This window comes from Streptomyces sp. NPDC007917, from assembly GCF_042959105.1.
Classification (GTDB): domain Bacteria; phylum Actinomycetota; class Actinomycetes; order Streptomycetales; family Streptomycetaceae; genus Streptomyces.
Window position 1 is genome coordinate 230,687 of record NZ_JBIBKK010000012.1, and the last position, 57,671, is coordinate 288,357.

The following is a 57,671-nucleotide window of genomic DNA, read 5'->3' on the forward strand; positions in this document are numbered from 1 at the left end:
GTGCACGATGCGGCGCGCCAGCACGCCGGTGGTACGGATCGCCGTCTGGTCCTCGCCCCGGCCATGCCCCGGGGCGCCCGACAGCAGGGCCGCCAGCCGGGGCGCGGTCCGCTCGTCGGGGTCGGCGGGCAGGTCCACGAGGCCGCCCCACCGGTCGGGGTGTTCCAGCGCGGCCACGAGGCCGAAGGCCCAGGTCTGCGCCTGGAGCGGATGCGTCAGCGGGTCGTCGTGGCCGGTGGACACCGCGCCCTGGGTCAGGCACCACAGCGGCGCGGTGATCTTCGCGTCGCCGAGTGCCTGGACGGCGGCGACGGTGGCGGCGAGCCCGGCCGGCAGGGCCGGATGTGCGGGGTGCGGGCGCTCGTCGAGGGCGAGCAGGCTGAGCACCCCGGCGAGGGGGGTGTCGGGGCCTTGGGCGGCCAGCCGTTCGGCGAGCGCGTGGCGGCCGGCCGCCACGGGGTCGAGGGGCCATGCCGTGGCGTCGGCGCCGTGCTCGGCCAGGGCCCGGGTCGCGGTCCGCACCGCCGGGTGGTCCTCGTGGCCGGCGGGGACGAGTACCAGCCAGGTGCCGCTCAGCGCGGGCGGCTCGGGCTCGGACAGCGGTGTCCACCGGACCCGGTGGCGCCAGGAGGCCAGCGTGACGCGTTCGCGGTGGCGGCGGCGCCAGGCGGACAGCACGGGCAGGGCGGGCCGCAGCGCCTCGATGTCCCCGGGGGCGGTGGCGTCGCCGTCCGGCTCCAGCACCCGGCCCAGCGCCTCCATGTCGCGGTCCTCGATGGCGTCCCAGAGTTCGGCCTCGACCGGGTCCCGGGTGTCGTCGCCCAGGGCCGCACGGGCCGGGGGCAGCCAGTACCGCTCGCGGTCGAACGCATAGGTGGGCAGGGACACCGTCGCGGGTGCGGACGGGCCGGCGAACCAGGGCCGCCAGTCGACGGGCGCCCCGGCGGTGAACGCCTGCGCCAGCGCGGTGGCCAGCTGCGCCGGGCCGCCCTCCTGGCGGCGCAGCGTGCCCAGCGCCACCGCGTCGACGGGCGATCCGGCAGTTGCTGACTCGAAGCACTGCTGGAGCGCGGGGACGACCACGGGGTGCGTGCTGACCTCGATGAACAGCCGGTGTCCCGCGGCGAGCAGGGTGTCGACCGCCTCGGTGAGGCGGACGGGCTGCCGCAGGTTGGTCAGCCAGTAGTCCGCGTCCAGGGCGGTGGTGTCCATCAGGCCGCCGGTCACGGTCGAGCAGAACGCGACGTCCGTGGCCGCGCCGCCGACCCCGGCGAGGCGGGCCGTCACCTCGTCGGCGATCTCGTCCACCTGGGGGCCGTGGGAGGCGTAGTCCACGTCGATGGCGCGGGCCCGGGCGCCGGTGGCCTCGCAGGCGGCGACGACGGCGGCCACCGCGTCGGGCGGGCCGGAGACCACGGTGGAGGACGGGCTGTTGAGCGCCGCCACGCCCACGCCCGAGGCTGCCTCGCCGAGGTCGGAGACGATGCGCTCGGCCGCCTCGGGGGCCACGCCGAGGGAGGCCATCGCGCCCCGGCCGGCCAGCGCCCGCAGCGCCCGCGAGCGCAGCGCCACCACCCGGGCGCCCTCCTGGAGGGTGAGCGCGCCCGCGACGCACGCGGCGGCGATCTCGCCCTGGGAGTGTCCGACGACGGCCGCGGGCCGCACGCCGTGGTGGGACCACAGGGCGGCCAGGGAGACCATCAGGGCCCACAGCACCGGCTGGACCACATCGACGCGGCCGAGGTCGGCCGCGCCGTCGGCCCCGCGCAGCACATCCGTCAGGGACCAGTCCACGTACGGGGCGAGCGCCGCCTCGCACTCGGCGATCCGGGCGGCGAACACCGGTGAGGCGCCGAGCAGTTCCGCGCCCATCCCGGGCCACTGGGAGCCCTGCCCGGGGAACACCAGGACCGCTCCCGCGCCCGCCTGGCCCGGTGCTCCGGTCACCACTCCGGGCGCCGGCTCGTCCGCCGCCAGCGCGCCGAGCCGCGCCCGCAGTGTCTCGGTGTCCGGGCCGGTGACGACCGCTCGGTGCTCGAACACCGAGCGCGTGGTCACCAGCGACCAGCCGACGGCCCGCGGATCGGCGTCGAGCGTCGCGTCGAGCAGCCGCCGGGCCTGTGCGCGCAGCGCGGACGCGCTGCGCGCCGACAGCACCCAGGGGGTGACGGGCGCGGGCTCGGACGCGGACGGCGCGGGCTCGGACGCGGACGGCGCGGGCTCGGGTGCCGGAGGCCCGGGCTCGGGGGCCTCTTCCAGGATCAGGTGCGCGTTGGTCCCCGAGAAGCCGAAGGCGGACACCCCCGCCCGCCGGGGCCGCGCGGCGCGCGGCCACTCGACGGCCTCGTCCAGCAGCGCCACCGCGCCGGAGTCCCACGCCACATGCGGGCTCGGCTCCGCGATGTGCAAAGAGCGCGGCAGCGTCTCGTGGCGCAGCGCCATGACCATCTTGATCACACCCGCGGCGCCGGCGGTGATCTGTGTGTGCCCGATGTTGGACTTGATCGACCCCAGCCACAGCGGCCGGCCCTCCGGCCGGTCCTGGCCGTAGGTGGCCAGCAGCGCCTGGGCCTCGATGGGATCGCCGAGGCTGGTGCCGGTCCCGTGGGCCTCCACCGCGTCCACGTCGGCCGCGGAGAGCCGGGCGTTGGCCAGCGCCTGCTGGATGACGCGCTGCTGCGCCGGGCCGTTGGGCGCCGTCAGCCCGTTGCTCGCCCCGTCCTCGTTGACGGCGGAGCCGCGGATGACCGCCAGGACCCGGTGCCCGTTGCGGCGGGCGTCCGACAGCCGCTCCAGCAGGACGATCCCCGCCCCCTCGGCGAGGTTCATGCCGTCGGCGTCCGCCGAGAAGGGCTTGGCGCGTCCGTCGGGGGCCAGGGCGCGCAGTTCGCTGAACCCGACCAGCGGCGCGGGCGAGGACATGATGTAGACGCCGCCGGCCAGCGCCAGCGTCACCTCCCCCTCCCGCAGCGCCTGGCAGGCCAGGTGCATCGACACCAGCGCCGAGGAGCAGGCGGTGTCCAGGGTGACCGCGGCGCCCTCCAGGCCGAGGGCGTACGCGACGCGCCCGGCGACCACGCTCGGGGAGTTGCCGGTGGTCAGATAGCCGGCCGCGTTCTCCGGTACGTGGTAGGAGTTGAGGAAGTAGTCGAGGCCGTCGCAGCCGAGGTAGGTGCCGGTGGCGCTGGAGCGCAGGGTGTGCGGGTCGATGCGGGCGTGTTCGATGGCCTCCCAGGCCACCTCGAGCGCCAGCCGCTGCTGCGGGGCCATGGTGACGGCCTCGTTGGGGCTGATCCCGAAGAACGCGGCGTCGAAGCGGTCGGCGTCGTGGACGAAGCCGCCTTGGCGCACATAGCTGGTGCCCGGATGCCCGGGGTCGGGGTCGTAGAGCCCGTCGAGGTCCCAGCCGCGGCCGGTGGGCAGGCCGCCGGTGCCCTCGCGGCCGGCGGCGACCAGGTCCCACAGGTCCTGGGGGGAGTTCACGTCACCGGGGAACCGACAGCCGATGCCGATGATCGCGACGGGCTCGTGGTGGGCGTACTCGACGTCCTTGAGCCGGCGCTGCGCCTCGCGCAGATCGGCCGTCACGCGCTTGAGGTAGTCGAGGAGCTTCCTGTCGTCGTCTGCCATGTCAGGACCGCTCCAGGGCCGACCGGTCCGCGTTGCGGGCCAGTTCGAGCAGGTCGGCGGCCACCCGCTCGGGCTGGTCCGCGTGGAGGTTGTGGTCGGCGCCGACGTACCAGCGGGAGTCCACGTGTGCGATGGCCGACTCGGCCTCGGTCACCCACTTGCGCACCCAGTCCCCGAGCGCGGAGGCGTACGAGGGCAGGGCTATGAGCATGAGGACGGGCACCGCGATGCCGGGGTACCAGCGGGCGGGCGAGTCGTTCCACATGCTGTTGAGGATCGACAGGCGGTGTTTCAGCGGCAGCCGCTGCACGAGCAGCCCGTCCGGCCCTTCCACCGTGTCGGCGAGCATCGCCTCGACGGCGTCCTTCGACCAGTGCGGGTGGAGCGTTCGTATGCGCTCCCGCGCGGTGTGAACGGTGACTCCCGTGGTGCCGGGGACCCCGTTCGCGATCTTCTCCACGTCCTTCTGCCAGGTGGGGATCCGCAGCGGGGTGTCGGTGTGGTTGATCCACCCTCCGTCCACCAGCGCGAGGCCGGCGGCCAGGTCGGGGTGGACGGAGGCGAACCGCACGGCGACCATCCCGCCCCAGGAGTGGCCGGCGAGCAGTGCGCCCGTCAGCCGCAGCTCGCGGCAGACGGCCGCCAGATCCGCCACGGCGGCCTCGTTGTCGTACCCCTGCTCCGGTACGTCGGAGTCGCCGTGTCCGCGCGTGTCGATCGCGTAGACGGGGTGGCCGGCGTCCGCGAGCCGGCGGGCCACGTCGTCCCACATCCTGGCGTTGGACGCCAGCCCGTGGAGCAGCAGGAACGGCCGGCCGCCGCGCCCCGGCCGGTGCCGCACGTTCAACGTCACTTCGTGGTCAACCGGAACGGACAGCCTCATGACGGGGTTCCCCTGGCTCCTGGGAGTTGGGACGAGATGGTGATCGGCCGGGCGGGTCGCGGCGCCGGCGCCTAGGCGGCGTCGGCCGCGTAGGCCTCGGCGAGGTACTTGCCGAGCAGGGTGGAGGTGGGGTGTTCGACGATGGACACGAGGGGGACCTCGATCCCGGTGTCGTCCATCAGGAACTTCGAGAGCTTCACGGCGGTGAGCGAGCTCAGGCCGTTCTCCAGGAAGTTGCTCTCCTCGTCGAGCGACGGTACGTCGAGGATCTCGGCGGCCCGGCGGAGCACCAGCTCGCACAGCAGCTGCTGGCGTTCCTCCGGCGCCGCCGACGCGAGCCGATCGGCCAGCTGACCGTCGTCGGGGGATCCGTTGGTGGGTTCCATGGGTGCACCCTTCTCGGTGTGGTGTCGGGCTGACGGGTGTGTGCGGTGGGCTAGACGGTGGGCCGGCCGAGTACGCCTCTTGGGGCCGTGCCGGACGGCTTGAGCCCGACCATCTCCAGCTCCTCGGGCCGGAACGGCGGTTCCACGAGCTCCGGGTAGCTGGTGTCGGACTGCAGCAGCGACAGGAAGCGGGCGTCGCCCAGGGCCTTCTGCGGCGCGTTCAGGCTCAGCACGCCGGTGGCGACCTCGCAGACCTTCGGCGACCTGATCGACTTGCTGGAGATGTAGTCGGAGAACCTCAGCCGCTCCGCGGTGTCCGGGCCGGTCAGCCGCGGGTCGCGGGACAGGTTGCGGCAGTTGACGAACTGGATGTCGTTCAGCCCCGCCATGATCCACGGGTCGTCGACCACCTCGCTCAGGGCCCGCTGGATCTGCCGGCCGCGGTTCTCGCCGAACCCCTCGCGCGCCAGTTCCCGGTCCAGGGCCTCGGCGGCGCGGGCGGCCGAGCTCATGCCGTGTCCGTAGACCGGGTTGAACGCCGCCAGGGAGTCGCCGAGGATCAGCAGGCCCTCCGGCCACTGCGCCATGCGCTCGGGGTACAGCCGGCGGTTGGCCCCCGAGTGCGACTGGAAGATCTGGCTGATGGGTTCGGCGACGCCGATGAGGTCGCTGACGATCGGGTGCCGCAGCTCCTTGGCGTAGGCCGCGAACTCGTCCTCGCCGCCGGGCAGCGGAGCGCCGCGCGTGCTGGTCAGGGTGACCAGCCAGCGTCCGCCCTCCTGGGGGTAGACCACGCCGAAGCGGCCGGGCTGCCGGGTGAGCGGGTCGGCGGCGACCTGGATCGCGGGGAAGGCGCTGCCCGCGCCCTCGGGCGCCTTGAACATCCGGGTCGCGTACCCGATGCCGGCGTCGACCACGTCCTGCTCGACGGTCGGCAGGCCGAGGGCGGCCAGCCAGCGGCCCAGGCGCGAGGCCCGCCCGGTGGCGTCCACCACCAGGTCCGCCTCGATCAGCCTGGGTTCGCCACCGTCCGCGTCGCGCACCCGCACCCCGGTGACCCGGGAGCGGTCGCCGGCCAGGTCGACGGCCTCGGTGCCCTGCTCCACCCGGACCCGGCCGTCGGCGAGGATCGCCTCGCGCACCGTCCAGTCGAGCAGCGGGCGGGTGCACATCATCGCGTACGCGGTGGCCGGGAAGCGGTACTGCCAGCCCGCCGAGGTCAGGGTCACCAGGTCGCTGTGGAAGCCGATCCGGCGCGCACCGGCGGCCAGCAGCCGGTCGGTGGTGCCCGGCAGCAGGTTCTCGACGATGCCCGCGCCGCTGGACCACAGCACGTGGACATGGCGGGCCTGTGGCTGTCCCTTACGGTGGTGCGGCCCGTCGGGCAGGATGTCACGCTCCACCACGGTCACGGTTGCCAGGTGACGGGACAGCACATGGGCGGCCAGCATGCCGGCCCATCCGCCGCCCAGCACAACGGCGCGTGTCGGTGTGGTCATGGAATCAAGTCCCTTCGCAACGGGCTCGTCCGCGCGGGTGTCTCTCTGCGGCCTGCCAGGCCCATCACGAGGGTGTCCTGAACAGCTTAAGCGGGCCTTTCGGCTCCGGCGGGTCCGTGGCGCGGGGCGCGGGGCCGGCGCCCGTCCCGGGCTCGGAGTGCCCCAACGTGGTGTCCGTGAGGCCCCAGAACCCGCGGATGTGAACGCCCAGGCCGTCCTCGTCCAGTTCGCAGATGGTGATCATGCGCATGCGTATCTCGGCCGGTACAAACACCCGCGCGTCTCCGCGGATCACCACGAACCGTCCGTCCATCGACGACACGGGCCGCCCCAGCACCTCGTGCACCTTGCCCTCCGAGCCCCGGAACACGTGCTCGCGCAGGGCGTCCTTGCCGCGCAGCAGCAGGCCGCCCACCGGGTCCTCGAAGACGATGTCCTCCGCGAACATGGCGACGGTGCCTTCGATGTCCCCCTTCGCCAGCAGTCCGAGGTAGGTGCTCGGCAACCGCCTGAGGGCCGCCTCCTTCGGCGCGATGACGTCGGGGCCGCGGAACGTCCCGGGCGCGCCCGCCGCCGAGACCTCGAGGTCGGGCCGGCCCCAGTACGCCCGCATGTCCTCGATGAGTCCGGACTCGCCGACGCGGAGCAGCAGCGCGTAGTGGCAGCGCAGGCCGGCCGGTTCCGCGCCCTGGGGCGGGGGCAACCAGCCGCGGTCCGCGTACACCGGGCCGCGGGGCCGGTAGTCCATGTCGGCGGTGATCCTGGACAGGACGTGTGTGCCGTCCTGACCGACGACCGTGTCCTCCACGGTCTCCCGTACGTTTCCGGCGACGGCGCTTCGGAAGTGTGCGCGCAGCGCCTCGTGTCCCCTCAGGCCACCGGTCCCGACGGGGTCCTCGAACGTGGCGTCCGGCGCGTACAGGCCGATCAGCGCGTCGATGTCGCCGGCGCCGAGGAGCCGGCTGTGTTCGAGTGCGATCTTCTTGCGGGTGCGCTCGTTGAGCACCGTGTCCTCCCTGGCCTTAAGGACCTCGGCCAGTCACCCTTGCCGAACGGCCTTAAGCAGCCCTTTCCGCCGGTGCGCGGGCGGGCGGGGCCCGCCCGGGCGACAGGCCTGCTTTAGGCGGATCGGCGATCCTCCGCTGAGACCGGTGCGGATGGCCGACGACGGAAGGCCCGAAGATGACACCAACGAAGACCGAGCAGGTCATCATCGACAACGGCGGCAACTCGGTGGTGAACGGGTTCCGGTCCGCCGCGCGCTTCGTGCAGTGGATGACCGCCTCCCCCACCTCCCGCGTCAGCGCGCTGTACGAGCTCAACAGCCGCAGGCTCACCGGACGCAGCGCCTACCGCGGCTTCCTGAATGTGACGCGCAGCCAGGTCGAGATCGGGCGGCGGCGCGCCGCGGAGAAGAACCTGAGCGGCCGGGTGGACCTGCGCCTGGGCTCGGCGACGGACGTCCCCTTCGAGGCAGGTTCCTTCGACCGGGTGGTCGCCCTGGAGTCCGCGTGTCATTTCGACACCCGTCAGAAGTTCTTCGAGGAGGCGTTCCGGGTGCTGCGGCCCGGCGGTGTGCTCGCCACGGCCGACCTGGTGCCGCGCCCCGCGCCCCGCAGGAAGACCCTGGCGGCCCGCTTGGAGCGGTTCGGGTATGAAGGCCTACATCAAAACGATCACCGGGCAGGCGGTACGCCTGGAGCACATCATCGCGGCGGCGCGGAAGCCCGGTGAGGCGTGATGCCCACAGGCGAGACGCCGAAGACGCCGGTGCGGTGCCCGGTCTCGGTCAACGACCCGGAGCTGACCGCCGACCCCTACCGCGGCTTCAGCCGCATCCGGGAGGAGGCGCCGGTCACCCTGGGCACCCTGGCCGACGGCCGGAACATCTGGGTCGTCACCCGCTACGACGACGTCACGGGCGTGCTGACCGACAGCCGCTTCGTCAGCAACTCCCGGTCGGTGCCCGGCTCCACCACGGACCGCCACGCCGCGTCGCTGACCTGGCTCGGCCTGCCCGAGGAGCTGATTCCCTATCTCTCCCGCGCCATCACACAGCTCGACCCGCCCGACCACACCCGGCTGCGCAAGCTCGTCACCCGGGTGTTCTCGGCGCACCGGGTCGCCGCTCTGCGGCCGCGGATCCGGACGCTGACGCGGGAGCTCGTGGACGCGCTGCCGGGACACGCGGTGGACGGCACGGTCGACCTGGTCGAACACTTCGCCCAGCCCCTGCCCGTCACGATCATCTGTGAGCTGATCGGCGTGCCGGCCTGTGACCGGGCGATGTGGCTGCGGTGGAGCCACGACTACAGCGACGCCCTGCGGCTGAAGAACACGCTCATCCAGGCCACGGCCTATCTGCGGGAGCTGGTCGCCAAGCGCCGGGTAGAACCGGCGGACGACCTGCTCACGGCGCTCATCCAGGCCCGTGGCGAGGACGGCGAGGGCCTTTCGGAGACCGAGGTGGTCACGATGGCCTTCCACCTCGTGGTCTCCGGCCACGGAACCACCTCCGGCGTCATCGGCAACAGCGTCCTCGCCCTGCTGACCCACCCCGATCAGCTCGCCCTCCTCCGGAGCGATCCGGAGCTGATCCCGGGAGCCGTCCAGGAGCTGCTGCGCTGGCGCAGCTCGGTCGTCTTCGGCAAGGCGCGGTACGCCACGGAGGACGTCCGGGTCGCGGACACGCTGATCAGCCGGGGCGATGTCGTCCTGCCGGTGCAGGGCGCCGCCAACCACGATCCGCGGCACTTCCCCGACCCTGAGCGGCTGGACATCACCCGCCGCCCCGACGGCACGGGGGTGCAGCACGTCGCCTACTCGCGCGGGCCGCACTACTGCCTCGGCGCCATGCTCGCCAACCAGGAGGTGGAGCTGGCGCTGGAGACGCTCTTCGGCCGCTTCCCCGGGCTGGCGCTCGCCGTGCCCGAGAAGGAGCTGACGTGGCGCCCCGTCCCCGGGACCCGGCAGCTCGACCGGCTCCCCGCGGTGTTGGGCGCCGGCGCCTCCGAGGCCGCCTCTCGGTGACCCGGTATCCCGGGGCGCACACCGAGGCGACGCCACGAGGGGCCTCGCCCGTACGGGCGCGGCCCCTCGTGGCACCGCCTCGGTTCAGCGCCGGCCGGGCAGCTCCTCGGGGTGCCGGCTCCGCAGCGTGTCGAACGCCGCGCTCCAGTACCGGGCGCGCTGGAAGGCGTACGTGGGCAGCTCGACGCGCCGGGCGTCGGTCCCGGCGAACACCGCGTCCCAGTCCACCGCGGTGCCCTGCGCGTACACCCGGGCGAGGGCGGTGGCCACCGCGGTCGTCTCGGCCACGCCGGGCCGCAGCGCGGCCACCGCGTGCTGCCCCGCGCCGTCGAGGAGTTCGGCCACCTCGTGGCCGCCCAGTTCGAGGTGGACCGTTCCGTCCTTGGCGACGGCGCGGGCCTGGTCGGCGATGTCCCTCGGCGTCTGCCCCGGGTCGTGCGGTCCGGTCAGCGCCGCGCAGGCGTCGGGCAGTGCCAGCCGTCCGCCGATATGTTCCTCGGTGATGTGGCCGATGCCGTGGCCGTGTACGGCGCCGGGCCGCACGCCCCACGACTCGGCCAGGCGGAACAGCGCCACCTGGACCGCGAAGGCCCTGGCCGCTTCGAGGCCCGCGGCCGGGGCGGGGGCCGCGCCGGTGAGCATCGCGTCACGGGCGGGGAACCCCAGGTGGGCGTCGAGCGCCGCGCAGACCGTGTCGAACGCGCCGGCGAAAGCCGGGAAGGCGTCGTAGAGCTGCTTGCCGGTGCCGGGGGCGAGGGCGTGGCCGGTGAGCAGGACGACGAGCCGGTGGCGGCGGCCGGGCACCCCGTGGACCACGTGGGGCGCGGGTGTCGCGTCGGCCAGCGCCCGCAGGCCGTCCAGCAGGTCCTGGCGGCTCTCGCCGACCACCACGCCACGGTGTCCGAGCGCGGCCCGGGACGTCGCCAGCGACAGGCCGACGTCCGCCGGCCGGAGACCGGGCCGCCGCTCGACATGGGCGAGCAGCCGGGCCGCCTGCGCGCGCAGCGCGTCCGGGTCGCAGCCGGAGACCGGCCAGAGCACCACGCCGCCGCCCGCCGCCTCGGGGGCCGGGGGCGGGGGTTCGTCGTCGGGGGCCTGCTCCAGGATCACATGGGCGTCCGTACCGCCGAAGCCGAACGCGGACACCCCGGCCCGCCGTGGCCGGTCCGTCCCGGGCCACGGTGTGGCGTCGGTGACCAGCCGTATCCGGCCCTCGTCCCAGGGGATGTGCGGGGACGGCGCCTCGGTGTGCAGGGTGCGCGGCACGATGCCGTGGCGCATGGCCTGCACCATCTTGAGCACTCCGGCGATACCGCTGGCCCCCTGCGTATGGCCGAGGTTGGACTTCACCGCGCCCAGCAGCAGCGGCCGGTCGGCGGGGCGACCCTCGCCGTAGACGGCTGCCAGGGCCTGCGCCTCGACCGCGTCGCTGAGCAGTCCGCCGGTGCCCTGGCCCTCGACCGCGTCGACCTCGTGCGGCGCCAGCCCGGAGGCGTCCAGCGCCCTTCTGATCAGCCGCCGTTGGGCGGAACCGTTCGACGCGCTCGCGCCGTTGGTGGCGCCTTCCTGGCCGATCGCGCTGCCGCGGACGACGGCGAACACGGGGTGTCCGTGGGCGCGGGCGGCGGACAGGCGCTCCAGGAGCAGCACCCCGGCCCCCTCGGCGAAGCCGATCCCGTCGGCCCCGTCGGCGAACGAGCGGCAGCGGGCGGCGACAGGCAGCCCTATCCCCCGGGCCGACCCGATGAACGTGTCCGGGCCGCACATCACGGTGACACCGCCGGCCAGCGCCATGGAACACTCGCCGCCGCGCAGCGACTGGCAGGCCAGGTGGAGCGCCACCAGGGAGCCGGAACACGCGGTGTCGAGGGTGGCCGTGGGCCCTTCGAGGCCAAAAGTCAGGGCGATACGGCCGGAGAGCACGGCGCTGGAGCCGCCGGAGGCGACGTGGCCGAGCAGTTCCTCGGGGACGTTCCTCAGGTGCGGGGTGTAGTCCTGGCCGGTGGTGCCCATGAACACGCCGTAGCGCCGGCCGGCGACCGACCGCGGGTCGATCCCGGCCCGTTCGAACGCCTCCCACGAGGTCTCCAGCAGCAGCCGCTGCTGGGGATCCATCACCGACGCCTCGCCCGGGGAGATCCCGAAGGGCGCGGGGTCGAACGCGGCGGCGCCGCCGAGGAATCCGCCCTCGGACACCGCGCTGCGCGCCTGCGGGTGGGCGTCGGGCCCGCACATGCCGTCCAGGTCCCAGCCGCGGTCCCGGGGGAAGGGGCAGATGGCGTCGCGCTCCTCGGCCAGCAGGGTCCACAGGTCGTCCGGGGATTCGACACCGCCGGGGTAGCGGCAGGCCATGCCGACGATCGCGATCGGCTCCCGGGGGGCCGCGCGCAGCCGCTGGTTCTCCTTGCGCAGCCGCTCGGCCTCCTGCAGCGAGGCGCGCAGGGCTTCGACGATCTTGTCGTCGGCCACGGTCATGACATTCCTCCGACGGGACGGCACAGGGGGCGGCGGACAGGACGGCACACGTCAGGACTCGCCGTTGCGCAGGGCCATGTCCACCAGTTCGTCGAGGTCCATGGAGGCGATGTCGGCGGTGTCGGCGTCGCTTTCGTACGGGGCCGGGGCCGGCTCGGACACGGTGGCGTCCGCCTCCGCGTCCGTCTCCGTGTCCCCGCCCTCGCCCAGCCGCAGCAGCGCCTCCAGCAGTCCCGACTGCTCAAGACGCCGCAGCGGGATGGCGGCCAGCACCTGGCGGACCCGGCTCTCGAAGGGGTCGGTGGGCGGGGCGATCTGCTCGCGCAGGTGCTGGGCGAGCGCCAGCGGGTTGGCGAAGTCGAAGACGAGCGTGGCGGGCAGCCGCAGGCCGGTCGCGGCCGAGAGCCGGTTGCGCAGTTCGACGGCGGTGAGCGAGTCGAAGCCCAGCTCCTTGAACGTACGGTCGTGGGCGATCTCGTCGGCCGAGCCGTGGCCGAGTACGGCCGCCATGTGCACGCACACCGCCTCCAGTACACAGCCCTCGCGGTCCGCCTCCGGCAGCGCGGCGAGCCGTTCGGCCAGCGACGGGCCCGAGGTGTTCGCGGTGCCGCTGTCCGCCACCCGCCGCGCCCTGCTACGGCCGGCGGCCGCACCGCCGGCGGGGCCCTGCGCGGACTGCCGGATCGGGACCAGCAGCGCGTCGCCCGCCGCCTGTGAGCGGTCGAACAGCGCGAGGGCCCGCTCGGTGGGCAGCGGCTCCATACCGGCCTGCCGTATCCGCTGCAGGGCGCCGTCGCCCAGCTCACCGGTGAGGGTGCTGGTCTCCTCCCACATGCCCCAGGCCAGGGACTGGGCGGGCAGCCCGGCTGCCTGGCGGTGCTGGGCCAGAGCGTCCAGGAAGGTGCTGGCGGCCGCGTAGTTGGCCTGCGAGGGGTTGCCGTACACCCCGACGACGGAGGAGAAGAGGACGAACATCGCCAGGTCGGCGTCCTTGGTGAGCTCGTGCAGATGCAGTGCGGCATCCGCCTTCGGCCGCAGGACCCGGGCCAGTTGCCCGGGGGTCAGGGCGTCGACCATGCCGTCGTCGAGGACGCCGGCGCAGTGCACCACCCCGGTCAGGGGGTGTGCGTCGGGGATGCCGGCCAGTGCCTCGGCGAGCTGCGCGCGGTCGCCGACGTCGCAGGCCTCGACGGTCACGGTGGCGCCCAGCTCGGCGAGTTCGTCGCACAGGTCGGTGGCGCCGGGGGCCTGCGGGCCGCGGCGGCTGGTCAGCAGCAGCCGCCGTACGCCGTGGCGGGTGACCAGGTGGCGGGCGACCAGGCCGCCCAGGGTGCCGGTGCCGCCGGTGACCAGGACCGTGCCGTCCGGGTCGAGGGTCCGCGGCAGGGTCAGTACGACCTTCCCGACGTGGGCGGCGCGGCTGATGAGGCGGAAGGCGTCGCGCGCCCGCCGGATGTCATAGGCGCGCACCGGTGGATGGGCCAGCTCGTCGCGTTCGAACTGGCCGAGGATGTCGCTCAGCATGCGGCCGATGCCGTCCTCCCCCGGTTGCCCCAGGTCGAGGACGCGGTAGTGGACACCGGGGTGGACCGCGGCGAGCTGCCCGGGGTCGCGGACGTCGGTCAGGCCCAGCTCCACGAACCGGCCGTCCTTGGCCAGCAGGCGCAGCGAGGCGTCGGTGGCGGCGCCGGTGAGGCTGTTGAGGACCACGTCGACGCCGCGGCCGCCGGTGGCGGCGCGGAAGGCTTCCTCGAAGTCGAGGTCGCGGGAGGAGGCGCGGTGGGCCTCGTCGATGCCCATGGCCTCCAGTACGGCGTGTTTGCCGGGGCTGGCCGTGGCGTACACCTCGGCGCCCAGGTGGCGGGCGATCTGCACGGCGGCCATGCCCACCCCGCCGGCCGCCGCGTGGATGAGCACCGACTCGCCCGCCGTGAGGCCCGCGAGGTCCACCAGCCCGTACCAGGCGGTGACGAACGCGATGGGCACGGCCGCCGCCTGCTCGTCGGTCCAGCCCGGCGGGATCGGCACGACGGAGCGGGCGTCGGCCACGGCGGTCGCCCCGAAAGCGCCCTGGAACATGCCCATCACGCGGTCACCGACGGACACCGACGTCACGTCGTCGGCCACCTCGACCACCACGCCCGCGCCCTCGCTGCCCCGGAGGCCCGCCTCGCCCGGGTACATGCCGAGTGCGATCAGTACGTCCCGGAAGTTGACGCCCGCGGCACGGACCTGGACGCGGAGGTGGCCGGGGGCGAGCGGTTGGGGTTCGTCCGCCGCCACCAGGTCCAGGTTGTCCAGGGTGGCGGGGCCGGTGATGTCGAGCCGCCAGTGGGGGGTTTCCGGGAGGGTCAGGGCGCCGCCGGACGCGGCGGGGACCAGGCGGGACACCCGGACCGTCCCGTCCCGGACGACGATCTGCTTCTCCCCCGCGGCCACCGCGGCGGCGACGGCCTCCGGCAGCTCGTGTCCGGCCCCGTCCGCATCCACGTCCAGCAGGACCAGCCGGTCGGGGTGTTCGGACTGCGCGGAGCGGATCAGGCCCCACACCGGGGCGTGCACGAGGTCGGTGACGTCCTCGCCGTCGGTGGCGGCGACCGCGCCACGGGTGACCACTGCCAGCCGCACCCCGGCGAACCGCTCGTCGGCCAGCCACCGCTGCACGGTGTGCAGCACCTCGCCCAGCCGGCGCCGCACGGCCTCGGCCAGGTCCGGGTCGTGCGGCGCCGGATCGCAGGGCAGCACGATCACCGGCGGGAGGGGCAGACCGCCGTCCACCGCGGTGGCGAGCGCGTCGAAGTCGCCGTGGCGGCGCGCCCCGTAGCGGCTGTGCGAGGTGCCGGCGGCGACCGCGGCCCAGTCGTCGGTGGAGACGCGCGGGTCGGGCCCGGCGTCGGTCACAGGGACGTAGGCCACGCGGAAGAGTGCGTCGCGGGTGTCCTCCGCGGCGCCGCTGGGGAGTTGCCCGGCCGTGAACGGCCGGGTGACCAGGGACTCGATCGAGATCACCGGATGTCCCAAGGCGTCGGTGGCGTGGACGGACATGCCGTCGTCGCCGACCGGTGCGAGCCTCACGCGCAGCAACTCGGCGCCGGAGGCGGCCAGCGACACGCCGTTCCAGGCGAACGGCAGCGCCATCCGGCCCGCGGTGTCGCCGCGCACCGCGGTCAGCCCGCTGGCGTGCAGCGCGGCGTCCAGAAGAGCGGGGTGGATGCCGAACGCGGCGGCCTGCCCGCGCTGGTCCTCCGCCAGGACCACCTCGGCGAAGACCTCGCTCTCGCGCCGGTAGACGGCGCGCAGGCCGCGGAAGGCGGGCCCGTAGCGGTAGCCGCCCTCGGCGAGCTGGTCGTAGCAGCCGTCCACGGACACGGGCTCGGCGCCCTCCGGCGGCCACTGGGCGAGGTCGAACGGCTCGGCGGCCCCGCCGGTCGCCAGCGTGCCGCTGACGTGGCGCACCCACGGCTGGTCGGTCCCGGCCGGGCGGGCGTACGCGCTCAAGGGACGGCGGCCGTTCTCGTCGGCCCCGCCCACCACGAGCTGGAGGTCGGTGCCGCCCTCGTCGGCGAGCACCAGTGGGCTGGCCAGCACCATTTCCTCGACACGGTCGCAGCCCACCTCGTCGCCGGCCCGCACGGCCAGCTCCACGAACACGGCTCCGGGCACCAGCACCGCGCCGGCCACCGCGTGGTCGGCCAGCCACGGATGGGTGTCCAGGCCGAGCCGGCCGGTCAGCACCACCTCGTCGCCCTCGGCGAGGACGGTGACGGCGCCCAGCAGCGGATGGTCGGCGGGGGCGAGACCGAGGCGGGTGGGGTCGCCGGTCCCGGTGCCGCCGGCGTCCAGCCAGTAACGCCGGCGCTGGAACGCGTACGTGGGCAGGTCGAGGGGGATGGTCGGGTCCGGGAACACCCGGCTCCAGTCCACCGCGACACCGTGGACATGGGCCTGGGCCAGCGCGAGGAGGAAGCGGTCCCAGCCGCCCTCGTCGCGGCGCAGGGTGCCGAGCGCCGTGGCGGCCACACCTGCTTCGTCGATGGTCTCCTGGGTGCCGATGGCCAGGACCGGGTGCGGGCTGCACTCGATGAACGCACTGTGCCCGTCCTCGAGCAGCGCCTCGGTGGCCTGCTGAAACCGCACCTGCTGACGGAGGTTGGTGAACCAGTACGCGGCGTCCATGGCGGTGCCGTCGATGCGCCGCCCGGTGACGGTCGAGTACAGCGGGACGGAGCCCGCCTTCGGCTCGATGTCCGCGATGGCCTCGGCCAGCCGGTCGCGCAGCGCGTCGACGTGGGCGCAGTGCGAGGCATAGTCCACCGGGACGCGGCGGGCGCGCACCCCGTCGGCCTCGTAGCCCTCCAGGAGTTCGGTCAGGGCGTCGGCGTCGCCGGAGACCACGGTCGAGGAGGGGCCGTTGACGGCGGCCACGCTCAGCCGGCCGTCCCAGCGCTCCAGGTGTTTCCCGACCTGCTGGACGGGCTGGGGCACGGAGGCCATGCCGCCACGGCCGGACAGCTCGGGCAGCGCCTGGGAGCGCAGCACCACGACGCGGGCCGCGTCCTCCACCGACAGCACGCCCGCCACGCAGGCCGCCGCGATCTCGCCCTGGGAGTGGCCGACCACGGCTGCGGGCTCCACACCGTACGAACGCCACAGCTCGGCCAGGGCCACCATGACCACCCACAGCACGGGCTGGACCACGTCGACCCGCTCCAGGGAGGGGGCGTCCGGCTCGCCCCGCAGCACCGACTCCACGGTGTAGTCGGTGTGCCGCTCCACCGCGGCCGCGCAGCGGCGGAAGTGTTCGGCGAACACCGGGGAGGCGTCGGCCAGGGCGAGGGCCATGCCGAGCCACTGCGAGCCCTGGCCGGGGAAGACGAACACCGTCGCGCCGGGGCTCGGCACACCGGTGACCACCTGGCCGGAGGGGGTGCCCTCGGCGAGCGAGGCCAGCCCGGCCAGGAGGGCGTCGCGGTCGGTGGCGACCACGGCGGCGCGGTGCGACTGGGCGGCGCGCGCATGGGCGAGGGTGAAACCGACACGGGTCGGGGTCGCCTCCGGCCGCTCGGCGAGGAAGTCCCGCAGCCGGGCGGCCTGGGCGCGCAGCGCCGCCTCGCCACGCCCGGACACCAGCCAGGGGACGACCGGCAACTCTGCGGCTGGGGCGGGCTCATCGGCGGGCGGGGCCTGTTCGAGGATGACGTGCGTGTTGGTGCCGCTCATGCCGAACGACGACACACCGGCGCGGCGCGGGGCGCCGGTCTCGGGCCACGGCCGCGCCTCGGTCAGCACCTTCACGGTGCCCTCGGACCAGTCCACCTGGGTGGTGGGCTCGTCCACGTGCAGGGTGCGCGGCAGCAGGCCGTGGCGCAGGGCGTACACCATCTTGATCACCCCGGCCATGCCGGCGGCGGCCTGGGTGTGCCCGATGTTGGACTTGACCGAGCCCAGCCACAGCGGGCTGCCCTCGGCGCGCCTCCTGCCGTAGGCGGCGATCAGCGCCTGCGCCTCGATGGGGTCGCCCAGCGAGGTGCCGGTGCCGTGCCCCTCCACCACGTCGATGTCCCGGGCGGACAGCTGGGCGTCGGCCAGCGCGGCGCGGATGACGCGCTCCTGGGCGGGGCCGTGGGGCGCGGTCAGGCCGTTGGAGGCGCCGTCCTGGTTGATCGCGGAGCCGCGGATCACGGCCAGCACCGGATGGCCGAGTCGTTCGGCGTCCGCCAGCCGCTCCACCAGCAGCACACCCACGCCCTCGGCGGGCCCGAAGCCGTCGGCCGCCGCCGAGTACGCCTTGCACCGGCCGTCGCCTGCGAGCCCCTTCAACTTGCTGAACTCCAGGAACGTGCCGGGCGTGGCCATCACGCACACCCCGCCGGCCAGCGCCAGGGAGGACTCGCCCTTGCGCAGCGACTGCACCGCCAGGTGCAGCGCCACCCCGGACGAGGAGCAGGCGGTGTCCACCGTGAAGGAGGGGCCCTCCAGGCCGAGGGTGTACGAGATACGGCCCGACATCGAGCTCGCGGCCAGCCCGGTGGCCATGTACCCGGCGACGTCCTGCGGCGCGTCGGCGCCGCTGCCGGCGTAGTAGATGGTGCTGCCGCCGACGAAGACACCGGTCTTGCTGCCGCGCAGGGAGGTCGCGTCGATACGGGCGCGCTCGATGGCCTCCCAGGCGGTCTCCAGCAGCAGCCGCTGCTGCGGGTCCATCGCCAGGGCCTCGCGCGGCGAGATGTCGAAGAAGTCGGCGTCGAAGTCGGCGATGTCCCGGACGAATCCGCCCTCGCGCACATAGCTGGTGCCCGTCTCGCCCGAGTCGTTGAACAGGCCGGGGTCCCAGCCCCGGTCGTCCGGCATGGACGAGATCACATCGCGCCCGGTGGACACCAGCTCCCACAGGGCCTCCGGGGTGTCCGTCCCGCCGGGGAACCGGCAGGCCATACCGACGATCGCGATCGGCTGGCGGTCCCGGGCCTCCACCTCGCGGAGGCGCTGCTGAGTGTCATGCAGATCGGTCGCCACTCGCTTGAGGTAGTCGACCAGCTGTTCCTGGTTCGCCATGGCGGTCCTCTTTCAGGCCCTTCCCAGCTGGGAGTCAATGAATTGCAGCACTTCATCGGCCGAGGCCGCCTGGAGCCGTTCCGCGACGCCGTTGCCCTCCGCCGCCGCGGGCTGCTGGCGGCACCGCGCCAGCAGCGCTTCGAGCCGGGCCGTCACGGCGTCCCGCTCCTCGTCGCCGGCGAGCAGATCGACGTGGTCCTCCAGCCGGTCCAGTTCCTGGATCAGGGCCTCCGACCCGCTCGGCCCCTCGGAGACGAGCTGGTCCCGCAGGTGCTCGGCGAGCAGCGCCGGGGTGGGGATGTCGAAGATGAGCGTGGAGGGCAGCTTGATGTCGGTGGCCTGGCTGAGCCGGTTGCGCAGCTCGACCGCGGTCAGCGAGTCGAAACCGATCTCCTTGAAGGGCCGCGCCGGGTCGACCGCGAGTACGTCGCCGATCCCGAGCACGGCCGCCACGTTGCGGCGCACCAGCTCCAGCAGCGTACGGCTCTGCTCGACCGCCGAGAGGCCCGCCAGGCGCTCCGCCATCGACGCGGCGTCCCAGCCGGCGGGTTGCCCCGCGGCCGCGCGGCGAACCGGTGCCCCCCGCACCAGGCCGCTGAGGATACGGGGCAGGACGTTGGCGCCCGCCAGGTCCCGTAGCGCCGCCGCGTCGAGGCGGACGGGCACCAGCAGGCTCTCGGGCCGCCGCACGGCCGCGTCGAACAGTGCCAGGCCCTGGTCGGAGGACATCGCCCGGATACCGGAACGCTCCATCCGGGCGATGTCGCGCTCGGCCAGGGCGCCGGTGATGCCGCTGCTCTGCTCCCAGTGGCCCCAGGAGAGCGACTGGCCGGGGAGCCCGGCGGCCCCGCGGTCCTGGGCGAGCGCGTCGAGGAAGGCGTTCGACGCCGCGTAGTTGCCCTGGCCCGCGACACCGGCCACGCCGCCGGTCGAGGAGAACAGCACGAACGCGGCGAGGTCCGCCTCACGGGTCAGCTGGTGCAGATGGACCGCCGCGTCCACCTTGGGCCGCAGCACCTTGTGGAGTTGCCCGGCCGTGAGGGACGGGATGGTGCCGTCGTCGGTCACTCCGGCGGCGTGCACGACGCCGGTCAGCGGGTGCGCGGCGGGGATGCCCGCCAGCAGCTCCGCCAGCGCGTCGCGGTCCGCCGTGTCGCAGGCGGCGATTGTGACCTCGGCGCCCAGAGCGGCCAGTTCGTCGCGGAGCTCGGCCGCGCCGGGCGCGTCGCCACCCCGGCGGCTCGTCAGCAGCAGGTGGCGGACGCCGTGGGCGGTGATCAGGTGGCGGGCGAGCATGCCGCCGATGGTGCCGGTGCCGCCGGTGATCAGGACGGTGCCCTCGGTGTCCAGGCGGCGGCCGGGCAGGTCCGGCTCGGTCAGGTCGGTGTCCTGGCCGATACGGGCCAGGCGCGGCACCACCACTCCGCCGTGGCGCACCGCCACCTGCGGCTCGCCCGCCCCGAGCGCGACGGCGAGGGCACTGGGCAGCAGGGCCGCCGCGCCCTGGTCGGCGGAGGTGTCCTGGCCGGCGGCGTCGAGGTCGACCAGCAGGAGCCGGTCGATGTTCTCGAGCTGCGCGGAGCGCACCAGGCCCCACAGGGCGGAGTGCACCAGGTCGGCGACCCTCTCGTCGCCGCCCGTCGACTGGGCGCCACGGGTCACCAGCACCAGCCGGGAGTCGGCGAACCGCTCGTCCGCGAGCCAGTGTTGGACGACCCCGAGAAGGCGCGCGGTCTCGTCGTGGACCGCGGCGGCGAGCCCGGGGTCGGCTTCGGTCACCGCGCCGGCGAGGGGCGCACAGGGCAGCACCACCAGCTCGGCGGGCGGTGTGCCGTCGTCGACGGAGCGCGCCACCTCCGCGAGGTCCGGCGCGGTACGGACGGAATGTCCGGCCCGTTCCAGCGCGTCGGCGACGCCGAGGCCGTCGTCGCCCACCACCTCCCAGGCGCTTTCGGCGAGCACTCCGGGCTTGGGTTCGGCGGAGATCCACTCGACGCGGTACAGCGAGTCGAGCCCGGCATCGTCGCTGCGGCGCAGCTGCTCCAGGGAGACCGGGCGGGAGACCACCGCCTCGGCGGACGCGACCTGACGGCCCGAGGGGTCCGCGACGCTCAACGACACGCCGTCGGCCGTCGCGTTCGGCACCATACGGACACGCAGCGCGGCGGCCCCGGTGGCGTACAGCGACACACCGCTCCAGGTGAACGGGAGCAGCATCTGCCCGTCGGGCGTACCGCCCTGGCCGATGCCACCGGCTTGCAGCGCGGCGTCCAGCAGGGCGGGGTGCAACCCGAAACGCCCGGCCTCCTCCCGAAGTTCCTCAGGCAGAGCGGCCTCGGCGAACACCTCGTCCCCGCGGCGCCAGGCGGCCTTCAGGCCGCGGAACGCCGGCCCGTAGCCGTAGCCCGCCTCGGCCAGGCCGGTGTAGAGACCGTCCAGGGACAGCGGCTCGGCGTCGGCCGGCGGCCACTGGGTGAAGTCGAAGTCGTCCGGCCGGGCGCCCGTGGTGAGGGTGCCGCTCGCATGCCGGGTCCAGGTCCGGCCGGCGTCGTCGTGGCCGTCGGCGCGGCCGTCGTCGCGTGCGTGGACGGTGAAGGCGCGGCTGCCGTCCTGGCCCGGCGCGGAGACGACGAGCTGGAGTTGCAGCGCTCCCTCCTCAGGGAGGATCAGTGGGGCTTCGAGGACCAACTCCTCGACGCGGTCACAGCCGACCTCGTCCCCCGCGCGCACGGCGAGGTCGACGAACGCCGTGCCGGGCAGGAACACCGCACCGGCCACGGCGTGGTCGGCCAGCCAGGAGTGGCCGCCGGTGGAGATCAGGCCCGTGAGCACGACCTCCCCGCTGTCGGCGACCCGGACGGCGGCGCCGAGCAGCGGGTGGCCGGCCGAGCTGAGGCCGAGGCTCCGGGCGTCGCCGGAGCCGTTGAGGGTGGCGGGATCGATCCAGAAGTGCCGGCGCTGGAAGGGGTAGGTGGGCAGGTCGAGGACGGCCGGGGCTCGGGTGGTGGCACCGGAGGCGGCGTCGGCGGTGGCGTTCACCCCGTACCAAGCCTTCCAGTCCACCGGCAGCCCGGCCGCGAAGGCATGGGCCAGCGCCCGGGCCAGCTGCGCCGGACCACCCTGATCCCGCTGAAGGGTCGGCACGGTGGCCACCGCGACCTCGCCCGCCTGCGCGGTCTCCTGGATGCCCACGCTGAGTACCGGGTGCGGACCGGCCTCGACGAGCACGCGGTATCCGTCGGCCAACACGGCCTCGATCGCGGTGGCGAACCGCACCTGACGGCGCAGATTCTCCACCCAGTAGGTCGCGTCCAGCGTGGTGGTCTCCACCCGGCGGCCGGTCATGGCCGAGTAGAACGCGACCCCCGTGCCGATCGGTGTGATCTCCCCGAGCAGCGTGACCAGATCCTCGGCGATCTCATCCACCTGCGGACCGTGCGAGGCATAGTCCACATCGATCAGCCGCGCCCGCGCGCCGGACGCCTCGACCCCCGCGACCACCTCGGCCACCGCCTCGGGCGGACCCGAGATCACGGTGGAACCCGGACCGTTCACCGCGGCCACCACGACCCCGTCACGCCCACCGATGGCCTTCTCGGCCTCCTCAGCCCCCACCGCAAGCGAGGCCATCGCCCCCCGCCCCGACAACACCCGCAACGCCTGCGAACGCAACGCCACCACCCGGGCACCGTCCTCCAGCGACAGCGCCCCGGCCACCACGGCAGCGGCGATCTCGCCCTGTGAATGCCCCACCACCGCCGCAGGCACCACCCCATGGAAACGCCACAGCTCCGCCAACGACACCATCACCGCCCACAACGCGGGCTGCACCACATCCACCCGCGCCACATCCACCCCGTCCTCGCCCCGCAACACACCCGTCAACGACCAGTCGACATACGGCGCCAACGCCGCCTCACACTCCGCGATCCGCCCCGCGAACACCGGCGAAGAATCCAGCAGCTCCACCCCCATCCCCCGCCATTGACCCCCCTGACCCGGGAAGACCAGCACCGGCCCGGCACCCCCCGCCACCGGCTCGGCAGTCACCACACCACCCGACGGCACACCCTCCGCCAACGCCCCCAACCCAGCCAGCAGCTCCTCCCGGTCCTGGCCCACCACCACCGCGCGCTGCTCGAGCGTCGGTCGGCTGGCCACCAGCGACCACCCCACCTGCGCGGGGTCGGCCTGCGCCTCCTCGGCGTACTCGGCCAGCCGCTCGGCCTGGGCCCGCAGCCCCGCGGCCGAGCGCGCGGACACCACCCACGGCACCACACCGCCCACCGGCATCGGGTCGGGCCCGGCCGGAGCGTCCGGCTCCTGGGGCGCCTCTTCCACGATCACATGCGCGTTGGTGCCGGAGATGCCGAACGCCGAGACACCCGCCCGCCGCGGACGCTCCACCTCCTGCGGCCAGGCGGTGGCCTCCGTGAGCAGTTCAACGGCCCCGCTGCCCCAGTCCACATGCGGCGTCGGCTCATCCACATGCAACGTCCTGGGCAACACACCGTGCCGCATCGCCATCACCATCTTGATGACACCGGCAGCTCCGGCGGCGGCCTGGGTGTGGCCGATGTTGGACTTCACCGAGCCGAGCCACAAGGGCCGTTCCCGCGGCCGCTCCTGACCGTAGGTGGCCAGCACGGCCTGCGCCTCGATGGGGTCGCCGAGCGTGGTGCCCGTGCCGTGCGCCTCGACCACATCGACATCCGCCGACGAGAGCCGGGCGTTGGCCAGCGCCTGCCGGATCACCCGCTGCTGCGACGGACCGTTCGGCGCCGTCAACCCATTCGACGCGCCATCCTGGTTGATGGCCGTTCCGCGGATCACGCCCCACACCTGATGACCGTTGCGCCGCGCGTCCGACAGCCGCTCCAACAACAGCAGCCCTACGCCCTCGCCCCACCCCGTACCGTCCGCCGCCCCCGCGAACGCCTTGCACCGCCCGTCAAGCGCCAGCCCCCGCTGCCGCGAGAACTCCACGAAGGCACCCGGCGTGGCCATCACCGTCACGCCACCCGCCAGCGCCAGCGAGCACTCCCCGCCGCGCAGCCCGCGCACCGCCGAGTGGAGCGCCACCAGGGACGACGAGCAGCCCGTGTCCACCGTCACGGCCGGGCCCTCGAGCCCCAGCACATACGACACCCGCCCGGACACCACACACCCGAGATTGCCCGTGCCCTTGTACCCCTCCATGTCCATGCTGGAGATGCCGATGATCGACAGATAGTCGAAGATGGTCGCGCCGACGTAGACGCCGGTGTCAGTGCCGCGCAGCGAGCCGTGGTCGATACCGGCCCGCTCGAACGTCTCCCAGGCGGTCTCCAGCAGCAGCCGCTGCTGGGGGTCCATCCCCACCGCCTCACGCGGGGAGATCCCGAAGAAGTCGGCGTCGAACTCCCCCGCGTCGTAGATGAATCCCCCCTCGCGCACATAGCTGGTGCCGGGGCGGTCCGGGTCCGGGTCGTACAGCGTGTCGAGGCGCCAGCCGCGGTCGGTCGGGAACGCCGACATCGCGTCCCGGCCCTCGGCCACGAGGTCCCAGAGCTGTTCGGGGCTGCTCACCCCGCCCGGGAAGCGGCAGGCCATGCCGACGATGGCGATCGGCTCGTCAGCCTCCCCAGCCGGTCCCGCGGCGGGTACGACGGCGCCGGTGGCGGCCGCCTGTGTGCCGGAGATCTCCCCGAGGAGGTGGCGGGCGAGGTCGTCCGCGGTGGGGTAGTCGAAGATCAGCGTGGTGGGCAGCGGCATCGCGGCGCTGGAGCTCAGCTTGTTGCGCAGCTCGACGGCGGTCAGCGAGTCGAAGCCCATCTCGAAGAAGGGCTTGGTCGCGGACACCGCGTCCGGGCCCGCGTGGCCCAGCACGCCGGCCGCGAGGGCGCGGATGTGCTGCGAGAGTATCTGGTGGCGCTGTTCCGGGGCAGCCGCGGCCAGTTGCCTGCGCAACGGGCTGTCCTCGGACGGCGTCTCCTTCTCCAGCAGTTCGACGGCCTCGGGGATGTCGGCGAGGAGTTGGCTGGCGCGCTGGCCGGCGAATGTCGCGGCGAACCGCCGCCAGTCGAAGTCGGCCACCGTCAGCGCCGTCTCGCCGCGGCCCAGGGCGTCGCCCAGCACCCGCAGCGCCAGCTCCGGCGCCATGGCGGTCAGACCCCGCTCGCGGAAGAAGGCCGCGACCGTGTCATCGGCGGCCATGCCCGCCTCGCCCCAGGGGCCCCACGCCACCGACAGGCCGGGCAGGCCCTCGGCGCCGCGGCGTTCGGCCAGCGCGTCCAGATACGCGTTGGCCGCCGCGTACGCGCCCTGCTGGCCACTGCCCCAGCTGGCGGCGCCGGAGGAGAACATCACGAACGTCGACAGGTCCATGTCGCGCGTCAGCTCGTCGAGCCACCGCGCGCCCCCCGCCTTCGCGGCCAGCACCTGTGCCACCCGGTCCGGGTCCAGGTCGCCGACCGGCGTGTAGTCGCCGACCCCGGCGGCGTGGAAGACCCCGCGCAGCGGCTGCCCTTCCGGCACCCGGGCCAGCAGCCCGGCCACCTCGTCGCGGTCCGCGACATCGCAGGCCACCACGGACACCGAGGCGCCAAGCCCCTCCAGTTCGGCCGTCAGCTCCTCGGTCCCCGGCGCCGTGGGGCCGCGCCGGCTGGCCACGATCACATGGCGGGCCCCGCGCTCCACCACCCACCGTGCGACGCGGCCACCCACTCCGCCCGTCCCGCCGGTCACCAGGACCGACCCCTCGATCCGCCACTCCTCATCCGGCGCGCCGCCCGACGCCGCACGCAACCGGCGTCCCAGCGCGCCCCCGGCGCGCAACGCCACCTGGTCCTCCGTGCCCGCGGCCAGCACCGCGGCCAGCCGGCTCGGCGTCCCCTCCTCCCCGGCCGCCGGCAGGTCGACCAGGCCGCCCCACCGCTTCGGGTACTCCAGGGCCACCACCCGCCCCAGGCCCCACACCTGCGCCTGCACCGGGCTCACCGAGCCGTCCTGGCCGACGGCCACGCCCCCGCGCGTGACACACCACAGGCGCCCGGCGAACTCCAGCTCGTCCAGCGCCTGCACCAGGGCGAGTGTCCCGGCCAGCCCCGCCGACAGGTGCGGATGCTCCGGGTGTCCGGCCTCGTCCAGGCTCAATACGCTGACCAAGCCGACGACTTCGGGCCAGCCCTCCACCTGCCGCAGACGCGTCGCGAGGAGGCCGCGCTCCTGGTCTTCCGGCGCCACCGCGAAGACCGCGCACCGCGCCCCATGGTCCGCGAGCGCCCCGGCCACCAGCTCGGCCACCGGGTCCCCGACCAGCTTCTCGGGCACCACCAGCAGCCATGTACCGCTCAGCCGGGGAGTCTCGTCCAGGCCGGTCACGGCGGACCAGGCGGTCAGGTAGCGCCAGGCGTCGATCCGGGCCTGGTCGCGCGTACGCCGGCGCCACTGCGCCAACACGGGCAGCGCCGGAGCCAGCACCTGCCGCGCGGTGTCCTCCCCCAGGCTCAGCGACGCCCCGAGTCCGGCGAGGTCCCCCGCCTCGATGGCGCTCCAGAAGCGCTCGTCCTCCTCGGAGCCCTTCTCCTGGGAGCCCGGCCATGTGCCCGGCTTCAGCCAGTAGTGCCGGCGCTGGAAGGGGTAGGTGGGCAGGTCGAGGACGGCCGGGGCCCGGGTGGTGGCGGCGTCGGCGTTCGTGCTCACCCCGTACCAGGCCCTCCAGTCCACCGGCAGCCCGGCGGCGAAGGCGTGCGCCAGGGCCCGGGCCAGCTGCGCCGGACCGCCCTGATCCCGCTGCAGGGTCGGCACGGTGGCCACCGCGACCTCACGCTCCTGAGCGGTCTCCTGGATGCCCACGCTCAACACCGGATGCGGGCCCGCTTCCACCAGCACCCGATAGCCCTCGGCCAGCACCGCCTCGATCGCGGTGGCGAAACGGACCTGACGGCGCAGGTTCTCCACCCAGTACCTGGCGTCCAGCGTCGTGGTCTCCACCCGGCCGCCGGTCACCGTCGAATAGAACCCCACCGTGGTGTCCACCGGTGTGATCTGCCCCAGCAGGGCCACCAGGTCCTCGGCGATCTCGTCCACCTGCGGACCGTGCGAGGCGTAGTCCACATCGATCAGCCGCGCCCGACCACCGGACGCCTCCACCACGGCGACCACCTCGGACACCGCCTGCGGCGGCCCGGAGACCACCGTGGAACCAGGCCCGTTCACCGCCGCCACCACAACACCCTCACGCCCCGCGATGGCCCTCTCCGCCTCCTCAGCCCCCACCGCAAGCGAGGCCATCGCACCCCGCCCCGACAACACCCGCAACGCCTGCGAACGCAACGCCACCACCCGGGCACCATCCTCCAGCGACAACGCCCCCGCCACCACCGCGGCAGCGATCTCGCCCTGTGAATGCCCCACCACCGCCGCAGGCACCACCCCATGGAAACGCCACACCTCCGCCAACGACACCATCACCGCCCACAACGCGGGCTGCACCACATCCACCCGCGCCACATCCACCCCGTCCTCGCCCCGCAACACACCCGTCAACGACCAGTCGACATACGGCGCCAAAGCCGCCTCACACTCCGCGATCCGCCCCGCGAACACCGGCGAAGAATCCAGCAGCTCCACCCCCATCCCCAGCCACTGACCCCCCTGCCCCGGGAAGACCAGCACCGGCCCGGCACCCCCCGCCACCGGCTCCGCCGACACCACCCCACCCGACGGCACACCCTCCGCCAACGCCCCCAACCCGGCCAGCAGCTCCTCCCGGTCGCCGCCGATGACCACGGCCCGGTGTTCGAGCATCGCCCGGCCGGCGGCCAGCGACCACCCCACCTCCTCCGCATCGGCGGTGGTCCGCTCGGCGTACTCGGCCAGCCGTCCGGCCTGGGCCCGCAGCCCCGCGGCCGACCGCCCGGAGACCACCCACGGCACCACACCGCCCGGAGCGGTCGGCTCGGTGGTTTCCCCCTCCGTGGGGGGCTCGGGCGCCTCCTCCAGAATCACATGCGCGTTGGTGCCGGAGATGCCGAACGCCGAGACACCCGCCCGCCGCGGACGCCCCGCCTCCTCCGGCCAGGCGGTGGCCTCCGTCAGCAGCTCGACCGCCCCGCCACCCCAGTCCACATGCGGCGTCGGCGCGTCCACATGCAACGTCTTGGGCAACACCCCATGCCGCATCGCCATCACCATCTTGATGACACCGGCGACACCGGCGGCGGCCTGGGTATGGCCGATATTGGACTTGATCGACCCCAGCCGCAGCGGCCGCTCCTCGGGCCGCGCCTGGCCATAGGTCGCCAACAGCGCCTGTGCCTCGATCGGGTCGCCGAGGGTGGTGCCCGTCCCGTGTGCCTCGACCACATCGACATCCGCCGGCGAGAGCCGGGAGTTGGCCAGCGCCTGCCGGATCACCCGCTGCTGCGACGGACCGTTCGGCGCCGTCAGCCCATTCGACGCACCGTCCTGATTGATCGCCGACCCACGCACCACCGCCCACACCCTGTGACCATTGCGCCGCGCATCCGACAACCGCTCAAGCAGCAGCAACCCCACCCCCTCACCCCACCCCGTACCATCCGCCGCCCCCGCGAACGCCTTGCACCGCCCGTCCAGCGCCAACCCCCGCTGCCGCGAGAACTCCACAAACGCACCCGGAGTGGCCATCACCGTCACCCCACCCGCCAACGCCAACGAGCACTCGCCCCCGCGCAGCGCCTGCACCGCGGAGTGCAGCGCCACCAGGGACGACGAGCAGCCCGTGTCCACCGTGACGGCCGGACCCTCAAGACCCAGCACATACGACACCCGGCCGGAGAGCACACATGCGAGGTTCCCGGTGGCGGCGTAGCCCTCCACCTCGCTGCCGGCCATGGCGGTGAGCACCATGTACTCCTGCGAGGTCACCCCGGCGTAGACGCCCGTGCTGCTGCCCACGAGGCCCTGGGGGTCGATGCCGGCGTGTTCGAAGGTCTCCCAGGCGACCTCCAGCAGCTGCCGCTGCTGGGGGTCCATCGCCAACGCCTCACGCGGTGAAATACCGAAGAATTCCGCGTCGAATTCCCCGGCCCCGCGCAGAAAGGTGCCCTCGCGCACATAACTCGTTCCCGGGCTGTCCGGGTCGGGGTCGAAAAGGTTCTCCAGATCCCAGCCGCGGTCCTGGGGAAATGCGGTCAGCCCCTCGCCTCCGGCCGCCACGAGTTCCCACAAGTCCTCCGGGTTCTCCACCCCGCCCGGAAAACGGCACGCCATACCGACGATCGCGATCGGCTCGGGTTCCGCGGACTCCGCTTCGCGCAGACGCTGCCGGGTGTCCCGCAGTTCTGCCGTCACCCACTTGAGGTGGTCGAGAAGCTTCGCCTCGTCCTTCGCCATCGCTGGCGCCTCCCCTCCTGGCGGTTTTCTTCTTGGCTGTCGGCGTCAGAACGTGGTCAGAGTGTGGTCAGAATGTGCAGCGCAGTTCTTTGAAGCCCTCGATGAAGCTCGATGCCACACGGACGGGTTCGCCGTCCACGCGGATGTCCGGCAGTGAGGTGAAGAGTTCGCGGCACATGGCGACGATCTCGATACGGGCGAGATGGGCGCCCAGACAGAAGTGCGGCCCCACCGCGCCGAACGCCAGATGAGGGTTGGGGTCGCGGGTGATGTCGAACCGGTACGGATCCTCGAAGACCTTCTCGTCGTGGTTCGCGGACCAGTAGAAGAGGAAGATCTCGTCGCCCTTGCGGAACCGGTGGCCGTTCATCTCGCAGTCGCCGGTCGCGGTGCGGCGCATCCAGTTGATGGGCGTGCCCACGCGAAGGATCTCCTCGACGGCGTTCTTCGCGTGGGTCTCGAAGTCCGAGAGCAGGAGTTCCCGCTGGTCGGGGTGGGTGGTGAGCAGTACCAGGGCCTGGGCGATGGCGTTGCGGGTGGTCTCCATGCCGGCGTTGACGAGGAGGATGAAGAACGAGACCAGTTCCTGGTGGGTCAGTTGTTCGCCGTCCTCCTGCACCTGGACCAGCTTGGTGATCACATCGCCGGTGGGGTGGGCGAGCCGGTCCTCGCGGAGCCGTCCGATGTAGTTCCCGAGGTCCCGCAGGGCGCCCAGCACGGCGGCCGCCGCGCCCTCGGGGCTGGCCGTGTGTTCCGGGTCGACCCCTCCCATGATGGTGTTGGTCCGCTCGAAGAGGAATTCGTAGTCCTCGCCGGGAATTCCCATCATGGTGCTGAGGACGGCGATCGGCATCTCCGCCGCCGGGCGGATGAAGTCGCCGGGTCCGCGCTCGATGAGCTCGTCCACGATGCGCCGGGCCACCTGCCGTGACATGGCGTCGAACCTGGGAGCCATACCGCGGCCGAACGACCGCGCCACGATGCGCCGCAATCGGGAGTGCTCCGGATTGTCCATGTTGATCATGGAGCCGTAGAACTCGTCCATCTCCGGCGGCAGGATCGAGGTGGCGCCCTCCGAGGAAAAGTCCTGCGGACGGCGGCTCACTTCCGCGATGTCGGCGTGTTTCACCATCGCGTAATAGCCGTTTGCCAACGGCCCCCAGGGCAGCCGCGGCGGAACGAATTCCGGGTGCGGCAGCCCGCGCAGCCTCTCGAACACCGCCGCCCGCTCCTCATGCGGCCGTAACCAGAAGGACGGATCCATGAAGTCGGGACACGTGGCGGCGGTGGTGGCGGAACGGGACGTGGCTTCCGAAGGAGACACAATGCCTCGATTCAAGCTTGGACAGGTACGAAAACCGGTCCGCGCAAGTCTCACAAGGCCCTCTAAAGAGTTCCTAACAGCCTGAGGGCCCAGGGGCGATTGACGTCGGGGGGACGGGGTGCCAGCCTCGGGGCGTGCAGGTGACGATGACCGGAGGTAGCGGGCGCGATGGATCCACTCGCCGGTCTCCTGGACGGGCCGAGGGCCCGGGGGGCGTTTCTGCTCCGGATGGTCATGGAACCGCCCTGGTCGGTGCGGATCGAGGACCGGGCCCCGCTGTGTGTGATGACCGTGGCGCGCGGTGAGGCGTGGGTGATCCCGGACCGGGGCGGGCCTGAGAAGGGGGTGCGGCTGGGCCCGGGGGATGTCGCGGTCGCGCGCGGCCCCGACCCGTACACGGTGGCCGGCGATCCGGCCACCGAGCCCCAGGCCTGGATCCTGCCGGGCGAGGTGTGCCGGACCGCCGCGGGCGAGGACCTGGCGGAGCGGATGGCGCTGGGCGTGCGGACGTGGGGCAACAGCGAGCACGGCTCGGCGACGATGCTGGTCGGCACGTACCGGATGGACGGCGAGATCAGCCGCCGGCTGCTGGACGCGCTGCCCCCGCTGCTGGTGGTGCCGGGTGAGGCGTGCGACTCGCCGTTGCTGCCGTTGCTCGGCGAGGAGATCGTCAAGGAGGAGGCGGGCCAGACGGCGGTCCTTGACCGGCTGCTGGATCTGGTGCTGATCTCCGTGCTGCGGACGTGGTTCTCCCGCCCGGAGGCGCGGGCCCCGGCCTGGTACCGGGCGCTGGGCGACCCCGTGGTCGGCCGCGCCCTGCGGCTGCTGCAGAACAACCCGGGCCATCCGTGGACGGTGGCCCTGCTGGCCGCGGAGACCGGGAGCTCCCGCGCGGCGCTGGCCCGCCGCTTCACGGAGCTGGTCGGCGAGCCGCCGATGGCGTATCTGACCGGCTGGCGGCTGGATCTGGCCGCCGATCTGCTGCGGGAGCCGGACGCCACCCTCGGGGCGGTGGCCCGCCGGGTCGGCTACGGCAGCTCGTTCGCGCTGAGCGCCGCCTTCAAGCGGGTGCGCGGCGTCAGCCCGCGGGAGCACCGCTCCGCGGCCAGCGCAGGGTGACGGCGGGACCGCGGGCACAGCCGTCCGGCCCGCAGCTGACGGAGCGTTCGTACAGCAGGGTCAGACGGCGGGCGGTGCGGATGATGTCGTAGCGCTCGACGGCGGCGGGCACCGGGTACCGTACGGGGCCGGCGGCGGCCCGCTGGCGCAGGGCGTCGGCCAGGGCGTCGGCACCGGGGCCGACGCGGCGGGCGCCGGGGGCGGCGCCGGGCGGCAGTTCGTCGAGGGCCGGGCAGACGCCGTGGAGCACGGGGAGCCCGGCCGCCAGGGCCTCCACGGCGGCGAGCCCGAACGCCTCCTCGGCGGACGGTGCCACGAACACGTCCATGGCGGCCAGCAGCCCGGGGATGTCCGCGGGCCGGTCCCCGGTCCCGGCCACCGCCCCGTCGCGCTCGCCGAGCAGCCGGATGCGGTCGGCCACCCCGAGCCAGGCGGCCAGGTCGTGCAGCGCGGTGCGCTCGGGCCCGTCCCCGACCAGCAGCAGCCGGGCCTGGGGCACCTCGGCCACGGCCCGCAGCGCCACATCGAAGCGCTTGGCCGCCACCAGCCGGCCGATCCCGCCGACGACGAAGGCGTGTGCGGGGATGCCGAGGCGGGCGCGGGCGGCGGCCCGGGCGGCGGGGGTGAAGCGGAAGTGGCCGGCGTCCAGGCCGTTGGGCATCAGGTGGATGCGGTGGTTGGCGACGCCCCAGCCGCGCAGCCGGTCGGCGACGGCGGCCGAGACGGCGACGGTCGCCGAGCCCAGGCGCTCGGTGGCGAGGTAGCGGGCGCGGGTGCCGACGGTGAGCGGGCGGCCGTCGATGTGGCGCTCGCCCAGGCTGTGCTCGGTGGCGATCACGGCGCCGACGCCCGCCAGCCGGGCGGCGATCCGGCCGTGCACGCAGGCCCGGTAGAGATGGGTGTGCACCAGGTCGTAGCCGCCGCCGCGGATGAACCGCGCCAGCCGGGCCGGTGCCATCGGGTCGCGGACGCCGATCGGCAGATGGGTGACGGGCACGCCGTCCGCCCGGATGCCGTGGCCGGCGGTGCCGGGCGCGGCCAGGGTGAGGACGTCACAGCGGGCGGGCAGGTGGCGCAGCAGCAGCCGTAGTTGCTGTTCGGCGCCACCCGCGCCGAGGCGCGAGATGATGTGCAGCACTCTCATCGGGCGACCGGGCCCCATCTTCCGTATGTCGCACGCCTTATGGCGCGGGTTTACTCGCGCATCCCGCACCCACAGCCCTCACGCGCGGTCGAAACATGCACGCTGAATCGCATCCGACCATGACAGATGGCGGGATGTAAATCACGTAAGACGCGCGGCGATAGGCCGTCGGAGTGGCGGCCCGCCCGGTGCGTCGGCGAAGCGCGGCAGGGCGCGCCGAAAATCCGATTTGCACAGCCATTCCCCAGCGGATTGTTACCTTCTCATCTCGCGCGATGACATGACGAATGTAGGCCGTCCGGGTCATCGCCGCGCGATATTGCGTCCCCGACGACCCGCGGGAGTGCCCAGATGTCCGCACCTACCCCCGTCAGAGACACGGCCGAGAAGGGTGCCGCGCCCAGTGTCGCTCCCCCGCCCGCGCGGCCCGCGCACCACGAGATGGCCTCCCGCCGCGGGGGCCCGGCCGGGCGTTATGAGTACAAGCGGTACAGCCAGCTGGCGGGCCCGCTGACGCAGCCCCCGACCGGCCGCCCGTACCGGGTGCGCTGCCGGAGCCTGCTGGCGCAGGAGCCGCACCGGGTCCGCGCGGCGCTGCTGCTGTGCGCGGCGCCGGTGTGCTCGGCGCTGCTGCTGCTGTGGCTGCTGCAGCCCCAGCACTGGGTGCACCGCGACGGTGTGGCGGGCTGGGAGACGGCCGCGGACCGGACGATGCTGTTCTCGATCGCGCTGATCGAGGCGTTCCGCCTGTTCACCGTGGTCTCCAACGCGCACGCCACACTGGTGGCCCGCGACCCGGTACCGGTGACCGCCGAGCCCGGGACCCGGGTGGCCTTTCTGACCAGCTTCGTCCCCGGCAAGGAGCCGATCGAGATGGTCCGGGCGACGCTGGAGGGGGCCAAGCAGGTCAGACACGCCGGGGGACTGGACGTATGGCTGCTCGACGAGGGAAATGACGAGGAGGCCAAGGAGCTGTGCGCCCGGCTGGGCGTACGGCATTTCTCCCGCAAGGGCGTCGAGAAGTGGAATCAGCCCAAGGGCTCCTTCCGCGCCAGGACCAAGCACGGGAATTACAACGCCTGGCTTGACGCCCATGGCGACGACTATGAATTCATGGCCTGTGTGGACACCGATCATGTGCCGCTGCCCAACTTCCTCGAGCGCATGATGGGTTACTTCCGCGATCCGGACGTCGCCTTCGTGGTCGGCCCGCAGGTGTACGGAAATTACGACACGGCGGTCACCAAGGCGGCCGAGAGCCAGCAGTTCCTCTTCCACGCGCTGATCCAGCGGGCGGGCAACGCGTACGGCGGCCCGATGTTCGTCGGGACCAACAACGCGGTGCGCATCGCCGCGCTGCGGAGCATCGGCGGTCTTTACGACTCGATCACCGAGGACATGGCCACCGGCTTCGAGCTGCACCGCCGCCGCAACCCCGCCACCCGGAAGAAGTGGCGCTCGGTCTACACCCCGGACGTACTGGCCGTCGGGGAGGGCCCGAGCACCTGGACGGACTTCTTCACCCAGCAGCTGCGCTGGAGCCGCGGCACCTACGAGACGGTGCTCAAGCAGTTCTGGAAGGCGCCGTTCACGCTCTCGCCGGGGAAGCTGCTCAACTACTCGCTGATGATCGCCTACTATCCGATGACCGCGCTCAACTGGATGCTGTCGGCGCTGTCCTGTGCGCTGTTCCTGGTGCTCGGGGCGTCCGGGATCCAGATCCCGGCGGAGATGTGGATGATGCTCTACAGCGACGCCGCGGCGCTGCAGATCGGCCTGTACATCTGGAACCGGCGGCACAACGTCTCCCCGCACGAACCGGAGGGCTCCGGCGGGGTGGCGGGGATGCTGCTCTCGGCGCTGTCCGCCCCGATCTACGCCAAGTCGCTGTGCGACGCGCTGCTGCGGCGCAAGAGCCGGTTCGTGGTCACGCCCAAGGGCGACTCCTCCAGCGCCGACCGGCTGTCCACCTTCCGTATCCATCTGGTGTGGGCCGTGGTCTTCGGCGGCTCGCTGGTCGCCTCGCTGTTCCTGGGCCACACCCACGCGGCGATGCGCACCTGGGCGCTGCTGGCGCTGGCGCTGTGCCTGGCGCCGATGGCTATCTGGTCGGGCGGGCTGCTCCTGGCGCGGCGCGGGCGGCGCACCGCCCCGGCGGTGCCGACGGCCCGCGCCGAGGCCCACTGACGGAGCGCGCCCGCCCCGTCCTCATCTGTCGCGCACCATGGCGTTGCGGGCCAGGTCGAGCGCGTACTCCGTCCACCAACGGCCGGCCGGGGGGCCGCCGTTGCAGGTCCCGTCGGACTCGCCGGGGCGCTTGATCCACAGATACGCGTCGATGGCGGGGTCGCCGGTGCGGGTGCTCGGGGGGTCCCCCAGGGCCCGCCCCGGGGGGTTGCACCAGTTCTCCTGGTCGTCGCTGGCGGAGCGTACGGCGCCGGTCTCACCGCTCTTGCCGTCGTCGCCCTCGCCCCTGGCGGGGCTGAGCGGGCCGTTGCCGTTGCGGCTGGTGTCGATGATGAAGTGGACCCTGCCGAGCTGGGTGGACAGGCGACGGCCGTAGGCGCGGGTCACCGAGGTCGGCTGGAAGTTCGAGACGTTCAGGGCGAAGCCGTCCGCCTGGTCGATGCCGGCCTTCATGAGCGGCTCCACCAGCCGCTCGGTGTCCCTGATCCACCCCGGGTTGCCGGCGTCCAGGTAGATCCGGGTGGCGGGCATCGCGGAGAGCATGGCGACCGCGTCGCGCAGCAGGGCCAGCCGTGGCGCCCGCAGCGGCTTGGGAACGCAGCCGTCGACCACCTGGGCCACCGCGTCGGGCTCCAATACGACAATCGCTTTTCGTTCGCCGATTCCGGAGACGATCTCACGGATCCAGTCCAGATATTCGGCGTCGTTCCTCGCCCCGCCCCGGGAGTATCTTCCGCAGTCCCGGTACGGAATGTGATAGGCGACCAGCACCGGCACCCTGTTCTGCCGCGCCGCGGATTCGGTGACGAACCGGACCCGCTCGCGCGGATGCGGGCCCAGCCATTCGGCGATCGGCTCGTCGGCGATCCGCCGCATGAGCTCCGCCTCCGCGTACCGGCCGGCGCGCCGCTGCTCACGGGCCTGCCGGGCGGCCGGGCTGTCCGGGTTCACCCACAGTCCGCCCCGCCGGTCCGACTCGCCGGAGGTACCGAGACAACCGCTCAGCGCGAGGAGCGCGGCGGCGCATCCCGCCAGCGGCGCCCGGCATCGCGCAATGGCTCTTCCGAGCCCTTTCTCGGCCATTCGAGCACACCTTTCCCACAGTTTCCCGGGCTCGGAATTGACGACACGTGTCGCATCATGGCATCGGGAACGGGCGGTGGCTTTCAATTCACGCCTGTGTTGCCCCGCCGCCATCGGGGCGAATTTCGGAAAGGGCCGTGAGGCCTACCCGTCGCGGTCCTCGCCGGTGCGCCACAGCGGGTGTTCATGGGCCGCCCACTCCCGGTCGACGGTGCCGGTGCGCATACCGCGCCGGGCCTCCGGGTCGCCGAGCGCCATGGCGATGTGCCCGAGCAGGACGACGCCGACGGCCAGCGCCAGCCAGTCGTGGACGAAGGTGGCGCTGGTGCGCCACACCAGCGGGGCCAGGCCGGTGAACCACATCAGCAGCCCGGTGCCCGCCATGACCAGTACGGCTCCGCTGATATAGGCGGCGTACAGCTTCTGCCCGGCGTTGAACTTGTCCGCCGGGCGCGCCCCGTCGCGAGCATCGCGCCGCAGCACCGAGCGCAGCCAGCGGCGGTCGTGCGGGCCGAAGCGGTTGAGGCGGGAGAGGTCGGCGCGGAAGGCCCGGGAGACCAGGCCCAGCAGCGTGGGGACCGGCGTGAGGATGCCGGTCCACTCGTGCACCGTGACCACGAGGGCGCGGCGGCCGACGAGTTCGGCGAGCTGCGGCAGATACAGACAGGCCGCGCTCACCACACAGGCGCCGAGGAGGACGGCGGTGGTGCGGTGGACCCACCGCTCGGCCGGGGTGAAGCGGGCCACGCGGGGGCGGGGCCGGGTGCGGGCGCGTGCGACGGGGCGTACGGGGCGGGGGCCGCCGGGGCGGGCGTCAGGTGGTGGGGGCATCGTCGCGTCCGTTCGACGTGCCGACCCAGGCGTCCACGTCGTAGCCGCGGTCCTCCCAGTAACCGGGCTGTACGTCGCGGGTGACCTCGATGCCGGAGAGCCATTTCGCCGACTTGTAGAAGTACATGGGGGCGACGTACAGCCGCACCGGGCCGCCGTGCGAGTGGCCCAGCGGCTCGTCCCGCATCCGCAGGGCGACCAGCACATCGTCCCGGCGGGCCTGTTCGAGGGTGAGGCTTTCGCTGTACGCCCCGTCGAAGCAGGTGAAGCGGACGGCCCCGGCCCCCGGCCGGACCCCGGCGGCGTCCAGCAGCGTGGCCAGGCGTACGCCTTCGAAGGAGGTGCGCGGCACGCGCCAGCCGGTGACGCACTGGACGTCGTGGACGATGCGGTGCTGGGGCAGCGCGCGGAGGTCGGCGAGCCGGTAGCCGGCGGGCCGCTCGACGAGCCCGCCGACGGTCAGGCGGTAGTTGCCGGCGTTCTTGTGGGGCACGGAGGAGGTCACCGAGTAGTAGCGGAACCCGCCGCCGTTGGGGAGCAGCCCGGTCACCCCGGTGGGGTCGTTCTCCGCCGCCGCGGCCAGGAAGGTCTCCAGGCGGCGCTGCAGCCAGGGGGCGGCGGCCATGCCGCCCGCGCCCAGGGCGAGCATGCCGAGGATGACGCGGCGGCCGACGGGGGTGCCGCGGTCGGCGGGGTCCGGGTCGGCGGCGCCTGGTTCCGTGGCACCCGGGTCGGCGGGGTCCGGGTCGGCGGCGGGGTGCTCCGCCGCACCGGGGTTGCGGTCCATGCCCTTGATGAGAGCACTCCGGGGGCCGCGGACGCCAGGGACTTCGGCCTTTCGTCAGACTTCCGTCAGATTCGGCGCCCCGCCCCGCCCCGCTTCCGCCGAAGTCGGCGCCCCGCCGGCTACCCCACCGCCTTCGCCGCCGCGCGGCCCGCCGTACGGCCGGAGAACAGACAGCCGCCGAGGAAGGTGCCCTCCAGGGAGCGGTAGCCGTGGAGGCCACCGCCGCCGAACCCGGCCGCCTCGCCCGCCGCGTACACGCCGGGCAGCGGCTCCCCGCCCTCGGTCAGCACCCGCGCGGACAGGTCGGTCTCCAGGCCGCCCAGCGTCTTGCGGGTCAGGATGTTGAGGCGCACGGCGATCAGCGGGCCCGCCTTGGGGTCCAGGACGCGGTGCGGGGCGGCGGTGCGGATGAGGCGGTCGGCGAGGTATTTGCGAGTGCCGCGCAGGGCCGTGATCTGGAGGTCCTTGGTGTAGGGGTTGGCGATCTCCCGGTCGCGGGCGATGATTTGGCGGCGCAGCTCGGCCTCGTCGATCAGGGGTTCCTTGGTGAGTTCGTTCATCCGCCGTACGAGGTTCGTGAGCGACCGCTCGACGATGAAGTCCGCGCCGTGGTCCATGAACGCCTGGACCGGGCCCGGGGCCCCGCCCCGCCCCCGGTTCAGCACCTCGCGGACGCTCTTGCCGGTGAGGTCCGGGTTCTGCTCGGAGCCGGAGAGCGCGAACTCCTTCTCGATGATCTTCCGGGTGAGGACGAACCAGGTGTGGTCATAGCCGGTCCGCATGATGTGTTCGAGCGTGCCGAGGGTGTCGAAGCCGGGGAAGAGCGGCACGGGGAGCCGTCTGCCGCGGGCGTCGAACCACAGCGAGGAGGGGCCGGGCAGGATGCGGATGGCGTGCCGGGGCCAGACCGGGTTCCAGTTCTCGATGCCCTCGGTGTAGTGCCACATCCGGTCGCGGTTGATCAGCCGCGCGCCCGCCGCCTCCGCGACGCCCAGCATCTTGCCGTCCACGTGCGCGGGGACGCCGGAGAGCATCCGCTCGGGCGGGGCGCCAAGACGCTCGGGCCAGTTCTGGCGGACGAGTTCGTGGTTGCCGCCGATCCCGCCGGAGGTGATGATCACCGCCTGGGCGCGCAGCTCGAAGGCGCCGGTGACCTCGCGGCTGCTGGGGGTGCCGCGCTCGGCGTCGCTGGGCTCCAGGATCTCGCCGGTCACGGTGTCGACGGCGCCCGCGCTGCGGGACAGCCCCGTCACCCGGTGCCGGAACCGCAGCTGGACCAGGCCGCGGGCGGCCGCGGCCCGCACCCGCCGCTCGAAGGGCGCGACGACGCCGGGGCCGGTGCCCCAGGTGACGTGGAAGCGGGGGACGGAGTTGCCGTGCCCGGTCGCGTCGTAGCCGCCGCGCTCGGCCCAGCCGACGAGCGGGAACAGCCGCAGCCCCTGGGCGTGCAGCCAGGCCCGCTTCTCCCCGGCCGCGAAGTCCACGTACGCCTCGGCCCAGCGGCGCGGCCAGTGGTCCTCCTCGCGGTCGAACCCGGCCGTGCCCAGCCAGTCCTGCCAGGCCAGTTCGCGGCTGTCGCGGATGCGCAGCCGGCGCTGCTCGGGCGAGTCGACGAGGAAGAGGCCGCCGAAGGACCAGTGGGCCTGGCCGCCGAGGGACTGTTCGGGCTCCTGGTCCAGCAGGATCACCTTGCGGCCGGCGTCGGCGAGTTCCGCGGTGGCCGCCAGCCCCGCGAGCCCCGCCCCGACCACGATCACATCCGCGTCGTACGCCATGGTTTCTGGTGTCCCGTCCTGTGTGGAGCGCGCCGGAAGGCCGGCGGCCGGGCCGTGGTGCCCCAGGCACCGGTGGGTGTCGGTCGATCCTGCCTACCGGTCAGTACGGCGTCAACCCGCCGGGCGGGCGGCGCCCCTTCCTCCGATCCTCCCTCTGCCCGGCCGCGGACCCCAACTCCCGCCCCGCACCGCCTTGTGCACATAACGGGGACAATCGATCGCGGAGATGGACAGCGGGGTTCGGCGGGCGGCATCATCATCGACCATGGCTGACCACCATCCTTCTCCCTCGCGACCGCACAGCGCGGACAAGCGCGTGGTGAGTCCTACGCTGGTCACTCCCGGCCCGCAGCCCGTCGAGCTCGCCGGGGGCGGCGCCGAGGAGGAGCCGCAGGTGCTGCGGGGCGAGGTGGTCGGCCCCCGGCACGCCCGCCGGCGCCCGGTCAGCGACCGGCGCAAGGCCGCGGCCGGGGCGATTCTGCTCTCCGCGACCGGCGCCGCCACCGCGCTCTTCCTGATGCTGGGCAAGGACGGCCGCCAGGCCGCCGCCGCGCCCGCACACGACGCGCCGTCGTCGGCGCCCGACGCGGGCGCGGACGACGCCGTACCCGTGGCCGACGCGGCGGTCGGCACCGAGCCGCTGCCGGGCGCGTCGCGCACCGCCGAGCCCGCGGCGGCCCCCCGCGCCCCGACCGCCCAGCCCAAGGCCCCGGCCACGACACCCGCCCAGCGGCCGGCCCGTACCGAGCAGCCCTCGCGCCCCTCCTGGCCGTCCCAGTGGGGAGGCCGGGGGCGGTCCGCGGAGGACTGGCAGCGGGACAGGGAGGCGGCGGCCCGCTGGGCGCAGGAGTGGGCGGACCGCTACGGCTCCGACTACGGCGGCTCCGGCCATGACGGCTCCGGCTACGACGGCTCCGGGCGCGGGGGGCGGCACCACGGCGGGTCGGACTACCCGGGGTACCCGGGCGGGGGGCAGTGGCGCTGACGGCGGCCCGTTCCGCGTGAGTGCCCGTTCCGCGTGAGTGCCCGTTCTGCCCGGGCCGCCGTTCTGCTTGGATGGCGGCATGTCTGACGAGGAACCGTCGCAGAAGCCGCGTTCCGCCGATGAGCTGCTGGACATCGTGGACGAGCGGGACCGGGTGGTGGGCCAGGCCCGGCGGGCCGACGCGATGGCCCGCCGACTGCGCCACCGGACCGTCTTCGTGCTGGCCCGGGACGGCGCGGACCGGGTCTTCGTCCACCGCCGCACCGCGGTCAAACTCGTCTTCCCTTCGCTGTACGACATGTTCGTCGGCGGTGTCGTCGGCGCGGGCGAGTCGTACGACACGGCGGCGCTGCGCGAGGCCGAGGAGGAGCTGGGGGTGTCCGGGCTGCCCGCGCCGACGCCGCTGTTCTCCTTCCTCTACGACACGCCCGAGCACACCTGGTGGTCGAGGATCTACGAGGTCCGCTGCGAGCTGCCGGTCGCCCCGCAGGCCGAGGAGATCGCCTGGCACACCTTCCTGAGCGAGGAGGAGCTGGGGCGGCGGCTGGCGGAGTGGGCGTGGGTGCCGGACGGGCTGGAGGCCTATCGGCGGCTGCTGGAGTGGCGCCGCCAGGGCCGGGCTCCGGAGGGTCCGGAGGGTCCGGACGAGCCCTAGTAGGCTTGTCCCATGATCGACGCCAACCGCACGCCGGCCCGGGGCAGGCTCGCCTCCGCCGTCGCGGATGTGCGGCTGTGGTTCGCGCCCGAGCGGTTGCGCACCGAGGGGGAGACCCCCGACTACCGCTTCTCCCTCGCCAACGAACGCACCTTCCTGGCCTGGCTGCGCACCGCGATGGCGCTGGTGGGCGGGGGCTTCGCGGTCGATCAGTTCCTGCCGGACACGGACACGACACTGCGGCTCGCGGCCGCGCTCACGCTGCTGGCGGGGGGCGCGGTGTGCGCGGTGCGGGCGCTCAACCACTGGATCCGCTGTGAGCGGGCGATGCGGCGCGGCGAGGACCTGCCGGTCTCCCGCTTCCCGGTCGTGCTGGGGCTGGCCGTCGGGGTGATCGCCCTGGTGATGGTGGGCCTCGTCGCGTTCCGCTGGGGCGGCTGAGCCGATGGCCGGGCCCGACTCGCCCACGGGGCCGCAGGGCCCGGAGCGACGCGATCCCCCGTCACGCGGTCCCGAGTCGCCCAATCCCCGGTCCCCCGACCCGGCGTCCGAGGGTTCCGTGTCGCGCGATCCCGGGCTGCAGCCGGAGCGGACGCGGCTGGCCTGGCGGCGTACGACGCTGGCCTGTGCCGTCGCCGCGTCGCTGGCCGCCCGGCAGGCCCTGCACAACGGGACCGGGCCGGTCTCCCTGCTCTGCGCGGCCCTGGCCGCACTGGCCTGGCTCGGCTTCCTGGGTGTGGCGGGCCGCCGCATCCGGGCGGTGTCCGCGCCGCGTCCGCCCGCACTGTCCCCGCGGGCGGCCGCGGCGGCGGCAGGCTGCACCCTGGCGCTCGCGGCCTTCGGCGCCGCGCTGACCCGGTGACGCGCCGTCCCGGCAAGACGCGCGCTGACCTCGCCGCTAGGCCCTGTCCGGGCGATCTTCGCGGGCCCGCGACGCCTGGCACCGCGCCTCGCTGCGTTGTCGGGATCGTCCGAGTACGACCCGGTACGAGGACGACCTTCCGCCTTGCGATGCACGGCACCAGACGCCGCGGCCTGATCCACGAAGATCGCCCGGACAGGACCTAGCCGACCGTGACGACGATCTTGCCGCGAGTGTGGCCCTCCTCGTTGAGGCGGTGCGCGTCGGCGGTCTTCTCCAGGGGGAAGACGGACGAGACCTCCACGCCGAGGGCGCCGCGCTCGGCGATGTCGGTGAGGTCCTGCAGATCGTCCGGATCGGGCCGGACGAAGACATAGCGGCCGTTGAGGGCGAGGACCGCCTGGTCGGCGATGGAGGCCAGCCGCCCGCCCGGGGCCAGCAGCGGAACGGACTCGGTGAGCGCGTCGCCGCCGACCGTGTCGAAGACGGCGTGCACCCCGCCGGGGGCCAGCGTCCGCACCCGATCGCGGAGCCCTTCTCCATAGGTGATCGGCTCGGCGCCCAGCGAGCGCAGGTATTCGTGGTTGCGCTCGCTGGCGGTGCCGATGACCCGGGCGCCGAGGTGCCTGGCCAGCTGGACGGCCATGGAACCGACGCCGCCCGCGGCGGCGTGCACCAAAACGGTGTCGCCCTCGGCCACCTTCAACGCCTTGACCAGCGTCTGGTACGCCGTGAGGCCCGCCAGCGGAATGCCCGCGGCCTGCGTGAACGTGAGGTTCCGCGGCTTGCGGGCGAGGGTGCGCAGGGGCGCGGCGACGTATTCGGCGAAGGTGCCCCGGGACAGGAAGTCCTCGCGCACGTATCCGATCACCTCGTCGCCCGCCGCGAAATCGGTCACCGCCGGGCCGGTCCGCTCGACGACGCCCGCGACGTCCCAGCCCGGGATGACCGGGAAGACGGCCTCCAGGACGGGGTCCAGATAGCCCGCCCGCGCCTTCCAGTCGACCGGGTTGACGGCCGCGGCCCTGACCTTGACCAGGACGGAGTCCGGGCCGACCTTGGGCTCGCGGACCTCCCCGTACTCCAGGACCTCGGGGCCGCCGTAGCGGCGGTAGGTGATGGCCTTCATGGGGCGCTCCTTGCGTTCCTGCACGGTATGCGGGCCGGACGGCGGGCGCGGCGGGGGCCTGCGCTCCCGTCTTCGACGCTCCCGCGCCCGCCGACCCGGCGCAAACCGGGCGGGCTAGCCCACGCTGATGTTGCGGCAGGTGGAGCTGCCGCTCTTGGCGACGACGCTGCGTCCGACGGGGATGGCCTGATCGCCCCCGCCGCCCCTGCTGTCGCAGTCGCTCTTCTGCACGGCTACCCCGTATTCGTCGCCATAGGGGTCTCCGTGCGTCGTCGACTGCTGCGCCTGGGCCGCGTGGACCCCGCCGATGGCCATGGCGGCGGCAACGGAAGCGCCCAGAACCACGGCTCGGATCATTCTCGTCATCAGACCTGCCTTTCTGACATGCACGCCGTCGGCGCGTTCGCCCGCAGCCTGCCGAGCGGCGTCGTGCGACGGGGCCAACGACACGGCCGCGTACCTCGAACGGCCCAGCACTGGACTCCATACCGACTGGTCGGCATCATGATGCGGGACCGTCCGTGCACCCGCCCCGCGTCCGCCCGCCCGTCCGCTCGCCCGCAGCACCCCAACGGAGGAAGAGACCCGATGACCGCAGGCAATCCGCCAGGACTCGACCTCGAACGGCTCCGCGCCCACCTGGACCGCGAGCGCCCGGGGCTGGTGCGCGGGCCGCTGCGCGCCGAGCTGATCGAGGGCGGCCGGTCGAACCTCACCTACACGGTCGACGACGGCGCCGCCCGCTGGGTCGTGCGCCGCCCGCCGCTGGGCCATGTGCTCGCCACGGCCCATGACATGCGGCGCGAGCACCGGGTGATCGGCGCGCTGCACCCGACCAGCGTGCCAGTGCCGGAGCCGGTGCTGCTGTGCGAGGACGAGTCGGTCCTCGGATCGCCCTTCTACGTCATGGAGTTCGTCGAGGGCACGCCGTACCGCACGGCCGAACAGCTCACCCCCCTCGGCCCGGAGCGCACCCGCCGCGTCGTCCTCGGCCTGGTGGACACCCTGGTCGAGCTGCACGCCGTCGACCCGGCCGCCGTCGGTCTCGCCGACTTCGGGCGCCCGGACGGGTTCCTGGAGCGGCAGCTGCGCCGCTGGGGCAAGCAGCTGGCCGCCTCCCGCAACCGTGAGCTGCCCGGGATCGACGAGCTGCACGAGGCGCTGGGCAAGGCCCTGCCCCTCGCCGCCCCTTCTGGAGCCTCCGCCGTGGTCCACGGCGACTACCGGCTGGACAACGTACTGGTGGGCGCCGATGACCGGATCAAGGCGATTCTCGACTGGGAGATGTCCACCCTCGGCGATCCGCTGACCGACCTGGGCCTGCTGGTGATGTACAGCGAGCAGGAGGAGACGGCGGACTCGCCGATCACCACGACGAGCGGCGCGCCCGGCCATCCCGCGCCCAGCGAGCTGATCGAGCGCTACGCGGCCGGCTCGGGCCGCGATGTCGGCGGCGTCGCCTGGTACACGGCGTTCGCCTACTTCAAGCTCGCCGTGATTCTCGAAGGCATCCACTACCGGTTCACCCTCGGCCAGACCGTCGGCGCCGGCTTCGACCGCATCGGCGAAGTCGTCCCGGTGTTCGTCGAGAGCGGCCTCACCACGCTACGGAAGGGCTGAGACAGCCATGGACTTCGCATTCGACGCCCGCACCGAGGAGCTGCGGGCCAAGCTGCTCGCCTTCATGGCGGACCATGTCCACCCGGCCGAGGCGGTGGCCGAGGAGCAGCGCGCCCGGCTGGACTCCCCCTGGCTGACCCCGCCCGTCGTCGAGGAGCTCAAGGCGGAGGCGCGCAAGCAGGGCCTGTGGAACCTCTTCCTGCCCGACGTCGAGTACGGGGCGGGGCTGACCAATCTGCAGTACGCGCCGCTCGCCGAGATCACCGGCCACAGCCCCCAGCTGGCCCCCACGGCCCTGAACTGCGCCGCCCCCGACACCGGGAACATGGAGGTGCTGGCCCAGTTCGGCACCGAGGAGCAGCGCGAGCAGTGGCTGGAGCCGCTGCTCGCGGGCGAGATACGGTCGGCGTTCGCGATGACCGAGCCCGAGGTCGCCTCGTCCGACGCGACCAACATCGAGACCCGGATCGAGCGGGACGGCGACGACTACGTCATCACCGGCCGCAAGTGGTACATCTCCGGGGCGATGAACCCGGACTGCAAGATCTTCATCGTGATGGGCAAGACTGCCCCTGATGGTCCCGACGGCACCGACATCCGCCGTCAGCAGTCGATGGTGCTGGTGCCCCGCGAGACCGAGGGCGTCGAGGTGCGCCGGGCGATGCGGGTCTACGGCTACGAGGACCACTACCACGGCGGCCACGCCGAGGTGGTCTTCCACGGCGTGCGGGTCCCGGCCGCCCACCTGATCGGGGAGGAGGGCGGCGGCTTCGCCATCGCCCAGGCCCGGCTGGGCCCCGGCCGTATCCACCACTGCATGCGGCTGATCGGCATGGCCGAGCGCGCGATCGAGCTGATGTGCCGCCGGGCGGTGTCCCGTACGGCCTTCGGCAAGCCGCTCGCCCGGCAGGGCCAGGTCCACGCGTGGATCGCGGACGCGCGGGTGGCCGTCGAGCAGCTGCGGCTGCTGGTCCTCAAGACGGCCTGGCTGATGGACACCGCCGGCAACCGGGCGGCGCACACCGAGATCCAGGCCATCAAGATCGCCACCCCCCGCACGGTCGTCGACATCCTGGACCAGGCGGTGCAGCTGCACGGCGCGGGCGGGGTCAGCCAGGACTTCCCGCTGGCCGAGCTGTGGGCCGCGGCGCGGACGCTGCGGCTCGCGGACGGGCCGGACGAGGTGCACCAGCGGTCGCTGGCGCGGCGGGAGCTGAAGAAGTACCTGTAGCCGCGGTCCGGGTCATGGCCGCAGGGCGCGCAGCAGCAGGTCGGCGAGGTGGTCGGCGACCTGCTGGGGGGTGAGCGGGCCGTCGGGGCGGTACCAGGTGCCCAGGTGGTGGACCGATCCGAAGTGGTAGTCCACCACCAGGTCGGCCGGGGTCTTCGAGCTGAACACCCCCGCCCGCTGGCCCTCCTCCACCAGGGCGCGGAACCGCTCGTGGTAGCGCCGCCGCTCCGCCCGTACCTGCTTGTGCTTCTCCGGGCTCAGATGGTGCATGGACCGGAAGAAGATCGTCGCGTCGTCGAGGTTGTCGATGGTGGTGACCACGACGTCGGCCGCCGCGTCGCGCAGCCGCTGCTCGACGGGCGCGTCCGCGTCCGCGAAGGCGTCCAGGCGCTCCTGCTGCAGCCGCAGCACCCGCCCGTAGATCTCGTGCAGCAGATCGTCCTTGGAGCCGAAGTAGTGGTAGAGGGCGCCCTTGGTGACGCCGGCCGCCTCGACGATCTCCTGTACGGAGGTCCGGTCGTAGCCGCGCTCGGCGAAGAGGCGGGTGGCCGCGGCCAGCAAGCGCTGCGGCACCGGTTTCTCCCCGCCCCTGTCGTCGTGGCTCATCCTGGCCATCTGGTCGCCACCTGCCTCTCGTTCGTGCCGGGCCGCTACTCCCGGGGGGTCCGCGCCTCACGCAGCTCCCGACGGAGGATCTTGCCACTGGCCGTCTTGGGCAGCTCGGGCAGGATCTCCATCCGGCGCGGATACTTGTACGCCGCCAGCCGCTCCGCGCAGTACGAGGTCAGCTCCTCCGGCGCCACCTCGGCGCCCGGCCGCAGGCTGACGTACGCCTTGACCGTCTCGCCGCGGTACGGGTCGGGGACGCCGACGACGGCCGCCTCGCGCACCGCGGGGTGGGTGTACAGCACGTCCTCGACCTCGCGCGGCCACACCTTGAAGCCCGCGGCGTTGATCATGTCCTTCTTGCGGTCGATGACGTACAGCCAGCCGTCCGGGTCCATGAAACCGATGTCCCCGGTGCGCAGTTCCCCGTCGGGCAGGACGGCCGCGCTCGCCTCCGGCTGCCGCCAGTAGCCGGGCACCACCATGGGGCCGCGCACCGCGATCTCGCCCGGCTCGCCGAACGGCACGTCCCGGCCCTCGTCGTCGACGATGCGCACCACGGAGTCCGGGCCTGGCAGGCCGACCGCCAGGGTGCCCGAGACCGGGTCGACGGGGGCGCGTTTGCCGGGCGGCACGCTGGCGCAGGGGGCGGTGCACTCGGTCAGGCCGTAGCCGTTCTTGAGGTAGAGGCCGGAGCCCGCCTCGAACCGCTCGACCAGCGCGGGCGGCAGCGGGGCCCCGCCCGAGGAGATGAGCCGGAAGGACGCGAAGTGGTCGCGGGTCACGTTCGGCTGGGCCATCAGCGCCATGAACGCGGTGGACGGGCCGACGGTGTAGGCGGGGCGGTACTCGACGAAGGCGTCGAGGACGACGCCCGGCTCGAAGCGGTAGGCCATGGCGAGGGTTCCGCCGTCCGCGAAGGAGGCGCACAGCTCACAGACCATGCCGGTGATGTGGAACAGGGGGGCGAGCACGAAGATCGTGGAGCCGTCGGGCATCTCGTGGCCGACATGCTGCCGCTCGGCGTTGTAGGAGAGGTTGCCGTGGGTGTTCATGGCGCCCTTGGGGGTGCCGCTGGTCCCCGAGGTGTAGCTGATCAGCGCGATGTCGTCGGGGCCGGGCTCCGGCACCTCGGGCGGCGCGGCGCCGCCGCGGGCCGCCGTGAGCAGGTCGTCGGTGTCCTCGGGGGCGGGGGCCCGCCCGTGGGTGAGCACACGGGCGTCGTCGCGGGTCTGGAAGTCGTACGCGTCGGCGGTGAGCGCGATGCGTACGGAGGCGGCGGCGGCCGTGGCGCGCGCGTACTCCTCCCAGGCGTGGCCCGAGCACACCAGGGCGCTCACCTCGGCGTCGGCCAGCATGTGGCCCAGCTCGCCCGCCTTGTACATGGGGTTGACCGGCACCACCGCGCCGCCCGCCTTCCACGCGCCGAGCAGGGCGAGCACGAAGTGCGGGGTGTTCTGCAGCATGATCGCGAGCCGGTCGCCCGGCCCGAAGCCCCGCGCGGCGAGATGGCCCGCGACGCCGTCGGAGAGCTCGTCCACCTCGCGGTAGGTCAGCCGCCCGTCGAAGTAGGCGAGCGCGGTCCGGTCGGGCCTGGTCCGCACGGCGTCCCGGAAGGCGTGCAGCACGCTCGGCCGCGGCCGGACCGGTCGGCGCTGGGTTTCGGTGAGCTGAGCGAGCCATGGCTGGTCCTGGTACGAGGTCATGGGGGCGGCCCTGTCTGCTCGGGGGATGGGGGTGCGGGGCGTCCGTACGGATCAGCCGGTCGTACGGATCAGCCGGTGGCACGGATCAGCCGGTGGCCTCTTCGACCTTGCGCTGGATGTGGTTCATGTGGGTGAGCCATTGGTCGGTGTCGGTGGCGCGGGCCGCGTAGTACTCGGCGACCTCGGGGTGCGGGAGGATCAGGAAGCGCTCCCGCGCGATCCCCTCGAGGAGCGCGTCCGCGACCTGCTCCGGCTCGATCGCGGTGGGCGCGAGGACGAGGTCGCCGGTGGCCCCGGCGGCGCGCAGCATGTCGGTGCGGACGCCCTGCGGGCAGATCGCGTGGACGCTGATGCCGCGGTGGCGGTAGGTGGTCGACAGCCATTCGGCGAAGGCGAGCGCGGCGTGCTTGGACACGCTGTAGGGGGCCGAGCCGACCATGGTCAGCAGGCCGGCCGCGGAGACGGTGGCGACGAAGCGGCCGCTGCCGCGCTCCAGCCAGTCGGGCAGCAGCTCGCGGGCCGCCCGGACGTGCGCCATGACGTTGACGTCCCATGCGTCCGCCCACAGCCGCTCATCGGCCTCGGCGCCGCCGACGGGGGCGAGGCCGGCGTTGGCGCAGTAGATGTCGATGCCCCCGCCGAGCGCCGCCCGCGCCTCGGGGACCACGCGTGAGGCGTCGCCCGGAACGGCCACCGCGCCGATCTCGTCGGCGACGGCCTTCGCCTTGTCGGCGTCGAGGTCGTTGACCACGACGCGGGCGCCCTCGGCGGCGAAGCGGCGGGCCAGGGCGGCGCCGATACCGCCTCCCGCCCCGGTGACCACGGTTCGCGCTCCACGCACGGCGCCTCCACGCACGGTATCCACGCATGCTCCTTCGGCCGGGGGTCTGCTGCGTCGCTCACCCGCGTCGCTCAGCTGCCCGGCAGACTAACCAGTCGGTATGTGTAAACGGAAGGGGCCCGACGGGGCCTAGCGGTCGCCGCCGCTCACCCCGCCGCCCGAGCCCCCGCTCCCCGAGCCCCCGCCGGCAACGCCGGCATCGCCCGGCTTCCGCATCACGCTCCGCCAGCGGGCGTTCTCGCCGGCCAGGGCGTCCCACAGGACGTTGAGCGGATGGGCGCCGTCCCACGCGGCGCGCTCCCCACCGCGTACGAACACCCCGACCAGCACCGCCAGATCCGGCCCGAGGTCATCCGCCAGCTGGAGCGTCCGCAGCCCCGCGCCGCTCTGCAGCCGCCCGTCGGCGACCGCTTCGCCGATGCCCTGGGTCACCAGCACACAGCCCCGCAGCACGCCCGAGGAGAGCAGTTCCAGGCCGTACTGCACGGTGTCGATCTCGGCCGCGATATGCAGCTCCTGGCGGTAGCGGGCGCCGAACCAGCCGCGCAGAAAGCCGGGTATCAGACCGTCCGCGGAGACCGCGAGGGGCAGCCCGGGGAGTTCGCGGACCGAGAGCCCGGGGCCGGGCAGCTCGTCCTCGGAGAGGTTGGTCACCAGGGAAAGCCCGCTGCGCCGCCACTCCATCACCTCGAATCCGTCCAGCCGGCTGTCCCCGTCCCCGGTGGTCAGCACGGAGCCGCAGACCAGGTCGAGCTCCTTGGAGCCGAGCCGGTCCAGCAGATCACGGGTGCGCACATGCTCGACCTTGAGCTCCACGCCACGGCGCTCGAAGTCCTCGGTGACCAGTTCCACGGCGCCCAGCAGAAAGCCGAGGGTGTAGCGGGTGGAGCCCACGTTCAGCCGGCTGCCGAGCCGGCGGCGGCAGCCGTGCACCGACTCCAGCCAGTCCTTCAGCGTGCCGCGCGCGAGTTCGGCCAGGGCCTCGCCCGTGGGGGTGAAGAGCACGTTCCGGCTGCGGCCCCGCTTGAGTACCAGCGGCTCACCGCACAGCGCGCCGAAGTTCCGGTTCATGGTGTCGAGTTGTTTCTGGACGCTGGACTGCTCCCGCCCCAGCAGCCGGGCCGCGCCCAGTGCGGTACCCGCCTCGTGGACCGCGAGCAGCGTGCGGAGCTGGTCCATCGTGGTGTCCAGCAGTGCCGTGGGGTACTGCCAGCGGGAGTTTAAGGGCATGCCGGCCTTCCGCGTGGAGATGACGAATTCCGGCTCGCAGCATAGTCCAGTGGGCTCCGGCAAACTGATCCGGAGAACAGCGTTGCTTTTCTTGGGATTTGTATTCGGGAATTCCAAGGACCGCATTCCGCGGGGGGATTCAGCATTTCCCGTCGCCGTCGCCGTCGGCGGCGGACAGGCGGGCACGAGAGGCGGCGCGGACCGGGCGTGCCCGGCGCGCCGGTGCCGCGGCGGGCCGGGGGTCGGCCCGCCGCGGCGCGAGGAGGGGTGCGAGGCCGTCAGCGGTGCGCGGGGAACTCCACCACCTGCTGGAACGTCGGCCGGTTCTGCCAGTGCGCCTTGTCGTGGGTGATGCCGCCCAGCGGGCGCTGGATGATCGAGTCGGCGCACCACTGGTCGCCCGCCGAGCAGTTGGCGTCGCCGGGGTAGACCTCCGTGGCGGGCTTGGCCGCGGCCTGCTTCAGACTGGTCAGGAGGGCGTCACGGCACGCGGTCAGATCGCCGGCGCCGCAGTACTTCTTGGCGAGCGGACCCTGGACGTCCTCCCCGAGGACCGCGCGCAGGTCCTTGTCGACATAGGACCACCAGCCGTACTGGAAGGAGGACCCGGCGTGTGAGCCGGTGGGTCCGTGACCGGCCGAGGGGGCCTCGTCGACGGTCAGATTGGCGCGCAGCGCATCGTACAGATCGGCGCCCAGCTGAGGTTTGAACTCGGCCTCCACCAGAAGCGGCCACCACGCGTCCATGATCCGTACGGCGTCGGCGTGCCCATAGGTGTGCGAACCGGCGGATGTCTCGCGGCGCTGGGCGCCCGCCGCCTGCCAGGACTCCAGCTGCTGTACGGCCTTGGCCGTCTGCGGATCGGTGACCGGCGCGCTGCGCAGGACCTTCAGCAGCTCCGGCAGCACGTCCTCGCCGCGCAGATCGGTGACGGCCGCCTCGGCCATGGCGCGGGTGAGCGCGGCGCGGGTCACTCCGCCCTTCTTCACCAGGGCGCGCACCCGGTCGTCGAGGAGGTTGCCGCGGTGCACCGAGCCGTTGCCGAAGCCTGCCGCGGTGTAGCCCTTGGCCTGCCGGTTGTTCCAGCTGGTGTAGTAGTCCTGGTCGATGGACTGGGGGTGCTGGGCGGGCGGGGCGTACGCGGCGGTGTTGACCGTCGGGTCGAAGTCCCGCCATTCGTAGGCCGCCTCGCCCTTGATCGGAAGCGAGGGGTCCACGTCCGCCGCCCGGACCAGGTTCAGCCCGCTGTTGTAGTAGGCGGTCTGCCGGGAGTCGGCGTAGAACCAGTTGAAGGTGTAGTTGATGTGCTGCGCGGCGCTCTGGAAGGACTTGGCGTCCTTCACATAACCGGGGTCGTTGAGCATCTGGAAGCCGACGATCGAGTCGGCCTCGTGGCGGTAGCTGGCGCGCAGCAGGGCGTAGGCGACGGGTTTGCCGTCGACCGTCGCGCGGTGGGTCACCAGGCCGTACTTGGTGCGGTAGACCTGCATGCGGTACGAGCCCTCGGCGGTGGAGTCGGCGAGGGTCGGCTTCCAGGCGTTGCGGCGCTCGATCTTCTCCATCGGCAGGCAGGAGCCGTGGTAGCGGTAGTACGTCGAGTCCTTCGTCGGGGCTCCGCCGTCCGGCGCGCACAGCTCGACGGCGAAGGTGTCGGTGACGTCCTGGGCGGAGGTGGTGGCGCTCCAGGCGTAGTCCTGGCCGCGGCCCAGCTGTACGTACATCCCCACGCCCGCGAAGGAGGCGCCCCGGGCGCTGATGCCCGGGCCCTGGAGCTCCTGGAGCATCAGCAGCTGCGGGGCGAAGTAGCCGGTCTGCGGGCCGAAGACGGCGACGGGGTGTCCACTGGCGGTGTTCTTGCCGGAGACCAGGAGCGCGTTGGACATGCCGTGCTTGCGGCTGAACAGATCGCGGGGCAGCACGCCGTCGTCGTGGATGCCGCGCAGGGGCTCCAGCTTCTTCGGGGCCTTGACCGTCGCCGTCGCGCCGGTCTTGGCACTGCCTGTCTTGTCGTAGACCAGCTGCTCGGGGGTGAGCGAGCCGGGGTCGGGCAGGGCGGTGCCCTTGGCGTTCGCCGGTTTGCCCGCGTACGGGAAGCTGGTGCCGTCGTGCACGGTCAGCGCGGCCTCGGGGTCGTCGCGCTCGCGGAAGGACTCCCACACCTTGGTGCCCTCGGCCAGGCCGTACTTCTGCTGGGCGGCGAGCAGCGACAGCGCCGACTCCACCTCGCCCCCGCCGCCGTTGCCGAACAGGGCGCCGACGACGGAGGCGAGGGCGATCAGATCGGTGAGCTTGAACGGCTCGATCTCACCCGCGTTGGTGATCGCGTCGATGTGGCCGGTGAGGACGTACTCGCCGGGGAAATAGCGGCCGTCCTTGGCCTGTTTGCGGTAGGCGTTGATACCGTCCACGTACGCCTGCGCGTCGGCCAGCGCCTGTCTGCCGCGCTCGCCCTGGGTGGCGAGGATGTAGTCGATCTGGGCCTGGTAGTCCTCTTCCTTGTACGGCGCCTGGCTGAAGAAGCTCTGCTCCAGGCCCTGGTTGGCCTCGGCGCCGCCGGCGAACGAGGTCAGCTCGCCGCGGCCCACGTGCCGGAAGAGGTCCATCAGCCACAGCCGGTCCTGGGCGGCGGCGTACCCGGCCCCGAACTCGGTGCCCTCGCGGGTGGTGCCCTGGATGTGGGGCACCCCGGTCTTCTTGTCGCGCGTGATCGTCACATCGTCGCGGGGCTTGTCCACCTTGGCCACCTGGTCGGCGGGCACCCCGAACGAGGAGTCGTTGAAGAAGTCGGTCAGCTTGTCGTCGGTGAGCGTCGGATACCCGGCGACCAGGTTGTTGTACGGGCCGAGCTGGTCGGTGCTGTGCTCGGGGTGGGTGCCGAACGCCTTGTTGGCGAGGATCTCGGCGAGCGTGGCGTTGCCGTTCTGGCCGGGTGGCAGGATGTCCGAGCACTGGCCCTGGCAGTAGTCGGTGACGGCCGCGGCGGCCGGCGCCGCCTGCGCCCGCTGCGGGAGCGGCCCCGCGAGCGCGGCGCCGAGGGCCAGCACGGCCGTGGTGGCGATCGCGGTACAGGTGAGCTTGCCGGTTCGTCGTCGCATGTACGCTCCTCCCGGGTGCCGTTGGGACGGGAGGTTACCGGCGGTATGACCGGCCCGGAAGATGAGCAGCCGTCACCTTTCCTGGAAATCCAACTTCCTTGGGGATTTCCGGAATCGGATGGATCCGGATCGCGCTCCGTTACGTCCATTCGACAACGAGTCGGGTCCGCACTCGCGGAGGTGGAAAGAGATGGCCGGTTTCAGAGCACTCGCACGAGACGTCCGCAACCCACGCAGGCACATCACCGCGCGCCGCACCTCGCTGCGCAAATGCCTCGAACGGTTCGCGCCGTACGGGCATCGAGCGACGTGGCACCATCTGTGCTCCCGGGCGGGGATCGCCCTGGAGGACCGTCACCCCGAACCGGCACGACTGATCACGGCGCTGGAGGAGCTGGAGGAGGCGCGCACCCTGTGGCTCGGGTACGAAGCGGACTTCGCCGCCCGGCGCCGGCAGGAGAAGCACCACGGCATCCGCCAGCCGAGCGCCATGGACGACTGGCATCTGCACACCTGGGGCGGATGCGACATCATCCGCTGCGAGAGCCCGTCGGCCCACCCCGACGGCCGGCTGGCGGACGTACTGCGCCGGCTGATCCTCGCGATGGAGTCGGGGCCGGTGTCGACCTGCCCGGTCTGCACACAGGACCGGCTGACCTGGCAGGACAACCTGGGCCGCCACCCGTGGGAGGGTCCGGTCTGCGGCACCTGCGGCATCGTCGTCCCCGCCCCGGTCCTCACCCCCGAGGCGCTGGCCGCCGCCCGGCACACCAGGTCCGGCCGCGCCCCCAAGTCCGGCCACTCCGCCGCATCCACCTCAGCCACCGCGTCCGCCCGGCCCCACAGGCGGTACGCCACCGTATGAGGGAGCCATGACCAAGCCCCGGGGCGCGCCCGTCGGAAACCGGCGGGCGCGCCGCCGCGTCGGGCGCCACGGCCGTGGCTCCTTCGCGTCGGGCGCCATGGCCGTGGCTCGTTGACAGGTGGCGCCCGCCCGACCATGCTGAGCAGTCGCTTAGTGGTCGGACAGTGGTCGAATGCCAGGGAGGCCGTGACATGGCAGAGCCAAGGATCTTCACCTCGCCCGAAGAGCTGCGTTCGGCGGTCGGGGAAGACCTCGGCCCCAGCGACTGGCTGGTGATCGACCAGAAGCGGATCGACCTGTTCGCCGAGGCGACCGGCGACCATCAGTGGATCCATGTGGACCCGGAGAAGGCGGCTGCGGGCCCCTTCGGCACCACGATCGCCCACGGCTATCTGACGCTCTCCCTGCTGCCCTCGTTCACCCCGCAGCTGCTGTCGGTCGAGGGCGTGCGCATGGGGATCAACTACGGCGTGAACAAGGTCCGTTTCCCCTCCCCCGTCCCGGTCGACTCGCGGCTGCGCGCCACGGGGCGGCTGGCGGAGGTGACCGAGGTGGCCGACGGCGGTGTGCAGGTGACGCTGGTGGTGACCGTGGAGCGCGAGGGCGGACAGAAGCCGGTGTGCGTAGCGGAGTCCGTGGCCCGCTACTACCTCTGATTGCTGTACCTAGGGTCTGTCGTCAAAGGGGGGCGTCCGGCCGCGAGCGGCGTCTGGTGCGGTACACCGCAAGGCGGAGCGTCGCCCTCGTACGCTGAGCGACCCCGCCCGCGTGCGTGCGCTGCTGGCCGGGGCGGGCTTCACGGGGGTCGCGAAGGAGGCGGTGGAGGTGTCGCTGGGGGCGGGGACACGCCCCTGGACGCGGTGGAGTTCATGACCGGCACGGGCGCGCTGCGCACCGCGCTGGCCTCGGCCGACCACCCGGCCCGCGAGCGCGCCCGGCAGGTACTCGCCGAGGCGCTGGAGCCGTACGGGTCCCCGGGCGGTGTACGGCTGGGAGCCGCGCTCCGGCTCGCCACCGCGCGCCGCGCGGCGTAGGCCCGGAAAAGCCCCCGTCGTCCGACTCGGGGGAACCAATCGCGTGCGACGCCTGGGTTTGTGGTGAGTTTGGGACACCGACACGCCGTGGCGTCGGCGTGTCGGTGTCCCAAACTCACCACAAAGTCACTGGCATTGCATCCAGCACGCATAAGGCGAGGAGTCGAACCGGAATTGCACCGCGCAGCCGACGGTTGCTGCACGGCTCTTCGGACATAAGGGGCGATCAACCTAGCTCAAGCGCCCTCTTGACGCCCGTCCGCCTCCGCAGGCAGGGCGAAACCAGAACCCTCGTCAGGCAGCATGACCATGCGTACGGCCATGCGGCGAGAGCCGGGGGGCCGATCACCTGGCTCCGTCACGTACTTGTGCAGCAAGGTCTTGTACTCCTCGGCGAACGCCGCCACCTGATCCTTTGTCATCCACAGGCCGGAGCGGTAGATCTGATGCCACCCCGCTGAAGCGTCATAGCCGGCGTAGGCCTTGACGACCAGGTTGAGGTCCTGCGTCATCTTGAGCGCGCCGATCTTCAGCGCGGCCTCGCGCTCGTCGGCCGCCATCGCCAGCCCCGGCGGCGTGAAGATGTCCGTCATGAGCGATTTCCACCAGCGCTCCCGACCCGTGGACCGCTCCTCGATCTCGGCGATCAGCTTGAGATCGGCGAGCTTGCGCAGGTGGTAACTGGTCGTGCCGGTGCTCTCGCCAAGCGCCTTGGCGACGCTGGTGGAGTTCGCTTCACCGTGCTCGCCGAGGTAGCTCAGAATGTCGCGGCGCACCGGGTTGGACAGCGCCTTGGAGAATGCCTTGAGGTCCGGGCCGGTAAGGACTCGTGTCTCGGGACGCTCAGCCATGTGGCCACCCTACTGCAGAGAGTCTCTGCAGTGATTGCAGAGATTTTTTGCAGAAAATCTCTGCAGAGGCTACGGTGGAAGGCATGACGACCCACGGATGGGTCGAACACTCGGGGGCGAGATGCAGAAGGAAATGACCAAGACGGCGCTCGCGACTGCAGACATACCGCAGGTGGCGGCTACCGCTTGGACGTCTATCGGGTCGGAGGGGGCCACCCGTGCCTGACTCACTGAATGCCCGGATGCGCGACGACATCGACGACCAGGTCGCCGAAGCATTCGACGCGTATCTGGCGGACCGCCTGGCCGAGCCGGGTCCCCTCCGTACCGCACTGGCGACCAGGCGCAGCGCAGGGGTGGTGCTGGGCACGATCAGTCTGGGCACCCTCGCTACAGCATTGGCGCCGACCGGCGCGACGGTCGTCTGCTGGGTTTGGGGTGCGATCGCCTTCGTCGACGTGGCTTGGCTACTGACTGCTCGCCGCCATTGACGTCCTGCCCAGAAGACGGCTTTGCGTTCCTCCCGGCTTCTTCGTAGCAGACGGCGACGGCCGGGCAACTGGACTTGTTCGCTGGTTCGGCTGCCCCGTCCCGAAGGCTGTCCTCCAGGTGATCGCCGACCTGCTGCGCGCGGCGGCCGGCTGACTCCAGGGGAGCCCTGATGCCAGGGCCTAGCCCGCCGCGCCCACCATGCGCAGCGCCAGCCCGGCGTAGAGCTCGCCGACCTCGTCGGGCGTGCTGCGGCCGCGGGGGTTGAACCAGCGCGCGACGTCGATGCACAGCGACAGGACGGCGACGGAGGTGCCGCGGACGTCGGCGACGTCGAAGTCGCCCGTCTTCACACCGTCCTCGACGATCGCGCGCACCGCGCCGTCCGAGGCCCGTCGCATCGCGGTGATCTCGGCGTAGTGGTCCTCGGCGAGCGCGCCGATCTCGTACTGGACCACGCGGGCGGTGGTGTGGTGCTCGGCGTGCCAGCGGACGAAGGAGCGCACGGCGTCGGCGAGCCGTTCGGCGGGGGTGCCGGCGCTGTCCCGGGCCTCTTCGAGGATGTCGAGGGCGAAGCGGTGGCCGACCCGGCTGATCTGGTAGAGCAGTTCTTCCTTGGTCTTGTAGTGGATGTAGAGCGCGGCGGGGCTCATACCGGCGCGGCCCGCGATGTCGCGGGTGGTGGTGGCGTGGTAGCCGCGCTCGGCGAAGGCGTGCACCGCGGCGGTCATCAGCCGCCGGGCGGCGTCCGGGGTGATGTCGCGCCACGCCTCGGGGGTGCCCTCGGTGTTCTTCGCCTCCGCATTCATGGCGGACACCCTACATGTCGGTGAGCAAGCGCTTAGCCTCACTCGGGCGGCTCAGGCGGCTCAGCCGGGCGGGCCCGCGCCGCGTGGCTCGGCCGAGGGCTCCGTACGGGGTGCGGAACCCTCCGACAGCGCGGCCGGGGCGGGTGGTGGGGCGCCGCGCCCGGCGGGGCGTATCGCGATGCCCGCGGAGGCGAGCAGCAGCACGCCGAGCATCACGAACGGGGCAGCCGTCCCCGCGACCCCGGCCAGCACGCCCGCGGAGGCCGGCGCGGCGACCTGGCCGAGGCGGTTGCCGGTCAGCCGCAGGGCCAGGGCGGTGGAGCGGGCCCCGTCCGGGGCGGCCTGGACGACGGTGGTCATGGACAGCGGCTGGCCGACGCCCAGGCAGAAGCCGAGCGCGGCCAGCAGGATCCCGAGCACCCAGGCGGGCACCGGCAGGGCGAGCGCCGCGCACAGCAGCCCGGCCGCCAGGCAGCTGACGGCCATCAGGACCGTACGGCCCATCAGCCGGATCATCGGGGTCATGACGAGCCGGCAGGCGACGGTGGCGGCGGCGCGCACGCTCAGCAGCAGGCCGATGACCGCGGGCGCGATGG

38 protein-coding genes (2 of these 38 running past the window's edge) are annotated in these 57,671 nt (G+C 73.1%); 14 read left to right on the forward strand and 24 right to left on the reverse strand.

Annotation, left to right across the window (positions count from 1 at the left end):
* From ACFZDL_RS25020 to ACFZDL_RS25040, 5 genes are all read right to left on the reverse strand, one after another.
* Window positions 1–3,630 carry the 5' portion of a type I polyketide synthase gene (locus tag ACFZDL_RS25020; protein WP_353592702.1) on the reverse strand. 1,362 nt of this gene lie to the left of the window's left edge, so only the first 3,630 of its 4,992 coding nucleotides appear in the window; its start codon is at window positions 3,628–3,630; its stop codon lies beyond the left edge, outside the window.
* A gap of 1 nt (window position 3,631) precedes the next feature.
* The gene (locus tag ACFZDL_RS25025; RefSeq protein ID WP_391192382.1) at window positions 3,632–4,483 is read right to left on the reverse strand and encodes an alpha/beta fold hydrolase; all 852 of its coding nucleotides are present in this window, start codon (window positions 4,481–4,483) and stop codon (window positions 3,632–3,634) included.
* 101 nt (window positions 4,484–4,584) lie between these two features.
* On the reverse strand, window positions 4,585–4,899 hold the full coding sequence (locus ACFZDL_RS25030) for an acyl carrier protein (RefSeq protein WP_353592701.1): 315 nt from the start codon (window positions 4,897–4,899) through the stop codon (window positions 4,585–4,587).
* Between the two features lie 50 nt (window positions 4,900–4,949).
* Complete coding sequence (locus tag ACFZDL_RS25035) at window positions 4,950–6,398, reverse strand: FAD-dependent monooxygenase (protein ID WP_353592700.1); 1,449 nt, start codon at window positions 6,396–6,398, stop codon at window positions 4,950–4,952.
* 64 nt (window positions 6,399–6,462) lie between these two features.
* A complete protein-coding gene (locus tag ACFZDL_RS25040) occupies window positions 6,463–7,404 on the reverse strand; it encodes a nuclear transport factor 2 family protein (RefSeq protein ID WP_353592699.1) in 942 nt (313 codons plus the stop codon).
* Between the two features lie 176 nt (window positions 7,405–7,580).
* Here ACFZDL_RS25040 and ACFZDL_RS25045 point away from each other — a divergent pair, with 176 nt between their 5' ends.
* Window positions 7,581–8,132 carry a class I SAM-dependent methyltransferase gene (locus ACFZDL_RS25045; protein WP_353592698.1) on the forward strand — a complete coding sequence of 184 codons (552 nt, stop codon included), beginning with the start codon at window positions 7,581–7,583 and terminating at the stop codon, window positions 8,130–8,132.
* Window positions 8,133–8,138: 6 nt separating this feature from the next.
* On the forward strand, window positions 8,139–9,428 hold the full coding sequence (locus tag ACFZDL_RS25050; RefSeq protein ID WP_353592697.1) for a cytochrome P450: 1,290 nt from the start codon (window positions 8,139–8,141) through the stop codon (window positions 9,426–9,428).
* 84 nt (window positions 9,429–9,512) lie between these two features.
* Here ACFZDL_RS25050 and ACFZDL_RS25055 read toward each other — a convergent pair whose 3' ends face one another.
* The 4 genes from ACFZDL_RS25055 to ACFZDL_RS25070 form a co-directional block, all read right to left on the reverse strand.
* Window positions 9,513–11,903 carry a type I polyketide synthase gene (locus ACFZDL_RS25055; RefSeq protein WP_353592696.1) on the reverse strand — a complete coding sequence of 797 codons (2,391 nt, stop codon included), beginning with the start codon at window positions 11,901–11,903 and terminating at the stop codon, window positions 9,513–9,515.
* A gap of 51 nt (window positions 11,904–11,954) precedes the next feature.
* The gene (locus ACFZDL_RS25060) at window positions 11,955–18,458 is read right to left on the reverse strand and encodes a type I polyketide synthase (protein WP_353592695.1); all 6,504 of its coding nucleotides are present in this window, start codon (window positions 18,456–18,458) and stop codon (window positions 11,955–11,957) included.
* Between the two features lie 12 nt (window positions 18,459–18,470).
* Window positions 18,471–28,775, reverse strand: coding sequence for a type I polyketide synthase (locus ACFZDL_RS25065; RefSeq protein WP_391192385.1), 10,305 nt, complete (start codon window positions 28,773–28,775; stop codon window positions 18,471–18,473).
* A 109-nt stretch (window positions 28,776–28,884) separates the two neighbouring features.
* Window positions 28,885–30,036: a cytochrome P450 gene (locus tag ACFZDL_RS25070; RefSeq protein WP_353592693.1), complete on the reverse strand. Its 1,152-nt coding sequence runs from the start codon at window positions 30,034–30,036 to the stop codon at window positions 28,885–28,887.
* Between the two features lie 273 nt (window positions 30,037–30,309).
* On the opposite strand from ACFZDL_RS25070, the gene ACFZDL_RS25075 reads away from it, so the two are divergent.
* A complete protein-coding gene (locus tag ACFZDL_RS25075; RefSeq protein WP_353592692.1) occupies window positions 30,310–31,260 on the forward strand; it encodes an AraC family transcriptional regulator in 951 nt (316 codons plus the stop codon).
* On the opposite strand, the gene ACFZDL_RS25080 is transcribed toward ACFZDL_RS25075, so the two are convergent.
* Window positions 31,220–32,404, reverse strand: coding sequence for a glycosyltransferase (locus ACFZDL_RS25080; protein WP_353592691.1), 1,185 nt, complete (start codon window positions 32,402–32,404; stop codon window positions 31,220–31,222). The two genes, ACFZDL_RS25075 and ACFZDL_RS25080, sit on opposite strands and share 41 nt — an antisense overlap.
* A gap of 351 nt (window positions 32,405–32,755) precedes the next feature.
* Between ACFZDL_RS25080 and ACFZDL_RS25085 the strand changes: the two genes are divergently transcribed.
* A complete protein-coding gene (locus ACFZDL_RS25085; RefSeq protein WP_391192340.1) occupies window positions 32,756–34,591 on the forward strand; it encodes a glycosyltransferase family 2 protein in 1,836 nt (611 codons plus the stop codon).
* A 21-nt stretch (window positions 34,592–34,612) separates the two neighbouring features.
* Here the strand turns inward: ACFZDL_RS25085 and ACFZDL_RS25090 are convergent, their stop codons facing one another.
* The 4 genes from ACFZDL_RS25090 to ACFZDL_RS25105 all read right to left on the reverse strand — a co-directional run bounded on the left by ACFZDL_RS25090 (window position 34,613) and on the right by ACFZDL_RS25105 (window position 39,067).
* Window positions 34,613–35,674, reverse strand: a complete 1,062-nt coding sequence (locus ACFZDL_RS25090; RefSeq protein ID WP_391192343.1) for a glycoside hydrolase family 6 protein — start codon at window positions 35,672–35,674, stop codon at window positions 34,613–34,615.
* Between the two features lie 144 nt (window positions 35,675–35,818).
* Window positions 35,819–36,505, reverse strand: coding sequence for a cytochrome b/b6 domain-containing protein (locus ACFZDL_RS25095; protein WP_391192345.1), 687 nt, complete (start codon window positions 36,503–36,505; stop codon window positions 35,819–35,821).
* Complete coding sequence (locus ACFZDL_RS25100; protein ID WP_353592689.1) at window positions 36,489–37,292, reverse strand: molybdopterin-dependent oxidoreductase; 804 nt, start codon at window positions 37,290–37,292, stop codon at window positions 36,489–36,491. Before ACFZDL_RS25100 ends, ACFZDL_RS25095 begins: the two co-directional genes overlap by 17 nt.
* A gap of 119 nt (window positions 37,293–37,411) precedes the next feature.
* A complete protein-coding gene (locus ACFZDL_RS25105; RefSeq protein WP_353592688.1) occupies window positions 37,412–39,067 on the reverse strand; it encodes an FAD-binding dehydrogenase in 1,656 nt (551 codons plus the stop codon).
* 316 nt (window positions 39,068–39,383) lie between these two features.
* Here ACFZDL_RS25105 and ACFZDL_RS25110 point away from each other — a divergent pair, with 316 nt between their 5' ends.
* The 4 genes from ACFZDL_RS25110 (at window position 39,384) to ACFZDL_RS25125 (ending at window position 41,569) form a co-directional block, all read left to right on the forward strand.
* On the forward strand, window positions 39,384–40,052 hold the full coding sequence (locus ACFZDL_RS25110) for a hypothetical protein (protein WP_353592687.1): 669 nt from the start codon (window positions 39,384–39,386) through the stop codon (window positions 40,050–40,052).
* 79 nt (window positions 40,053–40,131) lie between these two features.
* Window positions 40,132–40,707: an NUDIX domain-containing protein gene (locus ACFZDL_RS25115; protein ID WP_353592686.1), complete on the forward strand. Its 576-nt coding sequence runs from the start codon at window positions 40,132–40,134 to the stop codon at window positions 40,705–40,707.
* Between the two features lie 12 nt (window positions 40,708–40,719).
* Window positions 40,720–41,148 (forward strand): DUF202 domain-containing protein, encoded by a 429-nt coding sequence (locus ACFZDL_RS25120; protein WP_353592685.1) that lies wholly within the window; start codon window positions 40,720–40,722, stop codon window positions 41,146–41,148.
* 118 nt (window positions 41,149–41,266) lie between these two features.
* On the forward strand, window positions 41,267–41,569 hold the full coding sequence (locus ACFZDL_RS25125; RefSeq protein ID WP_353592684.1) for a DUF202 domain-containing protein: 303 nt from the start codon (window positions 41,267–41,269) through the stop codon (window positions 41,567–41,569).
* A gap of 202 nt (window positions 41,570–41,771) precedes the next feature.
* Here ACFZDL_RS25125 and ACFZDL_RS25130 read toward each other — a convergent pair whose 3' ends face one another.
* Together ACFZDL_RS25130 and ACFZDL_RS25135 are read right to left on the reverse strand one after the other, a co-directional pair.
* Window positions 41,772–42,698, reverse strand: coding sequence for an NADP-dependent oxidoreductase (locus tag ACFZDL_RS25130; RefSeq protein WP_353592683.1), 927 nt, complete (start codon window positions 42,696–42,698; stop codon window positions 41,772–41,774).
* Between the two features lie 114 nt (window positions 42,699–42,812).
* Window positions 42,813–43,064, reverse strand: a complete 252-nt coding sequence (locus ACFZDL_RS25135; protein ID WP_353592682.1) for a hypothetical protein — start codon at window positions 43,062–43,064, stop codon at window positions 42,813–42,815.
* Window positions 43,065–43,286: 222 nt separating this feature from the next.
* Here ACFZDL_RS25135 and ACFZDL_RS25140 point away from each other — a divergent pair, with 222 nt between their 5' ends.
* Together ACFZDL_RS25140 and ACFZDL_RS25145 are read left to right on the forward strand one after the other, a co-directional pair.
* The gene (locus ACFZDL_RS25140) at window positions 43,287–44,318 is read left to right on the forward strand and encodes a phosphotransferase family protein (protein WP_353592681.1); all 1,032 of its coding nucleotides are present in this window, start codon (window positions 43,287–43,289) and stop codon (window positions 44,316–44,318) included.
* 7 nt (window positions 44,319–44,325) lie between these two features.
* Complete coding sequence (locus tag ACFZDL_RS25145) at window positions 44,326–45,549, forward strand: acyl-CoA dehydrogenase family protein (protein WP_353592680.1); 1,224 nt, start codon at window positions 44,326–44,328, stop codon at window positions 45,547–45,549.
* A 12-nt stretch (window positions 45,550–45,561) separates the two neighbouring features.
* On the opposite strand, the gene ACFZDL_RS25150 is transcribed toward ACFZDL_RS25145, so the two are convergent.
* The 5 genes from ACFZDL_RS25150 to ACFZDL_RS25170 all read right to left on the reverse strand — a co-directional run bounded on the left by ACFZDL_RS25150 (window position 45,562) and on the right by ACFZDL_RS25170 (window position 53,027).
* Window positions 45,562–46,155: a TetR family transcriptional regulator gene (locus ACFZDL_RS25150; protein WP_391192388.1), complete on the reverse strand. Its 594-nt coding sequence runs from the start codon at window positions 46,153–46,155 to the stop codon at window positions 45,562–45,564.
* Window positions 46,156–46,199: 44 nt separating this feature from the next.
* Window positions 46,200–47,861: an AMP-binding protein gene (locus ACFZDL_RS25155; RefSeq protein ID WP_353592678.1), complete on the reverse strand. Its 1,662-nt coding sequence runs from the start codon at window positions 47,859–47,861 to the stop codon at window positions 46,200–46,202.
* Between the two features lie 85 nt (window positions 47,862–47,946).
* Window positions 47,947–48,702: an SDR family oxidoreductase gene (locus ACFZDL_RS25160; RefSeq protein ID WP_353592677.1), complete on the reverse strand. Its 756-nt coding sequence runs from the start codon at window positions 48,700–48,702 to the stop codon at window positions 47,947–47,949.
* 129 nt (window positions 48,703–48,831) lie between these two features.
* Entirely contained in the window at window positions 48,832–49,932 is a 1,101-nt protein-coding gene (locus tag ACFZDL_RS25165) for a LysR family transcriptional regulator (RefSeq protein ID WP_353592676.1), read from the reverse strand.
* Between the two features lie 278 nt (window positions 49,933–50,210).
* Complete coding sequence (locus ACFZDL_RS25170; RefSeq protein ID WP_353597126.1) at window positions 50,211–53,027, reverse strand: penicillin acylase family protein; 2,817 nt, start codon at window positions 53,025–53,027, stop codon at window positions 50,211–50,213.
* A gap of 190 nt (window positions 53,028–53,217) precedes the next feature.
* On the opposite strand from ACFZDL_RS25170, the gene ACFZDL_RS25175 reads away from it, so the two are divergent.
* The 3 genes from ACFZDL_RS25175 to ACFZDL_RS25185 all read left to right on the forward strand — a co-directional run bounded on the left by ACFZDL_RS25175 (window position 53,218) and on the right by ACFZDL_RS25185 (window position 54,926).
* Window positions 53,218–53,892: a hypothetical protein gene (locus ACFZDL_RS25175; protein ID WP_353597125.1), complete on the forward strand. Its 675-nt coding sequence runs from the start codon at window positions 53,218–53,220 to the stop codon at window positions 53,890–53,892.
* A 191-nt stretch (window positions 53,893–54,083) separates the two neighbouring features.
* Complete coding sequence (locus ACFZDL_RS25180; RefSeq protein ID WP_353597124.1) at window positions 54,084–54,548, forward strand: MaoC family dehydratase; 465 nt, start codon at window positions 54,084–54,086, stop codon at window positions 54,546–54,548.
* A 213-nt stretch (window positions 54,549–54,761) separates the two neighbouring features.
* The gene (locus ACFZDL_RS25185; RefSeq protein WP_353597123.1) at window positions 54,762–54,926 is read left to right on the forward strand and encodes a hypothetical protein; all 165 of its coding nucleotides are present in this window, start codon (window positions 54,762–54,764) and stop codon (window positions 54,924–54,926) included.
* A gap of 236 nt (window positions 54,927–55,162) precedes the next feature.
* Here ACFZDL_RS25185 and ACFZDL_RS25190 read toward each other — a convergent pair whose 3' ends face one another.
* On the reverse strand, window positions 55,163–55,777 hold the full coding sequence (locus ACFZDL_RS25190; RefSeq protein WP_353597122.1) for a helix-turn-helix domain-containing protein: 615 nt from the start codon (window positions 55,775–55,777) through the stop codon (window positions 55,163–55,165).
* A 242-nt stretch (window positions 55,778–56,019) separates the two neighbouring features.
* Here ACFZDL_RS25190 and ACFZDL_RS25195 point away from each other — a divergent pair, with 242 nt between their 5' ends.
* The gene (locus ACFZDL_RS25195) at window positions 56,020–56,268 is read left to right on the forward strand and encodes a hypothetical protein (RefSeq protein ID WP_353597121.1); all 249 of its coding nucleotides are present in this window, start codon (window positions 56,020–56,022) and stop codon (window positions 56,266–56,268) included.
* A gap of 180 nt (window positions 56,269–56,448) precedes the next feature.
* On the opposite strand, the gene ACFZDL_RS25200 is transcribed toward ACFZDL_RS25195, so the two are convergent.
* Together ACFZDL_RS25200 and ACFZDL_RS25205 are read right to left on the reverse strand one after the other, a co-directional pair.
* Window positions 56,449–57,075 (reverse strand): TetR/AcrR family transcriptional regulator, encoded by a 627-nt coding sequence (locus tag ACFZDL_RS25200; RefSeq protein WP_353597120.1) that lies wholly within the window; start codon window positions 57,073–57,075, stop codon window positions 56,449–56,451.
* A 60-nt stretch (window positions 57,076–57,135) separates the two neighbouring features.
* On the reverse strand, window positions 57,136–57,671 hold the final stretch of the coding sequence (locus ACFZDL_RS25205; RefSeq protein WP_353597119.1) for an MFS transporter. Its footprint extends 766 nt past the window's final position; only the last 536 of its 1,302 coding nucleotides appear in the window; the start codon falls outside the window, past its right edge; its stop codon occupies window positions 57,136–57,138.

Excerpts from the sequence above, each read along its gene's own strand:
- ACFZDL_RS25165 (WP_353592676.1), bottom strand. The coding sequence starts at position 49,932 with ATGCCCTTAAACTCCCGCTGGCAGTACCCCACGGCACTGCTGGACACC.
- ACFZDL_RS25030 (WP_353592701.1), bottom strand. The coding sequence starts at position 4,899 with ATGGAACCCACCAACGGATCCCCCGACGACGGTCAGCTGGCCGATCGG.
- ACFZDL_RS25090 (WP_391192343.1), bottom strand. The coding sequence starts at position 35,674 with ATGGCCGAGAAAGGGCTCGGAAGAGCCATTGCGCGATGCCGGGCGCCG.
- ACFZDL_RS25190 (WP_353597122.1), bottom strand. The coding sequence starts at position 55,777 with ATGGCTGAGCGTCCCGAGACACGAGTCCTTACCGGCCCGGACCTCAAG.
- ACFZDL_RS25120 (WP_353592685.1), top strand. The coding sequence starts at position 40,720 with ATGATCGACGCCAACCGCACGCCGGCCCGGGGCAGGCTCGCCTCCGCC.
- ACFZDL_RS25170 (WP_353597126.1), bottom strand. The coding sequence starts at position 53,027 with ATGCGACGACGAACCGGCAAGCTCACCTGTACCGCGATCGCCACCACG.
- ACFZDL_RS25175 (WP_353597125.1), top strand. The coding sequence starts at position 53,218 with ATGGCCGGTTTCAGAGCACTCGCACGAGACGTCCGCAACCCACGCAGG.
- ACFZDL_RS25150 (WP_391192388.1), bottom strand. The coding sequence starts at position 46,155 with ATGAGCCACGACGACAGGGGCGGGGAGAAACCGGTGCCGCAGCGCTTG.
- ACFZDL_RS25075 (WP_353592692.1), top strand. The coding sequence starts at position 30,310 with ATGGATCCACTCGCCGGTCTCCTGGACGGGCCGAGGGCCCGGGGGGCG.
- ACFZDL_RS25085 (WP_391192340.1), top strand. The coding sequence starts at position 32,756 with ATGTCCGCACCTACCCCCGTCAGAGACACGGCCGAGAAGGGTGCCGCG.
- ACFZDL_RS25200 (WP_353597120.1), bottom strand. The coding sequence starts at position 57,075 with ATGAATGCGGAGGCGAAGAACACCGAGGGCACCCCCGAGGCGTGGCGC.
- ACFZDL_RS25055 (WP_353592696.1), bottom strand. The coding sequence starts at position 11,903 with ATGACCGTGGCCGACGACAAGATCGTCGAAGCCCTGCGCGCCTCGCTG.
- ACFZDL_RS25045 (WP_353592698.1), top strand. The coding sequence starts at position 7,581 with ATGACACCAACGAAGACCGAGCAGGTCATCATCGACAACGGCGGCAAC.
- ACFZDL_RS25155 (WP_353592678.1), bottom strand. The coding sequence starts at position 47,861 with ATGACCTCGTACCAGGACCAGCCATGGCTCGCTCAGCTCACCGAAACC.
- ACFZDL_RS25115 (WP_353592686.1), top strand. The coding sequence starts at position 40,132 with ATGTCTGACGAGGAACCGTCGCAGAAGCCGCGTTCCGCCGATGAGCTG.
- ACFZDL_RS25180 (WP_353597124.1), top strand. The coding sequence starts at position 54,084 with ATGGCAGAGCCAAGGATCTTCACCTCGCCCGAAGAGCTGCGTTCGGCG.
- ACFZDL_RS25060 (WP_353592695.1), bottom strand. The coding sequence starts at position 18,458 with ATGGCGAACCAGGAACAGCTGGTCGACTACCTCAAGCGAGTGGCGACC.
- ACFZDL_RS25135 (WP_353592682.1), bottom strand. The coding sequence starts at position 43,064 with ATGACGAGAATGATCCGAGCCGTGGTTCTGGGCGCTTCCGTTGCCGCC.
- ACFZDL_RS25050 (WP_353592697.1), top strand. The coding sequence starts at position 8,139 with ATGCCCACAGGCGAGACGCCGAAGACGCCGGTGCGGTGCCCGGTCTCG.
- ACFZDL_RS25035 (WP_353592700.1), bottom strand. The coding sequence starts at position 6,398 with ATGACCACACCGACACGCGCCGTTGTGCTGGGCGGCGGATGGGCCGGC.
- ACFZDL_RS25130 (WP_353592683.1), bottom strand. The coding sequence starts at position 42,698 with ATGAAGGCCATCACCTACCGCCGCTACGGCGGCCCCGAGGTCCTGGAG.
- ACFZDL_RS25100 (WP_353592689.1), bottom strand. The coding sequence starts at position 37,292 with ATGGACCGCAACCCCGGTGCGGCGGAGCACCCCGCCGCCGACCCGGAC.
- ACFZDL_RS25105 (WP_353592688.1), bottom strand. The coding sequence starts at position 39,067 with ATGGCGTACGACGCGGATGTGATCGTGGTCGGGGCGGGGCTCGCGGGG.
- ACFZDL_RS25195 (WP_353597121.1), top strand. The coding sequence starts at position 56,020 with ATGCGCGACGACATCGACGACCAGGTCGCCGAAGCATTCGACGCGTAT.
- ACFZDL_RS25145 (WP_353592680.1), top strand. The coding sequence starts at position 44,326 with ATGGACTTCGCATTCGACGCCCGCACCGAGGAGCTGCGGGCCAAGCTG.
- ACFZDL_RS25080 (WP_353592691.1), bottom strand. The coding sequence starts at position 32,404 with ATGAGAGTGCTGCACATCATCTCGCGCCTCGGCGCGGGTGGCGCCGAA.
- ACFZDL_RS25185 (WP_353597123.1), top strand. The coding sequence starts at position 54,762 with ATGACCGGCACGGGCGCGCTGCGCACCGCGCTGGCCTCGGCCGACCAC.
- ACFZDL_RS25140 (WP_353592681.1), top strand. The coding sequence starts at position 43,287 with ATGACCGCAGGCAATCCGCCAGGACTCGACCTCGAACGGCTCCGCGCC.
- ACFZDL_RS25095 (WP_391192345.1), bottom strand. The coding sequence starts at position 36,505 with ATGCCCCCACCACCTGACGCCCGCCCCGGCGGCCCCCGCCCCGTACGC.